Annotated in this window: 42 protein-coding genes (1 of these 42 only partly in view); 24 read left to right on the plus strand and 18 right to left on the minus strand. The window is 69.2% G+C overall.

All coding sequences use genetic code 11. The features are described 5' to 3' along the window. The 7 genes from ABD140_RS09770 to ABD140_RS09800 all read left to right on the plus strand — a co-directional run. Nucleotides 1-607, plus strand: the 3' end of a protein-coding gene (locus ABD140_RS09770; protein WP_344239058.1) for a thioredoxin domain-containing protein. It extends 1337 nt beyond the left edge of the window; the window shows 607 of its 1944 coding nt (coding positions 1338-1944); the start codon falls outside the window, past its left edge; the stop codon is at nt 605-607. Between the two features lie 123 nt (nt 608-730). Then, nucleotides 731-1894: a C40 family peptidase gene (locus tag ABD140_RS09775; protein WP_344239060.1), complete on the plus strand. Its 1164-nt coding sequence runs from the start codon at nt 731-733 to the stop codon at nt 1892-1894. A 101-nt stretch (nt 1895-1995) separates the two neighbouring features. Next, complete coding sequence (locus ABD140_RS09780) at nt 1996-2808, plus strand: isoprenyl transferase (RefSeq protein ID WP_344239062.1); 813 nt, start codon at nt 1996-1998, stop codon at nt 2806-2808. Between the two features lie 125 nt (nt 2809-2933). Then, nucleotides 2934-4253 (plus strand): RNA 5'-3' helicase PhoH2, encoded by a 1320-nt coding sequence (gene phoH2, locus ABD140_RS09785; RefSeq protein WP_344239065.1) that lies wholly within the window; start codon nt 2934-2936, stop codon nt 4251-4253. 292 nt (nt 4254-4545) lie between these two features. Then, entirely contained in the window at nt 4546-5304 is a 759-nt protein-coding gene (locus tag ABD140_RS09790; RefSeq protein ID WP_344239067.1) for an aggregation-promoting factor C-terminal-like domain-containing protein, read from the plus strand. Nucleotides 5305-5710: 406 nt separating this feature from the next. After that, entirely contained in the window at nt 5711-6166 is a 456-nt protein-coding gene (locus tag ABD140_RS09795; protein ID WP_344239069.1) for an aggregation-promoting factor C-terminal-like domain-containing protein, read from the plus strand. 320 nt (nt 6167-6486) lie between these two features. Then, nucleotides 6487-7065, plus strand: a complete 579-nt coding sequence (locus ABD140_RS09800) for an aggregation-promoting factor C-terminal-like domain-containing protein (protein WP_344239071.1) — start codon at nt 6487-6489, stop codon at nt 7063-7065. A gap of 6 nt (nt 7066-7071) precedes the next feature. Here the strand turns inward: ABD140_RS09800 and ABD140_RS09805 are convergent, their stop codons facing one another. The 4 genes from ABD140_RS09805 to ABD140_RS09820 all read right to left on the minus strand — a co-directional run bounded on the left by ABD140_RS09805 (nt 7072) and on the right by ABD140_RS09820 (nt 12584). Continuing rightward, nucleotides 7072-8514: a class II fumarate hydratase gene (locus tag ABD140_RS09805; RefSeq protein WP_344239073.1), complete on the minus strand. Its 1443-nt coding sequence runs from the start codon at nt 8512-8514 to the stop codon at nt 7072-7074. 61 nt (nt 8515-8575) lie between these two features. After that, on the minus strand, nt 8576-9895 hold the full coding sequence (locus ABD140_RS09810; RefSeq protein ID WP_344239075.1) for a serine/threonine-protein kinase: 1320 nt from the start codon (nt 9893-9895) through the stop codon (nt 8576-8578). A gap of 91 nt (nt 9896-9986) precedes the next feature. Then, nucleotides 9987-11639, minus strand: a complete 1653-nt coding sequence (locus tag ABD140_RS09815) for a fumarate hydratase (protein WP_344239077.1) — start codon at nt 11637-11639, stop codon at nt 9987-9989. Between the two features lie 24 nt (nt 11640-11663). Next, on the minus strand, nt 11664-12584 hold the full coding sequence (locus ABD140_RS09820) for a DMT family transporter (RefSeq protein WP_344239079.1): 921 nt from the start codon (nt 12582-12584) through the stop codon (nt 11664-11666). A gap of 72 nt (nt 12585-12656) precedes the next feature. Between ABD140_RS09820 and ABD140_RS09825 the strand changes: the two genes are divergently transcribed. Both ABD140_RS09825 and ABD140_RS09830 read left to right on the plus strand, forming a co-directional pair. Then, entirely contained in the window at nt 12657-12971 is a 315-nt protein-coding gene (locus ABD140_RS09825; protein ID WP_344239081.1) for a GntR family transcriptional regulator, read from the plus strand. 103 nt (nt 12972-13074) lie between these two features. Beyond that, nucleotides 13075-14037 (plus strand): aminotransferase-like domain-containing protein, encoded by a 963-nt coding sequence (locus ABD140_RS09830; RefSeq protein WP_344239083.1) that lies wholly within the window; start codon nt 13075-13077, stop codon nt 14035-14037. Here the strand turns inward: ABD140_RS09830 and ABD140_RS09835 are convergent. Both ABD140_RS09835 and xseA read right to left on the minus strand, forming a co-directional pair. Beyond that, nucleotides 14012-15217, minus strand: coding sequence for an MFS transporter (locus tag ABD140_RS09835; RefSeq protein WP_344239085.1), 1206 nt, complete (start codon nt 15215-15217; stop codon nt 14012-14014). The two genes, ABD140_RS09830 and ABD140_RS09835, sit on opposite strands and share 26 nt — an antisense overlap. 66 nt (nt 15218-15283) lie before the next feature. Then, nucleotides 15284-16480 (minus strand): exodeoxyribonuclease VII large subunit, encoded by a 1197-nt coding sequence (xseA, locus tag ABD140_RS09840; protein WP_344239087.1) that lies wholly within the window; start codon nt 16478-16480, stop codon nt 15284-15286. A 109-nt stretch (nt 16481-16589) separates the two neighbouring features. Here xseA and ABD140_RS09845 point away from each other — a divergent pair, with 109 nt between their 5' ends. After that, the gene (locus ABD140_RS09845) at nt 16590-16808 is read left to right on the plus strand and encodes an exodeoxyribonuclease VII small subunit (RefSeq protein ID WP_344239089.1); all 219 of its coding nucleotides are present in this window, start codon (nt 16590-16592) and stop codon (nt 16806-16808) included. Here the strand turns inward: ABD140_RS09845 and ABD140_RS09850 are convergent. Further along, nucleotides 16805-17464, minus strand: a complete 660-nt coding sequence (locus ABD140_RS09850; protein WP_344239091.1) for a DUF4245 domain-containing protein — start codon at nt 17462-17464, stop codon at nt 16805-16807. The two genes, ABD140_RS09845 and ABD140_RS09850, sit on opposite strands and share 4 nt — an antisense overlap. Before the next feature lie 8 nt (nt 17465-17472). Continuing rightward, nucleotides 17473-18084, minus strand: a complete 612-nt coding sequence (locus tag ABD140_RS09855; RefSeq protein ID WP_344239093.1) for a TetR/AcrR family transcriptional regulator — start codon at nt 18082-18084, stop codon at nt 17473-17475. Between the two features lie 129 nt (nt 18085-18213). Between ABD140_RS09855 and glpX the strand changes: the two genes are divergently transcribed. Further along, nucleotides 18214-19236 (plus strand): class II fructose-bisphosphatase, encoded by a 1023-nt coding sequence (gene glpX / locus ABD140_RS09860; protein ID WP_344239095.1) that lies wholly within the window; start codon nt 18214-18216, stop codon nt 19234-19236. Here the strand turns inward: glpX and ABD140_RS09865 are convergent. Next, nucleotides 19214-19807: a DUF1707 SHOCT-like domain-containing protein gene (locus tag ABD140_RS09865; protein ID WP_344239097.1), complete on the minus strand. Its 594-nt coding sequence runs from the start codon at nt 19805-19807 to the stop codon at nt 19214-19216. The two genes, glpX and ABD140_RS09865, sit on opposite strands and share 23 nt — an antisense overlap. Nucleotides 19808-19923: 116 nt before the next feature. Continuing rightward, complete coding sequence (locus tag ABD140_RS09870) at nt 19924-20688, minus strand: DUF8129 domain-containing protein (protein WP_344239099.1); 765 nt, start codon at nt 20686-20688, stop codon at nt 19924-19926. A 199-nt stretch (nt 20689-20887) separates the two neighbouring features. On the opposite strand from ABD140_RS09870, the gene ABD140_RS09875 reads away from it, so the two are divergent. After that, a complete protein-coding gene (locus tag ABD140_RS09875; protein WP_344239101.1) occupies nt 20888-21856 on the plus strand; it encodes a 4-hydroxy-3-methylbut-2-enyl diphosphate reductase in 969 nt (322 codons plus the stop codon). Nucleotides 21857-21904: 48 nt separating this feature from the next. On the opposite strand, the gene ABD140_RS09880 is transcribed toward ABD140_RS09875, so the two are convergent. Beyond that, entirely contained in the window at nt 21905-22435 is a 531-nt protein-coding gene (locus ABD140_RS09880) for a DUF6542 domain-containing protein (RefSeq protein WP_344239103.1), read from the minus strand. Next, entirely contained in the window at nt 22436-23707 is a 1272-nt protein-coding gene (locus ABD140_RS09885; RefSeq protein ID WP_344239105.1) for a DNA recombination protein RmuC, read from the minus strand. It lies immediately after the preceding gene. Nucleotides 23708-23799: 92 nt separating this feature from the next. Between ABD140_RS09885 and ABD140_RS09890 the strand changes: the two genes are divergently transcribed. From ABD140_RS09890 to ABD140_RS09915, 6 genes are all read left to right on the plus strand, one after another. Continuing rightward, entirely contained in the window at nt 23800-24768 is a 969-nt protein-coding gene (locus tag ABD140_RS09890) for an alpha/beta hydrolase (RefSeq protein ID WP_344239106.1), read from the plus strand. A gap of 11 nt (nt 24769-24779) precedes the next feature. Beyond that, entirely contained in the window at nt 24780-25859 is a 1080-nt protein-coding gene (gene ychF, locus ABD140_RS09895) for a redox-regulated ATPase YchF (RefSeq protein ID WP_344239108.1), read from the plus strand. A gap of 627 nt (nt 25860-26486) precedes the next feature. Beyond that, complete coding sequence (locus ABD140_RS09900) at nt 26487-27002, plus strand: DUF6879 family protein (RefSeq protein WP_344239110.1); 516 nt, start codon at nt 26487-26489, stop codon at nt 27000-27002. After that, nucleotides 27003-27923 carry a helix-turn-helix domain-containing protein gene (locus tag ABD140_RS09905; protein ID WP_344239112.1) on the plus strand — a complete coding sequence of 307 codons (921 nt, stop codon included), beginning with the start codon at nt 27003-27005 and terminating at the stop codon, nt 27921-27923. 35 nt (nt 27924-27958) lie between these two features. Continuing rightward, nucleotides 27959-28162: a hypothetical protein gene (locus ABD140_RS09910; RefSeq protein WP_344239114.1), complete on the plus strand. Its 204-nt coding sequence runs from the start codon at nt 27959-27961 to the stop codon at nt 28160-28162. A gap of 232 nt (nt 28163-28394) precedes the next feature. After that, nucleotides 28395-28703 carry a hypothetical protein gene (locus ABD140_RS09915; RefSeq protein WP_344239116.1) on the plus strand — a complete coding sequence of 103 codons (309 nt, stop codon included), beginning with the start codon at nt 28395-28397 and terminating at the stop codon, nt 28701-28703. Here ABD140_RS09915 and ABD140_RS09920 read toward each other — a convergent pair. The 3 genes from ABD140_RS09920 to ABD140_RS40085 all read right to left on the minus strand — a co-directional run bounded on the left by ABD140_RS09920 (nt 28680) and on the right by ABD140_RS40085 (nt 31415). After that, nucleotides 28680-29312, minus strand: a complete 633-nt coding sequence (locus ABD140_RS09920; RefSeq protein ID WP_344239118.1) for a hypothetical protein — start codon at nt 29310-29312, stop codon at nt 28680-28682. The two genes, ABD140_RS09915 and ABD140_RS09920, sit on opposite strands and share 24 nt — an antisense overlap. A 299-nt stretch (nt 29313-29611) precedes the next feature. Further along, nucleotides 29612-31213 carry a MarR family transcriptional regulator gene (locus ABD140_RS09925; protein WP_344239120.1) on the minus strand — a complete coding sequence of 534 codons (1602 nt, stop codon included), beginning with the start codon at nt 31211-31213 and terminating at the stop codon, nt 29612-29614. 10 nt (nt 31214-31223) lie between these two features. Further along, the gene (locus ABD140_RS40085) at nt 31224-31415 is read right to left on the minus strand and encodes a helix-turn-helix domain-containing protein (protein ID WP_425544092.1); all 192 of its coding nucleotides are present in this window, start codon (nt 31413-31415) and stop codon (nt 31224-31226) included. Nucleotides 31416-31580: 165 nt separating this feature from the next. On the opposite strand from ABD140_RS40085, the gene ABD140_RS09930 reads away from it, so the two are divergent. Both ABD140_RS09930 and ABD140_RS09935 read left to right on the plus strand, forming a co-directional pair. After that, nucleotides 31581-32153, plus strand: coding sequence for a hypothetical protein (locus ABD140_RS09930; RefSeq protein WP_344239122.1), 573 nt, complete (start codon nt 31581-31583; stop codon nt 32151-32153). Beyond that, a complete protein-coding gene (locus tag ABD140_RS09935; protein WP_344239124.1) occupies nt 32154-33320 on the plus strand; it encodes a tyrosine-type recombinase/integrase in 1167 nt (388 codons plus the stop codon). Between the two features lie 187 nt (nt 33321-33507). Here the strand turns inward: ABD140_RS09935 and ABD140_RS09940 are convergent, their stop codons facing one another. From ABD140_RS09940 to ABD140_RS09950, 3 genes are read right to left on the minus strand one after another with little or no spacing between them, the layout of a single operon-like run. Continuing rightward, the gene (locus ABD140_RS09940; protein ID WP_344239126.1) at nt 33508-34173 is read right to left on the minus strand and encodes a response regulator; all 666 of its coding nucleotides are present in this window, start codon (nt 34171-34173) and stop codon (nt 33508-33510) included. After that, nucleotides 34170-35348: a sensor histidine kinase gene (locus tag ABD140_RS09945; protein WP_344239128.1), complete on the minus strand. Its 1179-nt coding sequence runs from the start codon at nt 35346-35348 to the stop codon at nt 34170-34172. The genes ABD140_RS09940 and ABD140_RS09945 overlap by 4 nt, the downstream gene beginning before the upstream one ends. Continuing rightward, nucleotides 35345-36298 carry a hypothetical protein gene (locus tag ABD140_RS09950; protein ID WP_344239130.1) on the minus strand — a complete coding sequence of 318 codons (954 nt, stop codon included), beginning with the start codon at nt 36296-36298 and terminating at the stop codon, nt 35345-35347. Before ABD140_RS09950 ends, ABD140_RS09945 begins: the two co-directional genes overlap by 4 nt. Before the next feature lie 199 nt (nt 36299-36497). Here ABD140_RS09950 and ABD140_RS09955 point away from each other — a divergent pair, with 199 nt between their 5' ends. From ABD140_RS09955 to ABD140_RS09970, 4 genes are all read left to right on the plus strand, one after another. Continuing rightward, nucleotides 36498-37040 (plus strand): hypothetical protein, encoded by a 543-nt coding sequence (locus tag ABD140_RS09955; protein ID WP_344239132.1) that lies wholly within the window; start codon nt 36498-36500, stop codon nt 37038-37040. Nucleotides 37041-37418: 378 nt separating this feature from the next. After that, nucleotides 37419-38360 carry a conjugal transfer protein gene (locus ABD140_RS09960; protein WP_344239134.1) on the plus strand — a complete coding sequence of 314 codons (942 nt, stop codon included), beginning with the start codon at nt 37419-37421 and terminating at the stop codon, nt 38358-38360. Nucleotides 38361-38376: 16 nt separating this feature from the next. Then, a complete protein-coding gene (locus ABD140_RS09965) occupies nt 38377-38658 on the plus strand; it encodes a hypothetical protein (protein WP_425544097.1) in 282 nt (93 codons plus the stop codon). A 27-nt stretch (nt 38659-38685) separates the two neighbouring features. Beyond that, nucleotides 38686-40997, plus strand: a 2312-nt coding sequence (locus tag ABD140_RS09970; RefSeq protein ID WP_344239136.1) for a TcpE family conjugal transfer membrane protein, incomplete at its 3' end; no start/stop codon positions are given.

Below are 40997 nucleotides of genomic sequence, written 5' to 3' on the forward strand. Positions count from 1 at the left end.
CGCGGACGTCGCCGAAGGGCTGCTCGCGCTGCACGGGGTCACCGGCAAGCCGGAGTACGTGCGGCGCGCCGGGGTCCTGCTCGACGTCGTGCTCGCGCATTTCGGTGACGGCGAGGGCGGCTTCTACGACACCGCCGACGACGCCGAGGAGCTCTTCCGGCGCCCCAAGGACCCCACGGACAACGTGACGCCGTCCGGCCAGACCGGCGCGGCGGGGGCTCTGCTCACCTACGCGGCGCTGACGGGCTCCGCCGAGCACCGCCGGGCGGCGCTGGACGCGCTGGGCGTGGTCGTCCCCCTGGCGGCGGGACACGCCCGTTTCGTCGGCTGGGGCCTGGCCGTCGCGTCGGCGGCCCTGCACGGGCCGGTGGAGATCGCCATCGTGGGACCGCTGGACGACACGGCGACGCAGGCGCTGCACCGCACGGCCCTGATGTGCACCTCGCCGGGCGCGGTCGTGACGGTCGGCGAAGGCGACGAGGTGCCGCTGCTGGCCGGACGGGAGCCGGTGGGCGGGGAGCCCGCCGCCTACGTCTGCCGCGACTTCGCCTGCCGGATGCCGGTGACCACTCCGGCCGCGCTCAGCCAGGAGCTGGCCCGGCAGTAGGGGGCCCCGGGCTGTATTGGATGGACTGTCAGCGTTTACAGTGAGGGAACTCACGTTTTAGGCTTTCTTGAGTCTTTGTGGGCGTATGTCTTTCCAAGGGACCGGGGGAGCCAGGGAGTGCGGGTGCGCAAGCCGGGCCGTCGCGTGCTGCCGGCGGCCATCGCGGCGGCCATCACGACCGTCCTCGCGGTGGACGTCGCCGTCCTGGCCGGGCATGCCGGAGAGGACCGGAAGGCCGCGGCCGGGCCCACCACCGAGCAGCTGGTCGCCGTCGCGGGCAAGGACCGGCTCGGCCTGGACGTGGCGCCCGCGGGGCGGCGGGTGGAGCCCCGGCTCATGTTCGTGGCCCGGGGCCGCGAGGCGGTCCCGGACGCCCTGCTGGAGAAGGTCCGCCGGATCAAGGGCGTCACCGGCGTCGAACGCGTCGACGGCGCCCGCGCGAGGCTCGCCGGGAAAGAGGTGGGGATCTTCGGCGTGGACCCCTCCACCTTCCGCAACTTCACGCCGGAGCCCACCGCGAAGCACGACGGCCTGTGGCGCAACGTCGCGGCCGGGGACGTGGCCGTCTCGTTCGTGCTCGGCAGCGACGGCGGCGTGTCGCTGGACAGCCGCGTGGCGGTCAGCGGAGGCGCCCGGGAGAGCGAGGTGCGGGTCGGCGCCCACGCCACGATGGGGATCGGCGACATCGACGCGGTGGTCTCCGAGGCGACGGCGCGGCGCCTGGGCATGGCCGAGGACAACGTCCTGCTCATCGCCTCGGCCGGCAAGGACGCCGACCGGATCCGCAAGGCCGTCGCCCGGCTCGTGCCCGAGAAGGCGGGAACGCTGCGCGCGCTCAACGCGAGCTTCGACTTCCGCTCCTCGGGGGGCGGGACCGGGCTGAGCGCCCTGGAGATCCGTACCGCGATCAACGCGGGCATGACCAAGCTCGGCATGCCGTACGTGTGGGGCGGGGAGTCCGACGCCGAGGGCGGCTACGACTGCTCCGGCCTGATGCAGTGGGCGTTCGCCCAGGCGGGGATCCGGCTGCCGCGGGTGGCCGAGGACCAGGCGCGCACCGGCCCCGTCCTCCCCTTCGAGCAGGCGCGGGCGGGGGACATGCTCATCTGGGCCAACGACCCCACCGCCCCGGGCACGATCTCCCACATCGCCCTGTACCTGGGCGGGGACCGGATGCTGGTGGCGCCGCGCACCGGCGACGTCGTCAAGATCCAGAAGGTGTACCTCCGCGGCTTCCGCGGCGCGGTGCGGATCGACCGGCGGGCCGCCGCGCGGCTCGCGGGCTGAGGACGCGGCCCTGACCGGCCGCGACACAGATCCGTGATCCTGGGAGACAAACGGTCCGGTGCGGCGATAATGAAACGGCCGAACCGAGGAGGACTGTCGTAGTGGAGGTCAAACGCACCGTCAAGGATCGGATCAAGCGAAGCCGTCCCTATGGCGCGATCCGCGATCTGGCCTACCGGCTGTACGAGGGGCGCGTCGAGAAGTACCTGCCGCGGGACCAGGCGCCCCGGCACGTGGGGGTGATCCTGGACGGCAACCGCCGCTGGGCCCGGGAGATGGGCCTGTCGGACGTCAACTCCGGACACCAGGCGGGCGCGGACAAGATCTCGGACCTGCTGCGCTGGTCGACCGAGGCGGGCGTCGAGGTGGTCACCCTCTGGCTGCTGTCCACCGACAACCTGTCGCGGCCCGCCCGGGAGCTGGAGCCCCTGCTGCGGATCATCGAGAACACCGTGCAGCAGCTCGTGGGCGCCGGATGGCGGGTCCAGGCGGTCGGCGCCCTCGATCTCCTGCCCGACAAGACAGCTCGTGTCCTTAAAAATGCCGGGGAATCCACATCTCATGCCGACGGGCTGATTGTGAACGTCGCCGTTGGGTATGGAGGTAGGCGTGAGATCGCTGATGCGGTTCGCTCCCTGCTCCTGGAGCAGGCGGCACAAGGCACCGGCATCGAGGAGCTTGCCGAGACCCTCGATGTGGAGCACATCGCCGAGCATCTCTACACCCGCGGTCAGCCCGACCCGGATCTGGTCATCCGGACCTCGGGAGAGCAGCGCCTCTCCGGCTTCATGCTCTGGCAGAGCGCCCACTCGGAATTCCACTTCTGCGAGGTCCACTGGCCGGACTTCCGCCGGGTGGACTTCCTGCGGGCGCTCCGCTCCTACGCCGCGAGGAACCGACGCTTCGGCACCTGAGAAGCGATACGAACCGCAAGTTCACGGCCCCGTCATGCAGCTGTCATGCCGGGGCTGTTCGCTTTTCCTGGCCGAGGCAGCAATTTCCCAGGTAAGGGCGCTCGTCCGCGCCCGAAGGAGAGCGAGTGGGCACACCCTCCACGCGTCCGGCTCCCGCCGGCCGCACCTACGTCCTCGACACCAGCGTTCTCATCGCGGACCCCGCGGCCATCACCCGGTTCGCCGAACATGAGATCGTCATCCCGATCGTCGTGATCACCGAGCTGGAGGCCAAGCGCGATCACCCCGAACTGGGCTACTTCGCCCGCCAGGCGCTGCGTGCGCTGGACGACCTGCGGCTGGAGTACGGCAGGCTCGACGATCCGCTGCCGATCGGCGACCACGGCGGCACGCTGCGGGTGGAGCTCAACCACTCCGACCCCAGCGTCCTGCCGGACGGGTTCCGGCTCGGGGACAACGACACCCGCATCCTCTCGGTGGCCCGCTGGCTGGCCGTGGAGGGCAAGGACGTCGTCCTGGTCTCCAAGGACCTGCCGCTGCGGGTCAAGGCCTCCGCGGTGGGGCTGCCCGCCGAGGAGTACCGCGCCGAGATGGTCGTGGAGTCCGGCTGGACCGGCATGCGCGAGCTCGAGGTGACCGCCGGGGACGTGGAGGAGCTCTACGAGACCCAGCGGCTGGAGGTCGAGGCGGCGCGCGAGCTGCCCTGCCACACCGGCCTGCGGCTGCTGTCGGAGCGCGGCTCGGCGCTGGGGCGCGTCCTGCCGGACAAGTCGGTGCGGCTGGTCCGCGGCGAGCGGGAGGCGTTCGGGCTGCGCGGCCGCTCGGCCGAGCAGCGCATCGCCCTGGACCTGCTCCTCGACGACGAGATCGGCATCGTCTCCCTGGGCGGCCGGGCGGGCACCGGCAAGTCCGCGCTGGCCCTGTGCGCGGGCCTGGAGGCCGTCCTGGAGCGCCGCCAGCACCGCAAGGTGGTGGTCTTCCGCCCGTTGTACGCGGTCGGCGGGCAGGAGCTGGGCTACCTGCCGGGCTCGGAGAACGAGAAGATGTCGCCGTGGGCGCAGGCCGTCTACGACACCCTCTCGGCGGTGACGACGCCCGAGGTCATCGAGGAGGTCCTGGAACGCGGCATGCTGGAGGTCCTGCCGCTCACCCACATCCGCGGCCGCTCCCTGCACGACTCGTTCGTGATCGTGGACGAGGCGCAGTCGCTGGAACGTGGCGTACTTCTCACCGTCCTGTCCCGCATCGGCCAGAACTCCCGGGTGGTGCTGACCCACGACGTGGCGCAGCGGGACAACCTCCGGGTCGGCCGGCACGACGGCGTCGCGGCGGTCGTGGAACGCCTCAAGGGCCACCCGCTCTTCGCGCACGTGACCCTCAACCGGTCCGAGCGGTCCCCGATCGCGGCTCTGGTGACCGATCTCCTGAACGACATCGGCGCCTGATCCTCCTCCTTACCCATGACTCACCGTCCGCACTCCGGTGCGGGCGGTGAGTTTCGCTATGACTCCGGGTGATGTGATCCGTTCGTTACCGTTAAGTGTGACGAGAGTCACAGAACTTATCCGCAACACCTGAAAGCCCTGCTCCGGCGGGGCTTTTTTAAAATTTCGGGTAAGCCGAGCACGTCTCGGAGTCAAGCAATCACCGGGATCGGGTTGCGGGACACCCCCGGCTCTGCGGCATGGTTTCCCACGGAAGTGACAGACCCGTCGAACCGCTGGAAGGAGCCGGAGCGTGCCCATCGAAGCACCGCCCAGGGCTTGGGAACCAGCGGGGCCGGACAGCCCGCACCCCGACGTGAAGGTCGCCGGGGAGGCCGCGGAGCGGCTGGAGGCGGCGGCGACCCCGCCGAAGCCGGGCCGGATCTTCGTGGCCGGGGCCATCACCGCGCTGGCGGTGGTGGTGGGCGTCTCGATCTTCGCTCTGGCCTCCGGCGGCGAGGACGACGCCGGAGAGCGTCCGCTCACCGCCAGCGTCGTCAAGCCGGACGCGCAGACGCCGGCGGACACCCCGCCGACCGAGACGGCCGACCCCAAGGCCGTCGCCCGCGAGGAGCGCAAGGCGGTCCGCGAGCGCGCCGACGACGCCGCCCGCAAGGACAAGGTCCCCTCGCACACGGTCAAGGAGGGCCCCACCCCGGAGCCCTCCGAGACGGCCGCGCCGCCGGTGCCCCCCGGGCCGCCGGTGCCGCCCGGGTCGGCGCAGGCGATCGCCAAGAAGATGCTCCCCGGGTACGGCTGGAAGGCGGACGAGCAGTACGACTGCCTCTACCAGCTGTGGAACCGCGAGAGCGGCTGGCGCACCACCGCCGGTCGCGTCGACGGCCCCTACGGCATCCCGCAGGCCAACCCCGGCTCGAAGATGTCCAGCGCCGGGCCGAAGTGGCAGACCGACGCCGCGACCCAGATCCGCTGGGGACTCGGCTACGTCAAGGGCCGCTACGGCAGCCCGTGCGGCGCCTGGTCGCACTTCCAGGCCAACCACTGGTACTAGGCACGGTCGCCGGTACCCCCGTGAGACTTCCCGGACCGCGCGTCCGGGTGAGGCGGCGCCCCGCCGCCTCCGCCGCCCCAGGCGGCACGTTTCGCCCGCATCGGAGCGGGCTCACAACCCCATAAGCGGCGAGCAGCCCCGAGGCGTCCGCCTCTCTCGCCGCGCCCACCCCGGATGAGCGGGCCCCGCGCCCGCGCCCGTGCGCCTTCGTGCGCCCTTCCCGGAGCCCGATCGTCGCCCTCTTCGGCGGCTGCTCTGCCCGGTGTGGTTTCCGCCCAGGACGTGATCGGCGTCGGGCCGAGCAAAGGAACCCCCTGTGTCCGGACACACCACCCCCCAGGCCCCCCATAACCGGTACAACCGACTTCACGCCTCTATCGGAGTAAAGGCGGCGGTCGTTACAGCGGTGACGGGCCTGGCCCTCGGTCTCGGCGCGACGGCGACGGGCACGAGCGCCCACGCCGAGACCGGAACGACGAACGCCTCGTCGGGCGCCACCGTGCTGCAGACGGCGCAGACGGTGAGCCGGAAGGCGGCGCGGAGCAAGAAGCTCACGGTCAAGCAGCGCAACAAGGCGCACGGGCGCGAGCTGGTGAAGAAGCGCGGCTGGTCCGACCGGCAGTTCGGCTGCCTGGCGAAGCTGTGGACCAAGGAGAGCAACTGGAACCACCGCGCCTACAACTCCTCGTCGGGCGCGGGGGGCATCCCGCAGGCGCTGCCCGCGTCGAAGATGGGCTCCGCGGGCAGTGACTGGCGGACCAATCCGAGAACGCAGATCAAATGGGGCTTGCGCTACATCAAGGGACGTTACGGGACGCCTTGCGGCGCCTGGGCGCACTTCCAGTCCCGCAACTGGTACTGATCTTGCGCTGATCCCGGGGTCAAGCCGGGCGCGCTCCCCTCAGGACGTGCCCGGGAAGCACACAATTCCCGGTCAAGATCCACGGTTTCCATGATCGATCCGTTTGTTTCGCGGTGACGGTACCTGCCGTGTCACCTCGCACGGTGAGCGGAGCCCGGGACCTCCCGCGCTCCTCAAGCGCCCCGGGGTCCCGCTTCCGGGCGGGGCTCCCGCGGTCAAGGCGTCCGGCCACCCGCGCGGCATCCCGCCGCGCGGACGGCGCCGACGGGGCGGGGACCGTACGCGGCACGGCCGGTGCCGCGATCGACGAAGGAAACATCTTGATCGGAACATGCCCGCTTGGGATCAGCCGCCGCCTGCCGGTCGCGGCCACCGCCGTCCTGGCCGCGACCGGCCTGTGGTCCGCCCCCGCGGCCGCGGAGGCGAACGTGAGCCGGCCGTCCGGCGGCAGCGCCGTCCGGATCAACCCCCAGGTGCACGAGGTGCACCGGGTCCCGGCCGCGCAGGTGATCCAGAAGGTGCAGAAGGCGCAGGCCCTGAAGAAGGCCGTACGGGCCGCGCGCAAGCAGCAGAAGAAGCGGTCCCTCTCGCGCGTCGAGCGCAACAAGGTGGTCGGCCTGGAGCTCGCCGAGCGCTTCGGCTGGGACGACAAGCGCCAGTGGCGCTGCCTGGAGCGGCTGTGGACCCGGGAGAGCGGCTGGAACCACCTGGCGCGCAACCCCTCCTCCGGCGCGCACGGCATCCCGCAGGCACTGCCCGGCTCCAAGATGGGCGGGATCGCCGCGGACTGGCGCACCAACCCCGAGACCCAGATCAAGTGGGGCCTGCGCTACATCAAGGGCCGGTACGGCACGCCCTGCGCCGCCTGGGCCCACTTCGGAGCCTCCGGCTGGTACTGACGGCGGTCAGCGGCCGGTCGCGTCCGGCTCCCCGGCCGCTTCCGCCTTGCGGTGTCCGGTCATCCCCAACACGTCGAGGGCGGCGTCCAGCTCCGCCAGGGAAAGGGTGCCGCCCTCGACGTGTCCCCGCTCCAGCACCACGTCGCGGATCGTCCTGCGCTGCGCCAGCGCCTGCTTGGCGATGACGGCGGCCTCCTCGTAGCCCAGGTGCCGGTTGAGCGGGGTGACGATCGAGGGGGAGCCCTCGGCGTACTCCAGGCAGCGCTCGACGTCGGCCTCCAGGCCGTCGATGCAGCGGTCGGCCAGCAGCCGCGTCACGTTGGCCAGCAGCGAGATGGACTCCAGCAGGTTGCGGGCGAGCACCGGCAGCTGGACGTTCAGCTCGAAGGAGCCCGAGGCCCCGCCGAACGCGATCGCCGCGTCGTTGCCCACCACCTGCGAGGCGACCATCGCGACCGCCTCGGGCAGCACCGGGTTCACCTTGCCCGGCATGATGGACGACCCCGGCTGCAGGTCCGGCAGCCGCAGCTCGGCCAGGCCCGCGCGCGGCCCCGAGCCCATCCAGCGCAGATCGTTGGCGATCTTGTTCAGGCCGACCGCGATGGTGCGCAGCGCCCCGCTCGCCTCCACCAGCGAGTCCTGCGCGCCCTGGGCCTCGAAGTGGTTCCTGGCCTCGCGCACCGGCAGCGCCGTCCGCTGCGCCAGCAGCTCCGCCACCCGCCCGCCGAAGCCCGGCGGGGTGTTGATGCCGGTGCCCACGGCCGTGCCGCCCAGCGCCAGCTCGCCGAGCCGGGGCAGGACCGCCTCCAGCCGCTCGATCCCGTACCGCACCTGCGCGGCGTAACCGCCGAACTCCTGACCGAGCGTCACCGGGGTGGCGTCCATGAGGTGGGTGCGGCCCGCCTTCACCACCGTGGCGAACTCCGCGGCCTTGCGCTCCAGCGCCTCCGCCAGATGGCCCAGCGCGGGGATGAGAGAGGTCACCACGGCCTCGGTGGCGGCCAGGTGGATGGAGGAGGGGAAGACGTCGTTGGAGGACTGTGAGGCGTTCACGTGGTCGTTGGGGTGGACGGGGCGGCCCAGCCTCTCCTCGGCCAGGGTCGCCAGCACTTCGTTGGCGTTCATGTTGGAGGAGGTGCCCGAGCCCGTCTGGAAGACGTCGACGGGGAAGTGCCCGTCCCACCGGCCGTCGGCGACCTGCCCGGCCGCCCAGGAGATGGCCTCGGCCAGGTCCCGGTCGAGCACGCCCAGTTCGGCGTTGACCTCGGCGGCCGCCGCCTTGATGAGCGCCAGCGCGCGGATGTGCGCGCGGGAGAGCCGCAGCCCGGAGATGGGGAAGTTCTCCACGGCCCGCTGGGTCTGGGCGCGCCACCTGGCGTCGGCCGGGACGCGCACCTCGCCCATGGAGTCGTGTTCGATACGGAAGCCGCCTGCCCGAGAGTCATCCATATTCAGGGTGATGTCCCGGGCGGGGCGGTTTATTCCTGGGCGGGGGAGTCCGCCCGGTCTTTCACGGGCGGTCGATGTCGCGGTAGGTCTGCTCGCCCGCCTTGGCCGGCTGCGCCTCGCCGTTGATGACGACCTGGCAGATCTTCCCGTCGCTGACCGTCAGGTCCATCGGGACGGAGTTGTACCGGGCGACCTGGCCGTCGAGGACCCGCACGTTGTTGACGGTGCCGGCCGCGCCGCCCTCCCTGCCGACCACGGTGGTGAGCTTGCACTCGCCGCCCTTGGCCTTGACCACCACCACGTCCGTGGCGGCGCTGAGCGGGGTGGAGCCCTCGGACGGGGCCGCCGTGGACGACGGCTCGTCCTCGCCGCCGCCGAGCAGGACGAGCAGGACGGCGACGACCGCCAGGACGCCGACGACCGGGAGCCCGAACACCAGGTAGGGGCGCAGTCCGTTCGACGGGCCCTGCCGGGCGCGGTGCGCGCCGCTGCGCCGGCTGGGGAGGCCCGAGGAGGACAGCACGCTCGCGCCCTCCGGGGGAGTGGAGGAGGAGGCGCTGCGCTTGGGCGTCGAGGCGCGTTCCAGCCGCTCGGCCAACCGGGCGTGGCTGAGCCGCCGCTTGGGGTTGCGCTGCAGCAGGCCGTTGATGATGGGGCCGAGGTCGCCGGCCCGCTGCGAGGTCGCGGGGTCCTCGGTGAGGACCGCCGACAGCGTCGCCATCACGTTCTCGTAGTCGAACGGGGGACGCCCCTCGACCGCGCAGTAGAGCGTCGCGCCGAGCGACCACAGGTCGGACTCGGGCGTGGCCTTCTCCCCGCGCGCCACCTCGGGCGCGACGTAGGCGGGGGAGCCCACGAACGTGCCGACCTTGGTGATGGTGGACGAGCCGTTGGTGACCGCGAGGCCGAAGTCGGTCAGCACCACCCGTCCGGGGGCCAGCAGCACGTTGCTGGGCTTGATGTCGCGGTGCAGGACCCCGGCCGCGTGCGCCTCCTCGAGGGCGTCGACCAGCTGGCGGCCCAGGGCCGCCGCGTCCTCCGGACGCAGCGGTCCCTGCTCCTTGATGTGCTGCTCGAGGGTCGGCGCCTCGATGAGCTCCATCACGATCCAGGGCCGCGCGTGCTCCTGGACGACGTCGTAGACCTCGATGATGGACTTGTGCCGGACCCGGGCGGGGGCGCGGGCCTCGCGCAGCGTGCGGCGGTAGAACACGACGCGGTCGTTCTCGTCCAGCTCCGCGGGGAACCGGATCTCCTTGATCGCGACGTCGCGTTCCAGCAGCTCGTCGTGGGCGCGCCACACCGTGCCCATCGCCCCGTGTCCGAGTGCATGGAGCAGGCGGTAACGCTTCGCCAGAACGAAGTGCTCCGTCTGAGTCATGCGGGCAAAGATACAGGAGCAAGCGGCTTGTCAGACACCAGATGGAATCTCTGGATATAACGTCCTCTTCACTCCTGCAGGGCCTCTTCGCCTACTTGCGGGACGGGACGCCGGGCATGAAGGTCACGGCCTTCCCCTCGTTGAAGAAGTCGTTGCCCTTGTCGTCGACGACGATGAAGGCGGGGAAGTCCTCGACCTCGATCTTCCAGACCGCCTCCATGCCGAGCTCGGGGTACTCCAGCACCTCGACCTTCTTGATGCAGTCCTGGGCGAGGCGGGCGGCGGGGCCGCCGATGGAGCCGAGGTAGAAGCCGCCGTGCGCCTTGCAGGCGTCGGTGACCTGCTGGGAGCGGTTGCCCTTGGCCAGCATGACCATCGAGCCGCCCGCGGCCTGGAACTCCTCGACGTAGGAGTCCATGCGCCCGGCGGTGGTGGGGCCGAAGGAGCCGGAGGCGTAGCCCTCGGGGGTCTTGGCCGGGCCGGCGTAGTAGACGGCGTGGTCCTTGAGGTACTGCGGCATGCCCTCGCCGGCGTCCAGGCGCTCCTTGATCTTGGCGTGGGCGATGTCGCGGGCGACGACCAGCGGGCCGCTCAGGGACAGGCGAGTCTTGACCGGGTAGCGCGAGAGCTCGCTGCGGATCTCGGCCATCGGCCGGTTGAGGTCGACCCTGACGACCTGGTCGTCGAGCTGGTCGGCGGTGGTGTCGGGCAGGAAGCGGGAGGGGTCGGTCTCCAGCCGCTCCAGGAAGACGCCCTCGGCGGTGATCTTGGCCACGGCCTGGCGGTCGGCCGAGCAGGAGACGGAGATCGCCACCGGGCAGGAAGCGCCGTGCCGGGGCAGGCGGATCACCCGGACGTCGTGGCAGAAGTACTTGCCGCCGAACTGGGCGCCGATGCCGAGCCTCTGGGTGAGCTCGAAGACCTGCTGCTCCAGCTCCAGGTCGCGGAAGCCGTGCCCGCCGATGGAGCCCTCGGTCGGCATGTGGTCGAGGTAGTGCGCGGAGGCGTACTTGGCGGTCTTCAGCGCGTACTCGGCGGAGGTGCCGCCGACGACGATCGCCAGGTGGTAGGGCGGGCAGGCAGCGGTGCCCAGGCTGCGGATCTTCTCCTCCAGGAAGGAGAGCATGCGCTTGGGGTTCAGGACGGCCTTGGTCTCCTGGTAGAGGAAGGACTTGTTGGCGCTGCCGCCGCCCTTGGCCATGAAGAGGAACTTGTACTCGTCGCCGCCCGTGGCGTACAGCTCGATCTGGGCGGGGAGGTTGGTGCCGGTGTTCTTCTCCTCCCACATGGTCAGCGGGGCCATCTGGGAGTAGCGCAGGTTCAGCCTCGTGTAGGCGTCGTAGACGCCGCGGGAGAGGTGCGCCTCGTCGTTCCCGTCGGTGAGGACGTTCTGGCCGCGCTTGCCCATGACGATCGCGGTGCCGGTGTCCTGGCACATCGGCAGGATGCCGCTGGAGGAGATGCCCGCGTTCTTCAGCAGGTCCAGGGCGACGAACCGGTCGTTGGGGGAGGCTTCGGGGTCGTCGAGGATCCGGCGGAGCTGGGCGAGGTGCGCCGGGCGCAGCAGGTGCGAGATGTCGCGGATGGCGGTCTCGGTGAGCAGGCGCAGCGCCTCGGGCTCCACCTGGAGGAAGGTGCGCCCCGCCGCCTCCACCGTGGAGACCCCCTCGGTGGTGAGCAGCCGGTACTCGGTCTCGGTGTCCTTGCCGAGCGGCAGCAGGTCGGTGTAGGCGAACTCAGGCATTCCATCCCTCGCACTGTGAAAATTTCAGCGGTTCCGGCTTGTGGCCGCACCCAGGGTAAACCTTCGCCCTGGCGGCGATACCCCGCAGGTCACGCCGAGGCCCACCAGCAGGCAGCCGAGGATCTGGCCGCCGGAGGGGGCGCCGAACCCGAGCACGGCGCCGGTGGCGGCGGCCGAGACGGGGATCAGCCCGCCGAACAGCGCGGCGCGGTCGGGCCCGATCCTGCCCAGGGCGTCGAACCAGAGCAGGAACGCGCCCGCGGTGATCACGACGCCGGTGTAGCCGAGCGCCGCCCCCTCCCCGGGCGAGGGGAGCCGGGGGGCCTCGCCCGCGGCCAGGGCCGCGGCCAGCAGCAGCGGGACGGCCAGCGCGGTGCTGTAGGCCGAGACGCGCAGCGGCCCGAGCCGGGGGAGCAGCGGCACCGCGAGCAGGGAGAACAGCACCTCGCCGGCGAGCGCGCCCAGCGAGAAGAGCAGGCCGCGGAGGTCGCCGTCGCCGAGCCCGTTGGCGAGCGCGGCGCCGGCGGCGTCGGCCGCCGCGGCCAGCAGCACCCGGCCGGACGGCCGGTAGCCGCCGACGAGCGGGCCGGCGACCGCCAGGATCACCGGGGAGGCGCCGACGACCGCCCCCACGGTGGCGGGGTCGGCCGAGCGCGCCGCCTCGATCAGGCAGTAGTTGAAGCCGGCGAGCCCGGTGGCGGCCAGCGCGGTCAGCAGGGCCCATTCGCGGACGCCGCGCGGCCGCAGCGGATCGCGCAGGGCGAGCGGCAGCAGGATCAGCGCGGCCAGCCCGTAGCGGACCGCCTGCCCGAAGAACAGCGGGTAGCCGCCGAGCACCGCGGAGACCGCCATGAGGGTGCCGATGAGCACCATCGCGCACGCCGCCCCCGCGATGCCCCGCGCGTCCGCGCCCGCCCGCTCGGCGGGCCGTGTCATCACTTCCATGAGATGAGAAGGTAGGAAGCCGCTGGTCCTGGAAACAGGTCCGTTTCCTCGGCGATATCAAGGACCATTCCCGTGCTCGACCTGCACCTCGACCTCGACCGCGCGGCGGGGCGGCTGGGCGTCCAGCTCGCGGCCCGCCTGCGGGACGCGATCCGCTCCGGGCGGCTCGTGCCCGCGGCCCGCCTGCCCTCCACCCGCGCGCTCGCCCAGGACCTGGGCGTCTCCCGGGGCGTGGTGGTCACCGCCTACGAGCAGCTCGCCGCCGAGGGCTTCCTCGTCTCGCGGCCCGGCGACGGCACCCGGGTCGCCCGGCTGCCCGCCGTCCCGGCTCCGGCGGGGCGGGCGCGGCCCGAGGCCCGGGGAACCCTGGACACCCTGCCCGAGTGAGGACCTCTCCCATGCCCGGCTTTCCCCGCTACCCGGCACGCCCGACCTGGCGTCCTTCCCCCGGACGGCCTGGGCCGCCGCCCTCAAGCAGGCGCTGGAGGACATGGCCCACGCCGACTTCGCCTACCCGGACCCCGCCGGGGTGCCCGCCCTGCGCCGCGAGCTGGCCGGATACCTCGGCCGGGTGCGGGCGGGCGCCGCGACGCCCGAGCAGGTGGTGGTGACCGCCGGCGTCGCGCACGGGCTGTCGGCGGTGGTCCGGCTGACCGGGGCGCCGCTGGCCGTCGAGGACCCCACCTCCGAGCGGCAGCTTCCGATGCTGCGCGCCACCGGGGTGCCCCTCATCCCGATCCCGGTGGACGGCGAGGGCATGGACGTCGCGGCGCTCGCCCGCTCGTCGGCCGGGGCCGTCCTGCTCACGCCCGCCCACCAGTTCCCCACCGGCGTCGTGCTCTCCTCCCGCCGCCGCGCCGCCCTGGTCGCCTGGGCCGAGGAGACCGGCGCGCTCGTCATCGAGGACGACTACGACGCCGAGTTCCGCTACGACCGCGACCCCGTCGGCTGCGTCCAGGCGCTGGCCCCCGGCCGCACGGTCCTGCTGGGCTCGGTGAGCAAGACGCTGGCGCCCGGGATGCGGCTGGGCTGGATGGTGGCGCCCGCGCCGCTGGCCGACCGCGTCGCCCACCACCGGATGGACACCGACCTGGGCTCCCCGGTGGTCGGCCAGCACGCGCTGGCCCGCTTCCTGGCCTCCGGCGCCTACGACCGGCACCTGCGCCGGATGCGCCGCCGCTACCGCTCCCGCCGCGACGCGCTGGTGGAGGCGCTCGCCGTCCACCTGCCCGAGGCCGGGATCAGCGGCGTCTCGGCCGGGCTGCACCTCTACCTGCGCCTGCCCCGGCCGGTGCCGAGGCTGGCCGAGGCGGCCGCCTCCCGGGGCGTGCTCGTCCAGACGTCGGGTCCGGCGGCGCTGATCGTCGGCTACGCGGGGCTCGGCGAGGCGCGGCTGGGCGAGGCGGTGGCCCGGCTCTCGGCGGCGGTCAGGCGGGGGCCGGCGCGGGCTTGACGGGGCCGGCGGGGTCGGCGGGCCTGGGGGCGAAGGAGGGGGCCAGGAAGAGGATGACGAGGATGAGGGCGGCGGGGATCATGAAGGCGACGCGGAGGTTGCTCTCGCCCTCGGCGGGGGCGAAGGCGCCGATGATGCCGGCGCCCAGGACGAAGCCGGCGTAGTTGAAGAGGTTGACGCGGGAGACCGCGATGCCCAGGCCGGTGGAGTCGACGCGGTCGGCCGCGGAGAAGGCGATCGGGGCGACGACGCACACGCCCAGGCCCATGACGGTGACGGCGGCGATCGCCAGGAGCGCGTTGGGCGCGGCGATGACGCCGGCCATGCCGAGGAAGCCGACGACCGCGCCCAGCCTGATGACGTTCACCGGGCCGTACCGGCGGACGCCGAGGTCGGCGACGCCGCGGCTGAGGACCATCGCGACCTGGTAGGCGCCGTAGGCCAGGGGCGCGACGGCGCCGCTCGCGGACAGCTCGTCCTCGAGGTACTTGGCGCTGTAGTTGGAGATGGCCGCGTCGGCGATGTAGAAGCAGCCCATCGCGATGCCGACCAGGACGACCGGCCGCCAGGGGACGAGCCTGCCCGCGGACTTCAGCTCGGCGGACGAGGGGCCCGAGCCCTCCTCGGCCTTGCGGTAGAGCCGCGGACCGAGGAGGAGGGAGCCGGCGACGCCGACGAGCGCGGGGATGCCGAACCCGACGAAGAGCGAGAGGTCGAGCTTGTTGGCGAGGGACGTCCACAGGGCGCCGAGGATGCCCGCGGCGCTCCACATCGCGTAGAAGCCGGAGGTGACGCTCCTGCCCTCGTGGCGTTCGACGGCGACGGCCTGCGCGTTCATCGAGGCGTCCACCGCGCCGACGGCGAGGCCGAACAGGGCGACGGACGCGTACAGGGGGAGCAGCTCCCCGCCGGTCAGGCCGATGAGGGTGATGGTCGCGGCGACCGCGGGCTGGCCGATCCGCAGGACGGGGCCGCTGCCGAACCGCTGGAAGGCCAGGCCGGACAGGACGCTGCCCAGGCCCGCGATGACCGGGACGAGCAGCAGCACGATCGCCAGGTCGGCGTCGCTGAGGTGGTGCGCCTTCTGGATCTGGGGCACCCGGGTGACCAGGGAGGCGAAGCACAGCCCCTGGATGCCGAAGGCCGCGTAGGTGGCGATCCTGGCCTGCCGATCCCGCATGCTCACTCCCAAAAGGTGAGAAAGGTTCACGGAAGGCTATGGACCTGGATGAACCAGGTCAAGGGTTCATTCTTCCACGCGTACAGTGCGTTTGCCGTCGGGCAGCCTGACCAGCAGCGCGTCGCCCGCCGCCAGCTCCCCGGCGCCGCGCACGACCGCGCCGTCCGGCCGCTGCACGATCGCGTACCCGCGCTCCAGCGTCGCCGCCGGGGACAGCGCCGTCAGCCGCGCCCGGGTGTGGGCGAGCCGGTCCTCGGCCCGGTCCAGCGCCGCGCCCAGCGCCCGCCGCGCCCGGTCCCGCGCCGCGAGCACCCGCTCGTGCTGGCGCTCGACCTCCCGCACCGGGTCGGCCAGCGCCGGACGGGACCGCACGGAGGCCAGCCACGTCATCTCCCGCTCGACCCGCCCCGTGACCGCGCGGCGCCCCCGGTCCCGCAGCTGGCGCACCAGCGCGACCTGCTCGCGCACGTCCGGGACGACGCGCTTGGCGGCGTCCGTCGGCGTGGAGGCGCGGTGGTCGGCGACCAGGTCGAGCAGCGGGTTGTCCTGTTCGTGGCCGATCGCCGAGACCACCGGGGTCCGCGCGGCGGCCACCGCCCGGACCATCGTCTCGTCGGAGAACGGCAGCAGGTCCTCCAGCGAGCCGCCGCCCCGGGTGATGACGATGACCTCGACCTCCGGGTCGGCGTCGAGCTTGCGCAGCGCCCCCACCACCTCGCCGACCGCGTACGAGCCCTGGACGGCCACCGGCTCCACCTTGAACGACACCGCCGGCCAGCGCCGCCGCGCGTTCTCCAGCACGTCGCGCTCGGCCGCGGAGTCGCGCCCGCAGATCAGCCCCACCGTCCCCGGCAGGAACGGCAGCGGCCGCTTGCGCTCCGGCCGGAACAGCCCTTCCGCCGCCAGCGTCCGCTTCAGCTGCTCCAGGCGCGCCAGCAGCTCCCCGATCCCCACGGCCCGCACCTCGACGGCCGTCAGGGAGAACGACCCGCGGTTGATGTAGAAGTCGGGCTTGGCGTGCACCACCACCCGCGCCCCGTCGACCACGGCCGGGTTGTCGAACACCCCCCGCGGCCCCACGACCCGCACCGACATGTTGGCCGCCGGATCCCGCAGCGTCAGGTAGACCGTCGCCCCCCGCCGGTTCAGCTCGGTGATCTGCCCCTCCACCCAGATCCGCCCGAGCCGCCCGATCCACCCGCCCACCAGCTGGAGCACGGTCCGGACCGGCACGGGCGCTTCCGCCGAGGTCTGCAAAGCCATACCGCGAGGCTATCGGCTGTGCCCACGCGGGGGGCGGCCCCCGCGTCCGCGGGGCGCGGCTCGGCCGCTCCTCGCCGCACCGCGGCCGTCCGGGCCGTACGCTGGCCGTATGGCCGAGGAGACGCTCTCGTACGAGAAGGCCCGCGACGAGCTCGCGGAGGTGGTGAAGCGGCTGGAGACCGGCGGCCTCACCCTGGAGGAGTCGCTCGCCCTGTGGGAGCGGGGCGAGAAGCTCGCGGGCGTCTGCGAGGAGTGGCTGGAAGGCGCGCGCGCCCGGCTGGCCGCCGCGATGGCGCCGCAGCCGGGCGAGGGCGACGCGCCCTTCTAGGAGTCCTTCGGCTGCGGGGTCAGGGCCGCGGCGAGGACGGCGAGCTCGTCGTAGTCGGCGGTGCCGGTGAGCACGATCGTGCTGTCGGCCAGGCGCCGGACGAGGGAGTACTGCTTCTTGTCGCGCTGGTAGTACTGGTCCCAGACGACGCCCTCGACGGTCCGCCGCCCGGCCGCGTGGCCGGGGGTGGACTTGGGCACGTTGGTCATCCGGGCGACGAAGCCCCTGGCGCCGTCGGGCTCCTCGTTGCTCTGCTCGAGGGCGGCGTAGCGGTGGGACGGGGGGACCAGCACGAGGTGCCAGGCGACGGGCTTCCCGGCCTTCGGCGCGGCGTTGGTGCCGGTGAGGCGGCTGCCGGTGGCGGCCCAGGAGGCGGGGAGCCCGGTGGGCGCGTACGTCTCGTACGGGGCCTTGCGGGCGAACTCCTTGGCCTCCCAGGTGTAGTCGATCGTCCTGGGGATCGGCGGGTCGTCCTCGTTCGGGGTGATGAGGAAGACCGCCAGGACCATCGCCAGGCAGGCGCCGATGGCCAGCACGAACTGGCCGGGGCCGGACGTGTAGCGCTTGAGAAGGCCTTCGGTGACCACCCGGGTCTCGCGCCTGGGGCCCTTGCCGGCGGGGGTCCGGGTGTTCGCGGTGTCTGCGGAGTTCGTCATGGATGCGGTCATTCGACGGGCTGGATGGTGGCGAGCACCTTGATGATGTTGTCGGCGAGCCTGCGGGAGCGTTCGATGTCCTCGCCGGCCGAGACGACGTCGACCGCGCTGATCATCGCGCCGGTGAGCACGATGACCAGCGGCTCGTTGAAGCCGCCCGCCTTGGAGGAGTGGAACAGCGCGGCGTTGCGGCGCGCCCACTTGTTCAGCCGCTCGCGCATGATGCGGTCGAAGCCGGGCGGGCCGTCGCCGGAGATGAACAGGCGGGACAGCTCCCGCTCGGCGACCGAGCCCTCCAGATAGGCGGCGGCGCCGGCCAGGAACTGGCTCTTGGGGTCGTCGTCGCCGTTTTCGCGGATCTGGTGGATCGCCTCACGGGTGCGTTCCTGCTGGCGTACCTGGAATTCCTCGAACAGCGTCAGATACAGGTCGGCCTTGCCGTTGAAATGGTGGTAAAGACTGCCGACACTGGCCCCGGCGCGGGCCACGATGTCGGTGACGGCGGCCTGGGCGAAGCCCTGTTCGCAGAACACTTCCCGGGCCGCTCGCAACAGGGCGCCCCGGGTGGCCTGGCCCCGCTCGGAGACCCTGGTGGAGGTCTCCTCCATCTCGCTGCTCATGGACGTCGAGATTACGCCACCACGGGTGGGGTCGGCTCGCGGGCCGCCGCTCTGGTCTGGTCCAATTTGTGAGATGACCTTCCAGGAGCAGAGAATCCGGAAGAACCCGCCTCGACTGAAGGGTGCGTTATGTCCGAGAACTCGCCGTTGACCACTGCGCCGGAGGCGCCTGATCGCAACCTCGCGATGGAACTCGTCCGGGTGACCGAGGCGGCCGCGCTCGCCGCGGCCCGCTGGGTCGGCCGAGGCGACAAGATCGGTGCCGACGGCGCCGCCGTCAACGCGATGCGCCAACTGATCAACACCGTCTCCATGCAGGGCGTGGTGGTGATCGGCGAGGGCGAGAAGGACAACGCCCCGATGCTCTACAACGGCGAGCAGGTCGGCGACGGCACCGGCGCCGAGTGCGACGTGGCGGTCGACCCGATCGACGGCACGACCCTCAACGCCATGGGCATGCCCAACGCCATCGCCGTGCTCGCGGTCGCGCCCCGCCACTCCATGTACGACCCGTCCGCGGTCTTCTACATGGAGAAGCTGGTCACCGGGGCCGAGGCCGCCGACGCCGTGGACATCGAGCGCCCCATCGGCGACAACATCCGCGCCGTGGCCAAGGCCAAGGGCTCGTCCGTGCAGGACGTCACCGTGATGATCCTCGACCGCCCCCGGCACGAGGGCATCGTCAAGGAGATCCGCGAGTCCGGCGCCCGCATCAAGTTCATCCGCGACGGCGACGTGGCGGGCGCGATCATGGCGGCCCGCGAGGGCACCGGCGTCGACCTGCTGCTGGGCATCGGCGGCACGCCCGAGGGCATCATCGCCGCCTGCGCCATGCGCTGCCTGGGCGGGGTCATCCAGGCCAAGCTGTGGCCGCAGGACGACGCCGAGCGGCAGAAGGCCATCGACGCCGGCCACGACCTCGACCGGGTGCTGACCACCGACGACCTCGTCAGCTCCGACGACGTGTTCTTCGCCGCGACCGGCATCACCGACGGCGAGCTGGTCCAGGGCGTGCGCTACGTCAAGGGCCTGGCCACCACCCACTCGCTGGTCATGCGCGGCCGCAGCGGCACCATCCGCCAGGTCGACGGCGAGCACCGGCTGGCCAAGCTGCGCGCCTACTCGGCGATCAACTTCGACGGCCCCGTCTGAGCGAGGCGCGCCAGGGCCGCCTGGGCCTGACCACCTTCACCGAGCCCAGCAGGAGGGTGCCGGTCACCTCCACGAGCGGTCCCTCCTGCGGCAGGTCCTGGCGCCTGCCGTCGCGGGCGGTGCTGAGCACCGCCCGCCCGGTGACCCGGACCTCCACCCCCTCCGGGACGATCAGCCGCAGCCGCCCGCACAGCGCGCTCACGTCCAGGGTGATGTGCCTGCGCTGCAGGATCGCCTGGCGCAGGTCGAGCTCGACGGTGCCGAACAGGGCGGCGACCGGCAGCCTGGCCGGCACCACCCACCGGCCCTCCCGCCGCTGGGAGCCGAAGAGCGCCACGAGGTTCTGCGCGTCGACCTTGAACGGCTGCTGCTCGGCGGGCAGCAGGTCGCGGGTGAAGGCGGTCAGCTCGCCGAGCGTGCGCGCCCGGTACACCGCCTCGATCCGCTCGGCGTGCTCCTCCAGGGTGAGCCGCCCGTCGGTCACGGCCTCGTGAAGGAGTTCGGCGACGCGCTCGCGGTCGGCGTCGGAGGCCCGCATGTCGCGGACGGGCACAGGCCGTTCGGAATCCACGTCTCGACGATAATGCGCCCATGCCGCCATCGCACGTGAAAGGCCCCGCCCCGCCCGGCCGCGGTGAGGCGGGGACGGACGGGCGGGGCCTGGGCGCCGCTCCCGGAGGGAGCGGCTCAGTCCTGCTGGGCGAGCTTGGCCAGCCGGTTGTCGTACATCGTGATGAGCTCGGGGCGGGCGGCGTGCGCCGACTCGTACTCGCGCAGCATCTCCACCTGCTCGGCGGTCAGCTTGCGCAGCCGCGCGCGCAGCGAGGCGTGGGTGAGCTCCCCGTAGCGGGGGACGGGCAGGTCGGCCTCGGTGAGCGCGGTGGCGACCGGGGCGGGCTCGATGATCTCCTCGACCACCGTCTCGATGATCTCCAGGGTCTCGGCCGGGAGCTCCTCGGGCTCGGCCGGCACCGGCTCGGGCGCCAGGACGGGCTCGGCCCGGTCGGCCTCCGGGGCCGGCGCGGGCGGCGGCACGGTGGCGGTCGCGGCGCTCGCGGGCTTGGCGCTGGCGGGCTTGGCGGGCTTGCCCACGGAGATCTCGCCCGAGCCGTTGCTCGAGGCCGGGCGCGGCGGCCGCGCCACCGGGGTCTCCTCCGGGACGGGCGCGGGCTTGGGCGCGACGAGCTCGATCACCCGGCCGACCGGGGTGCCCTCCAGGCGCGCACCCACCTTGTGGGTGAGCCGCTCGGCGTCCCCCAGCAGCCTGTCCAGAACCGGCCGCAGCTCACCGCCGCGGAGGTCCTTGTAGTCCTTGGTGACTCGGTCGGTGAGCAGCAGCGTCCGGCCCACGCCGAACATGGCCAGGCGCGCCGCGTGAAGCGGCAGGTCCCTGACCTGCTCGTTCACCGCCTCCTGTACCTGCTTGCCCACTTCTAGCGGGGTACGCGGCATCGTTCAGCTCCTGTTTCGTGCGACAACGCACCGTGTCTGGTCTCGTAGGGCGAGTGGGAATAAGCGTAAGTAACACTGTGCCGCACGGGTTCGTGGATGGTCACCCCCAGTGAACGGAAATATGGGGAGTCCAATGGTGGATTGAGTCACATCCGAGTGGTGGTACCGCGACCGCTGTGACGGAACGTAAAATGTGACCATGGCCTCTTCAAGCACTCGCCGGGTACTGCTCGCCAAGCCACGTGGTTACTGCGCGGGCGTGGACCGCGCGGTGCAGACGGTGGAGAAGGCGCTGGAGCAGTACGGCGCGCCCGTCTACGTCCGCAAGCAGATCGTCCACAACGTCCACGTGGTCAAGACCCTGGAGGGACTCGGCGCGATCTTCGTGAACGAGAACGACGAGGTCCCCGAGGACGCGATCGTCGTCTTCTCCGCGCACGGCGTGGCGCCGATCGTGCACGAGGAGGCCGAGCGGCTGAAGCTGCGCACCATCGACGCGACCTGCCCGCTGGTGACCAAGGTGCACCGCGAGGCCGTGCGCTTCGCCAAGGACGACTACGACATTCTGCTCATCGGGCACCAGGGCCACCCCGAAGTGATCGGTACCACCGGTGAGGCCCCCGCGCACATTCAGCTGGTCGACGGCCCCAAGGACGTCGCCAACGTTACCGTGCGTGACCCCGAAAAGATCGTATGGCTCTCCCAGACGACCCTGTCCGTGGACGAGACCACCGAGACGGTCGACGCGCTGAAGGAGCGCTTCCCGTCCCTGCAGAGCCCGCCGTCCGACGACATCTGCTACGCCACCCAGAACCGGCAGACCGCGATCAAGGAGATCGCCGCCGAGGCCGACCTGGTGCTGGTCGTCGGCTCGCGCAACTCCTCCAACTCGGTGCGCCTGGTCGAGGTGGCCAAGGACTACGGGGCCAAGGACGCCCGCCTCGTCGACTATGCCGAGGAGATCGACGACGCCTGGCTGGAGGGCGTGCAGACCGTCGGGATCAGCAGCGGCGCCTCCGTCCCGGACATCCTGGTGCGCGGCGTGCTGGACCACCTGGCCGCCCGCGGCTTCGCCGACGTCCAGGAGATCGAGACGGTCAAGGAGCACATGATCTTCGGGCTGCCCCGCGAGCTGCGCCAGGACCTGCGGGCCCCGCGCCCGTCCTGAGCCGCCACGGCACCGGGCCGCCGGCGCCCCGCCACGGAGGCCGGCGGCTCAGTCGTCCCAGCGGACCGGGTCCTCCTCGGTCTGGCGCTCCTGGGTGAGGCGGAAGCCCGAGGCCTTCAGGCTGATCTCCCGCCACACCTCCGGCAGCCCGCGCCGCCAGGCGATGGCGAAGGCGGCGGCGGTGCCCGCCAGCAGCCACGGCGCGCGGGCGCCCAGCTCCAGCGGCACCGCGATGAACAGGCTCCGCCACACCGAGCCGCCGCCCAGCGCCGCGGCCAGCTCGGCGGTCAGCGTCGCCAGGAAGTACACCATCGGCGGCGCCACCACCAGCGTCGGCAGGTCGGCGGGCTTGGTGAACAGCGCCGCCAGCACGCAGGCCGCGACGAAGACCAGGCCGGGCACGAAGGAGAAGTCCAGCAGGGCGCCGACCAGGCTCAGCACGAAGACCGCGGTGATCCCGCCGCGCGCGGTCAGGGAGAGGGCTGGCGCCGACCGCTTCTGCCGCCGTCCCTTCTGCCGCCGCCGCTGCACGTCTTCCTCCGTCCGAGCGGCCTTGCGTTCACCGGTGTGAGTGGTCATCTAGTCGTCCTCCGGGCTCGGCCGGCCGGAGACGGGCCGCGCAGCGAAACCTACCTTGTCGGTGTCCATGGGGTGAGATGTATCGGATCCGAGGAGCTCCGCCGCGGACAGGGCGCGCGGCGCCTCCTCGACGGGTCGCGGCGCCTCCAGCACGGCGTCCGTGACGCCCAGCTCGTTCAGCCTGCGGGCGCTGACCAGGACCCGGCTCTCCAGCGAGCCGACCGTGCGGTTGTAGCCGCGCACCGCCCCCGACAGGGCACGGCCCAGGTCGTCCAGGTGGCCGCCCAGCACGCCCAGCCGCTCGTACAGCTCCCGGCCCGCGTCGAAGACCTGCCGGGCGTTGCGCGACAGCGCCGCCTGCTGCCAGGTGTAGGCGGCGGTGCGCAGCATGCTGATCAGCGTGGTGGGGGTGGCGATGTGCACCTTGCGGCCCATCGCGTACTCCAGCAGGCCCGGGTCGTGGTCCAGGGCCGGCGCCAGGAACGCCTCGCCGGGCACGAACAGCACGACGAACTCCGGGGCGGGGCTGAAGGCCTGCCAGTAGGACTTGGCGGCCAGCCTGTCCACATGCTCACGCAGGTGCCGGGCGTGCGCCTCCATCCGCTTCTCCTTGCCCTCGGCCGCCTCCAGGTAGGCGGCGAGGGAGACCTTGGAGTCCACCACGATCGTGCGCCCCTCGGTGAGGCGGACCACCAGGTCGGGCCGGACGGTGCCGTCGGCCGTGCGGGCACTGGCCTGCTCGGAGAAGTCGCAGTGCGGGGTCATCCCGGCCAGCTCCACCACCCGGCGCAGCTGCAGCTCGCCCCAGCGGCCGCGGGCCTCGGGGCGCTGCAGCGCCCGCACCAGGCCGTGCGTCTGCTCGCGCAGCTGCTCGGAGCTCTGCCGGACGAACTCGACCTGCTTGGCCAGCATCGCGTGCGACTCCCGGCGGGAGGTCTCCAGCTCGCGCAGCTGCTCCTGGACGCGGCCCAGTGTCTCCTTCAGCGGCTCGACGAGATGCTCGACCGCCTGCTTGCGCTGCTCCAGCTCGCCCGCGGCCTCGGCGCCCGCCGCCCGCAGCCGGGCGTCGGCCAGCTCCAGGAAGCGCTGGTTGGAGGCGTCGAGCGCCTGCGCCGACAGCGCCGCGAACTGCTCGCTCATCCGCTGCTCGGCGTACGCGAGCTTGTCCTCGGCGGCCCTGGCGCGGGCGATGAGCGAGGACTGGCGGGCCATGGCCAGGGCGTACCCCAGGACCACCCCGATCACCAGTCCGGTCAGCAGCGCCGCGCTCATGCCCACGATCGTCGCACGGAAAGGCGCCGAAGCCCTTTCACGACGCGGCACGGCGGTTGTGTGATCCGTCCCGTGCGGCGAGACTGCGCACTATGAGCGAAGCCTTCGAGCGCGCCTTCCACGAGGCGTTGGCGCTGCGTCCCGACACCCCGCCGTCCCGCCGCGCCAGGCTGACGGGCCTGGCCGTGCGGCTGGGCGGCAAGCGGACGTGGGCGGGCACCCCCGACACGCCGGACGGGCTGCGGCGGCTGCGCCGGAAGGTGGAGCTGGCGAGCCGCGCGCTGCGGACGCCGCCCGGCGTACAGGTCGAGCAGGAGGACTTCGGGCTCTTCTCCGCCACCTGGGTCAGGGCGGGCAGCCCGGACGACAAGCGGGTGATCCTCTACCTGCACGGGGGCGCCTACGTCTTCGGCGGCCCCGCGCTCTACCGGGGCTTCTCGTGGCGGCTGTCGGCGGCCACCCGCCGTCCCGTCCTCATGGTCGACTACCGGCTCGCGCCCGAGCACACCCCCGCGGACGCCCTCACCGACGCGCTGCTGGTCTACGACGCCCTGCTGGCCCGCGGGCACCGGCCGCAGGACATCACCGTCGCCGGGGACTCGGCGGGCGGCCACCTCGCACTCGGCCTGGTCCACGCCCTCAAGCGGCGCGGCGCCCCGCTCCCGGGCGCCGTCGTGGCGCTCTCGCCCTGGGCGGACCTGCGCTGCACGGCCGGCTCCCACCGCTCCAACGAGCTGAGCGACGACCTCCTGCCCGCGGCGAAGCTCGCCTGGCTGGGCGGGCGCTTCTGCGCCGGGGCCGCCGACGACGACCCGCTCTTCGACCCCGTGCGCGGCGACTACACGGGCTTCCCGCCGCTGCTGCTGATCTCCAGCACCACCGAGATCCTCCGGGACGACGCGCGGCTCGTGGCCGGGCTCGCCGCCTCGGCCGGGGTGGCGGTGGTGCACCACGAGTGGATCGGCCAGGTCCACGTCTTCCCGGTCTTCGCCGACTTCGTACCCGAGGCCAAGGCCGCCCTGCGGCGGATCGGCGAGTTCCTCACCCCGGCTGAGCACTAAACTCCTGGAACGTGAGCCTTTCGATCGGGATCGTCGGCCTGCCGAACGTCGGCAAGTCCACGCTCTTCAACGCCCTGACCAAGAACGACGCGCTGGCCGCGAACTACCCGTTCGCCACCATCGAGCCGAATGTCGGCGTGGTCGGTGTGCCCGACCCCCGCCTGGGCAAGCTGGCCGAGGTGTTCGGCTCGGCCCGCATCCTGCCCGCGACGGTCGAGTTCGTGGACATCGCCGGCATCGTCAAGGGCGCCTCCGAGGGCCAGGGCCTGGGCAACAAGTTCCTGGCCAACATCCGGGACACCGACGCGATCTGCCAGGTGATCCGGGCGTTCAACGATCCCGACGTCACCCACGTCGACGGCGAGACCGACCCGCTGCGCGACATCGAGACGATCAACACCGAGCTGATCCTGGCCGACCTCCAGACCGTCGAGCGGGCCCTGCCCCGGCTGGAGAAGGAGGTCAAGCTCAAGAAGGACAAGGACGCCCCGCTCGTCCTGGAGGCGGTCAAGGCCGTCCAGGCCAAGCTGAACGAGGGCGTGACGGCCTACGCCTCCGGCGCCGACCTGGCCCTGCTGCGCGAGCTGCACCTGCTGACGGCCAAGCCGTTCATCTACGTCTTCAACCTGGACGAGGACGAACTGGTCGACGAGGCGCTGCGCGCCCGGCTCGCGGACCTGGTCGCCCCCGCCCAGGCGGTCTTCCTCTCCGCCAAGATCGAGTCCGAGCTGATCGAGCTCCCCGACGACGAGGCGCTGGAGCTGCTGCAGTCCATGGGCCAGGAGGAGTCCGGCCTCGCCCAGCTGGTGCGCGTCGGCTTCGACACCCTGGGCCTGCAGACCTACCTCACGGCCGGCCCCAAGGAGGCCCGCGCCTGGACGATTCCCAAGGGCGCCACCGCCCCCGAGGCCGCCGGCGTCATCCACACCGACTTCCAGCGCGGCTTCATCAAGGCCGAGATCGTCTCCTTCGCCGACCTGGTGGCCGAGGGCTCCATCCCCGCCGCCCGCGCCGCCGGCAAGGCCCGCATGGAGGGCAAGGACTACATCATGCAGGACGGCGACGTCGTGGAGTTCCGCTTCAACGTCTGAGGTGAGAAGCGCCCGCTTATACCACTACAGCTCAAGAAGAACAAACAAGCAGGTCAGAGCCTAGGCAGCCCGGACACTTTTCGGAGTGGTCCGGGCTGTTTCTGTCTGTCCCTGGGCACTGTGGTGACTCGGTGGTGACCCTGTTCCTGTCCCTGACGTAGGGCTTCTGCCTGTCGAAGATAGAGAGCGGCAACGAGCCAACGCCCCTCCAGGACTCAGAAGCCTTCAGGGCGGTGCAAGCGACACCCCTGGGGTAATCCCCATATCGCTCATTTGGGACCCCGCCGGGAGGGCCTAGCGTCCCTCTGTACGCCCTGGGGGTTCGCAGCATAAGTTACTCCATGGTAGATATTCCTACTGGGGAATATTTGGAATCAGCGTTGACGATCAAGGAATAGAGATCTAGCGTCACTGCCAACGACACCGACGAGCGAGAGGCAGTCATGCGGGAAATCGGAAAGATTATTGCTGGGGGAGACTGCGGAGAGAATGATTGCCCGTCGGTGGCTCTGGTCGAAGGAGAGCCGGGAATGATCGACGTTCAGGGATATCACCAGAGCGACATCTCTACCCCTTCGGGCGAAGTGGTTGCCCGTATTCCGATCTCGGTACTTCTTGAGGCTGCCCGTGCTCTTGGAAACTGACGAGTGGCAAAGGTTCTTCGACACCTTCAAGCGCTATGCGTGGCGCTTGGAGATTCACCCTGTCTACACAATGCCTCAGGAGGAAGAGAACCTTAGGCGTTACAGGTCAGGGGAGAGGCTCCCTGACGATATCGAGACTCCTTGGATGAAACGGGTTAGAGGTTTCATCTCTAGCGGTCGCTCCATCGGAAGAGTGCATGTCGTCACTCAACCTCTTAGCGAGTATCTCCGATTCGAGTTTGATTGGTACTACCGGCACAGTGTGAGAGCCGGTGAAGATATCCGCATACTCGATCTCACAGGCAAGCCTAATCCGGGATTGCCAGACCATGACTTCTACCTCTTCGACGATAAGCAAGTCGTAAGGATGCTCTACCGTCCTGACGGTACTCAGATAGGCAGAGAGCTAGTCGAGAATCCTCCTATTGAGGATTACCTCAGGTATAGGGATATCGCCCTTGAGGGGGCTGTTCCTTTCCGGGAGTTCTGGCAAGGCTAGATGCTAGACCCGGAACAGCTAGGCAGAAAGAAAGAAGACCTAGCGGAGACCCTGAAGGCACTACGCAAGGCGAAGGGCTACACAGGCCAACGCCTAGCCTCCCTATGCGCAATGAGCCAAAGTAAGGTCTCTAAGATTGAGACAGGGAAGATAGTCCCTTCTGTTGTTGACGTAGAGAGAATCCTGAGGGCTCTAGAGGCTCCTCAGGAGATGGTTAGAGAAGTCTCTGCTCTTGCTCGACTTGCCAACACAGAGTTTCAGGATGTCCGCTCTCTCTATCGCAAAGGTGTTGAGAAGAAGCAGGATGAGCTATCGGGACTAGAGAAGACAGCGAAGGTTATTAGGTTCTTCCTGCCTTCAATGATTACCTCTCTCCTGAGCACTCCCGAATACATCAAGGCTAGCCTCTCTCATGTTCCAGGTGATGTCTCTAGGGCGGTAGCCAAGAAGATAGAGAGGCAGGAGGCTCTCTATGATGAGTCGAAGACGTTTGTCTTCCTCCTGACTGAGGCTGCTATCAAGTGGGCTCTCTGCCCTGCTCCGCAGATGGCTATTCAGGTTGACCGACTCATCTCTCTATCTCGGATGCCAAACATCCGACTAGGAGTTATTCCTCTGGGCACTGTCTCACCTAGAGGACCTCTGAACACGTTTACGGTCTATGACGCTGCTCTGGCTACAGCAGAGACCTTTAGCGGTGCAGTCATCATGAGAGACCCGAAGGACATTGACTTTCACCTGTCCCTGTTTAGCCTCTACGAGGGGATTGCCTCCTTCGACGAAGAGGCTAGAAGGCACTTGCATAGCTGGGCTGAGTCCTACCGGCAGAGCAGTTTATTCGAGTACGGGAATAGTCCTAGCCTCCCTGTGAGGAGGCACGTAGCTTCTCAGCTATGGCAACAGAGCATCTTGAGAGGTTGAGGCAGTCTCTAAGGCTCAGAGGGCTGCAAACCAGCTTGGTCGAGCTGGACGAAGAAGCACCATTCCTGCATTTGCCGGATATGCAAGCCGGCGTGCATATTCAAAATGTCTCTGATTCGCTCGAAGAAGGCGAACCGTTCTTTGTTTGGTCCGGCGGTCTCTCTATTGCTCCTGTGAGGCATGTGGAGTCCGCTGCTGAGCGGATTGTCTATGTCATCTTCTGCAAGAGGTACCCGTGATGATGCCTCTCTCTCAGAAGATCGCAGCAAGCAAGGAGATGGCTAGAGCCATCGAAGCCAAGTCGTATGGCTGGACAATTCTCTTCGGTGATTACCACAGGGTCTTTTGGGCCTGTGCTTGTTGGGTACCGACACAGGCAGTGTGTGTCACTGCTGAGACTCCTCAGGCCCTAGAGAGGGCTATGAGGGACATAGAGGCTCTGTATCCGAAGAGGCCAGGTGGAGTAAGGCAGTGATGGAGAAAGAGCTTGAGGAGGCGACTGAGAAAGCTAGAGCATCCTTCTATGACCTCTTCGGAATCATGATTGCTCATGAGCTTGATTTCCCGACTCTTCATAGGCTTCTCGTCTGGCCTAACCCAGTGAAGACGGCTTATGAGTACTGGCTGAGGCAGATGAATGATGTAGCGCGCATCCTGGCTTACCGGGATGGTGTCGAGCCGGGTGCGAAGCTCTCCGAGTCGGACAGAGTGAAGCTCACTGCTAGGGCTTGGGAGTTGGTTTCTGAAAGTGTGGAATCAGCTTCTTCTGCCCGTTCTTGAAACATTTGACCTGTCGCACTCCTCTTGCTGAAGGGTTAGGGATAGGTCCTCGCACATGATGTTGCGAAAAATCTGCACTTCGATATTCATGTCCCAGCTGGAAACTATCTCTCCAGTCATTGCAGAGGTGTGCGCTTTGCTCATTTCCCCAGCGATCGCATATGCATAAGACCATGCCTCTGGACTGGCATAAATAGCCATATCATTATGAGATTGCTGATACCCATCACATTCCTCTGGGTATCCATAATGAAGAGGTGTCCTTTTTTCTTGAGAGGCACTTGCTAGGCCCGAGAGAGTGTCGTGGCATTTTACAGCTTCCCGTATAAAGGTCGAGTAGATTTTCTCTCTCTTTTCTCTTTCTATTCTTTTCTCCTCAATTTCCACTTGGACCTTATGGATTTCTTTAGAGTGGGAGCTGGTGAATCTCAGGCTGAAGATTATTCCCCCAAGGGAAATGGCTGCCGATAGGAGTACTCCAATTAGGGAGATTATGGCGGCTGGAATAGTTCTATCTTTCAGGGTTGCCAACTGGTTCCTGTTGTTGGCTTGAGGGGCGTTGGATGACAACCCGTCTTGGTGGCTTGCTGAAGAATTCGTATCCGTCATGTCCTTTGAGACTTTCTGCGGTGCGCCTGAGTTCCAAATGATCTAGATCGGGTTGGTATAGCGGATAAGAGGTCTGTTGGGGGCATTCTGGGTGCTAGATAGCTAAGTCAAGGAGATAAAGGATATAGGGGAATCTTGGGGACTTTTGGGGAGTAGCCCATGGGAAGAGGCATCGGATGCAGAAGAAGGTCCTTCCCGGAACACAAGAAGGCCCCCGGCTTTACGCCGGGGGTCCCCTGTCTTCTAATGCCTCTGTACGGCTCTGAGAAGCCCATAGAGGGCTTTGGTGGGCTTCCTGGCTATCTACCCTGGGTTAGAGGGCTCCTAGTGCTTCCTAGGGCCTTGTAGGCGTCTCTCTCGCGGTTTACCCGTTCCTCCTTGAGGCGGTGGTCCTCAGCTAGGCCCAGCTCCTCAGCGATGCCGTCTAGGTGCTCTCGACTCACGTCTAGGCATCGGTACCTGTCACCACCCTTAGGGCCTGTGCCCTTCTCCACTTCGGCTAGCTCGAAGTCTGTGAGCGTCTTGAGGGCTCTCCGGAGTTGGTGTGACTTGAGTCCGGTCAGCTTCACTGCCTCAGCCATGGACACATGCTCTCTGGGCATCTTGGCCCAGATCTCAGAGGCTCTACCTCCTAGAGCCTTAGGAGAGGTGAACACAGGATGTGTGACGTTTTTAGTACATACCGTCTCTGTCCCCCCATGAGTTGAATATGTACTAGTTCTGTCACACTTACCTAGGTTGAACCTGTAGGAGGCAGTCTTTTCGACTGCCTTGTCTCTGGTGATCCATCCTTGGTCTACAAGCCGCTTGAGTGCGGCGCTTATAGTCCCTTTGCTTCTACCGGACCTGAGATGCAGCTCTCTGATGGCAGCCATAGGAGAGTATGACTCATGTTCTTCCCCTAGCCCGATGAGGGCTAGAAGTACATCCCTATCTGTAGCCTTCTTGAAGGTAGCTGCCTCTACTGCTGCCCGATAGGCAGCGATGCTCTGAGAGAACTTTTCGGAGTCGAAGCCTAGGGTTACGTTGTTTTCCTTGACGTAGAGAACGGCTTTGTCATAGGTCCTACCGGCATGGTCTATAGCTGCTCTGTGTCCCTTGAGATATTCGATCTCCTGAGTCTTAGCGAAACCTCTGTTAGTCGGATCAAGGCTCTCTCCGACATACCAGTCTCTAGAGAAGCCGGTAACTACGGCAGCGATGGCAATAGCCATCTCTGCCCCGTGCCTTGTGTCGCGCTTGCCTTCTGTATCTCCCTCTCTCATAAGTCGAGCAAACTTAGGCGGTAGCTGCTTGGCTTCTTCCTTTTCGGAAGGAGTGCCATTAGGCGAGAGCCTGCTGAGTGCTTCGGCGACGGTAGGAGGGTCTATAAGGCTTACAGGGAGACCCCACCTGTGGGGAGACAGAGGAGGTCTAGTTGCCTGAGTGTGTCTAACGGCATCCCCCGGTATCCCGGGGTAGTTAGCTCCGAGAGCTTCTCTGAAGTCCTCTTCGCTCATCTCTTCGGGGAGAATGACCCACAGATGCCTATGCTCTTCTCTGCCTGAGGCTGTAAGGACTGTCCCAGCTCCTAGGAGGCTTTCCGCCCAGTCCTTTACCTTGAGTCCCTCAGTGACTAGCTCAGGGCTGTCTAGATCTAGTGCGACTACTCCTGTCCGGGGGTCTACAGCGAAAGCCATACCTGAAGACACAGCGTCTTCTATGGGTACCCAACCCTTCGGTTGGTTATCGCTATCGATGAGCAAGGCTTTGCCGCCCTGCTTCACAACGGCTCTAGCTAGGGCTAGCACATTATCTTCAATTTGGTTCATATTTATCTCGCCTCGGGCGGGAAAATAGCCCAAGCCCTTTAAGGTCTTGGGCTTTCTCTTATAGGTTTCTGCTGGTTGTAATGTTTTCATTCATGGATATTTATGCTGCTTGCTGGCTGTCAAGCCAGCGCTCCAGGTCCGCATAACGGGCTCGGAGCTGACCCCCTATTCGGAGAAAAGGGATGCCCTCCGCTTTCCAGTTGTCATAGATCCAACTAGTTCGCACACCCAGGTAGTTGGACACCTCTTCCACGTTGAGAAGGCGGCTGGTGGGCCGTGTGTTGTCGCTCATGTGATCTCCACTGTTCAGTTGGTAAGTAGCGGACCAGTCGCCAAACCGGCTGGTCAGGCACCCTGTGGGCCGCCGGGCTTCAGTCTCTCAAGTTTCATGTGCTCTATGTCAACCCGTTAATGTTTAGGCTTCCAAGCCGCTCATCTATGACGTACGCTGGTGCTCATGGACAACCAAGCGAAGGTGGTGAGCCACCGTGTCGGTGCGTGGCTGGTGGAGATGCTCTGGCCTCCGGGCGACAGCGGAGGAGGGCCGAAGGAGGTTCGGATCACTCCGCACCCTGAGGCGGACCCGGTAGAGGTGAACCGGGGGATCACTACCGGCACCCTTCGAGCTATCCCGCTGGCCCAGACACTCACGCAGCTGAGAGGAGAAGCCGAGGCTGAGCAGCGGGCAGACAGTGCCTTTCAGCAGGATCGGGAGGTCCACTTCGAGAGGCCAGTGCAACGCATCAGAGCTGCTGTGGAGGCTGACCCGAAGCCGGGACGGAAGGGACGTTCCGATGCCTTCTTCCTAGCGGTGGCATGGGCTTACGTCTGGCTGAACCACCACTGGCACGCACCTAACCCGGTCCAGCAGCTAGCGGAGGCGTGTGGCGTAGAGCGACGCCTTGCAGCCAACTGGGTTCGGTTGGCCAGGGAGAAGGGTTTGCTCACCGAGGCAACGGAAGGGTTCCCCGGTGGAGAACTGACCTTCAAAGCGATGAAGATGATCGACGAACACGAACAGAGGGCATGAGTGGCAAGTGTCATCAAGAAGTGCGGGTGCACGGCATCGAAGTGTGCGCACCCGTGGACAGTGCGGTACCGAGAGCCAGGAGGGCGGCAGGGCGCGAAGCGTGAGAAGTCGTTCCGGCTGAAGAAGGATGCGGAGGCCTTCGCTACCAAGGTCGAGTATGACAAGAACGCTGGTCTCTACCTCGACCCGGAGCGGGGCAAGGTCCTGGTGCGGACGTGGGCTAGTGACTGGCTCTCTCGGCACGTCGTGAAGGAAGCGACGCGACGTAACTACCAAGGCTTCATCGACAACCACCTCGTTCCGTCCATGGGACGCAAGACGCTCCTTGGCGTCACGGCGGCTGACGTGAAGAAGCTTCAGGCGGACATGCTCGCGTCAGGGCTGGCTGCTACGACGGTCAACGATCGGCTGAACTGTCTGCGTTCGATGATGTCCGCAGCGGTGAAGGAGAAGCGCATCCCGGAGAGCCCCTGTGATGCGGTGAAGCCGCTCAAGGCACCTCCTGTCGCCGTAGACCCTGACAAGATTCCGACCCTGGAAGAGGTCAACGCGATCGCTGAGGGGATGTCCGCTCAGTACAAGCTGACCGTGTGGCTCATGGCGGGTGCTGGTCTTCGAGTCAGTGAGGCTCTGGGGTTCTCGGCTGAGTGCCAACGTGAGGGGTTCCTCAGAATCAGACGTCAGGTCAGCTCCAAGGCGAACCAAGAGGGATGCCGTACTCGTCTCGTTCCGCTCAAACACCGGACGGCTGAGGAGTACCGGGACGTTCCGATCCCTCCGTTCCTCGATGAGGAGATCACGGCGTACGTCGAAGAGTGGGGGACCGTGACGGTAGAAGGTGTGGAGGTCCTCTTCTCTCCCAAGGAGCGGGGCAAGGGGTACATGCCGACCGCTTCAACGTTCGGTTACCACTGGAAGAAGGCACTGAGGGCGGCAGGGCTGGAGTCGAAGGGGTACACGCCTCACAGCCTCAGGCACTTCTACGCCTCTACTGCCCTAGCTGGTGGTGTCCCGCTGCTGGAGGTCTCCCGGTGGCTCGGGCACCGCTCCATCAAGGTGACGGCTGACACCTATGGCCATCTGATGACGGATGCTCCGGAACGGTGTCGTCTCATCATGCAGCAAGCCCTTCGCCCTCAGCAGCCGGGCCTACGTGCAGTCGCCTAGTGGTGACCTGCTCTGACCGGTGGTGACTTCGTGGTGACCTACGTAGCTGTTAAGCCTGAAATCTACGGCTTGACCAGGGAAGAGATGCAAGTGCTAGAAGTTCCGCTTCAACGTGTAGCCGGGTCCGGCGTCCGGGGACTCCCGGTCATGGGCGCCGCGCGTGGGTCCCGGTGCCGGCCGGTGGCGCTCAGCCGGGCCGCCGGGCCAGGCCGGCGCGATGAGCCCACACGGCGACCTGCACGCGATCACGGAGTGCGAGCTTGGTGAGAACGCGGCCCACGTGCGTCTTCACGGTCGCCTCGGACAGGTACACGATGCGGGCGATCTCGATGTTGCTGAGGCCGTCGGCTATCAGGCGGACGATCTCGAGCTCCCGGTCGGTGAGGAGGTCAGCCGCGGGAGGCCGTGCGTCGGAGAGAGGATCGGCCGGCGGGTGTGCGAGGAGCCGCGCCACCACGCGGGCGGTGATGGCGGGGGAGAGCACGGCGTCCCCGCGGCCGGCCGCGCGGACCGCGGTGGCGAGCTCGTCGATCGGGGCGTCCTTGACGAGGTAGCCGCACGCTCCGGCGGCCAGCGCCGCATGCACGAGCTCATCCGCGTCGAAGGTCGTGAGCACGAGGATCCGTGCGGAGGGAGCCGCGGCGAGGATCCGCCGGGTCGCCTCAAGGCCGTCCGTTCCGGGCATGCGGATGTCCATCAGGATCACGTCGGGGGCCCACGTGGCGGCGGCGCCGACCGCCTGTGCGCCGTCCGCCGCCTCGGCGACGACCGTCAGCCCGTCCTGGGCGTTCACGGTCGCCACGATCCCGGCACGGACCAGGTCCTGGTCATCGGCGACGAGCACGCGGATCACAGGGCGTCCCGGGCGTCGGCGACCGCTTGGGACGGATAGGGCACGGACGCGCACACGGCGAAACCGGTCGTCCGTTCGACCCGCAGACTCCCGCCGACGCTCTCCAGGCGCTCTCGCATCCCGGACAGGCCCAACCCGGATCCTGGCGTCGACCGGGGCGGCGACGGCACTGCGTTGTGCAGGCGGATCATGATCCGATCCTCGCACCAGCGCTGCTCCCAGTCGAGCACGCCTTCGCCGTGGCGCAGGGCGTTGGTGAGCCCCTCCTGCACGAAGCGATGCATCGCCGACTCGGCGGCCGGGCCCAGCACCCGCGGCGTCCCGGTCGTCCGGCGCCGCACCTGCAGGCCCAGGTCCTGCATCCGCGCGGCCAGGCCCGGGAGGTCCGCGAGCGTCGGAGGGCGGTGCAGGTCCGCCTCCGGACCGCCGCCTCTCAACGTGCGGAGCGTGACCCGGAGGTCGCGCAGCGATTCCCGGGCGGTGTCCTCGATGACGTCCAGAGCGCCCTCCGCGCCGTCCGGGTCGAACCGGGCGACCCTGGCCTGCCCGACGATCACCGTGAGCGAATGGGCGAGGACGTCGTGCAGGTCCCGGGAGATCCTTGCCCGTTCGGCGGCGGCGGCGGCTTCTTCGCGGTGCGCGCGATCGCGCTCCTCCAGCTCCAGCTGCGTCGCGACCAGGCGCGTCACCCGCAGCTCGGAGCGTCGGAGCGTCCCCGTCGCGACGGCGACCGCGCACACGGCCAGGAGGAGGACCGCCAGCAGCCACGGGGCGGGGCCGAACCCGCCGCCGACGATCGCGGGATCGGCGGCGTACCGGAACGCGGCGGCGACCGGTCCGAGCACGGCCGCGGCGATCGCCACCCTGCGATCGCCGCGCGCGGAGGCGCCGTGGAGCGCCACGAGGACGAGCGCGGTGGACGGGAGAAGGACGAACAGTCCGGTGACGAGGGCTTGCACCGCCGTTGTCGCGGTGATCGCCAGCAGGGCGATCGTGGGTGCGCGGCGCAGGGCGAGCAGGGCGGCATGGGACGCCGCGGCGGCGATCGAGACCGTGATCCCGGCGGCGAGGGGGAGCGAGACCAGGGCGACGGCCATCGTCGACGGCAGCAGGAAGAGGGCCGATCCCGCGACGAGCAGGAGGAAGCGCCAGCGGTGCACGCTCGCTTCCGTCATCCCCGCCTTCCCTTTGCGTCGATCATGCGGTCGCCGTCCGGAGCCGCCGGAACGCCCTCCTCGTACCGCACCGTAGCGGCCGCGAGGGTCGCGCCGAGCAGCAGCCAGGTCCCGTACACCCCCATCACGAGCACGGTCCTGTCACCGTCGTCGAACGTGAGCGTCGCGGCCGCGAGGTGCGTGACCTGCGCCAGCACGCCGAACACCATCAGCGCGCCCATGCTCAGCAACGCGAACGCGGCGCTCCACCCGGCGGCCGCGACCAGGCCGCGGGGGAACACGCGTATCGACGGCGCGGTGAGCACGATGATGCCGACCGCGGCGGCGCCGAACAGGACGATCTCCATCACGGGGAAGCCGACGGCGTAGGCGCTTTCGTCGCCCTGAGCCCACCAGGCGAGCTTCAGCAGGGGATAGGGGACGCAGAGCAGGAGCCCGAGTGTCCGCAGCCGCCGGTGCCGGCGGCCGGAGGCGACGCCTCGTGCGCTGCCGGTCTCGGCCCGGATCCGCCGGGCGAGCTGGACGGCGGTGAAGGAGGCGATCAGTGCCGCCGCCCGCGCGATGGCACCGGGGAGATCGATCTCCGAGAAGGTCCCGGCCGGGATTCCCGTGACGGCGAAGAAGCCCCGGAACGCATCCAGCAGCACGCCGCCGGAAGCGCCGAGGAGAACGGCGGACGATGTCCACGCCGCCGCGTGCGCGACCGCTTCCCGACCCGTCGCGCGGGTCAGCAGCGCGACGGCGAGGAGGACCACTCCGACGGTCCCGAGCCATGGGGGAGGAAAGATCTCGGCGTAGTCCGCGCCCGGCCCGCTCCACAGGGCGAGAGCGGAGGCGGCGAGAGCCGGAACGGCGGAGCACGCGGCCGCGATCGGGGCGGAGCGCTGCAGGAAGGAGGTCGGCTTCCCATCGCCCGCGGGCCGGCTGGTCGTCGTGTTCTTCAAGGTCATGCCCTCCACCCTGTCCTCGGGGCGCACGACCGCGGGTCATCCTCAGGTCGCCTTCCCCGCGACCTGGGTCGCGGTGTCGGACCGGGGTGCCGTCGAGGCGGCGGCCGCCGTTCGACGGAGTCGGTGATGTCCTTGGTTCGGGGTGAAAGACTGGAAAGTCTGGTTGGAGCAGTTTTCGGGTGTGAGGGCAGGGGTTTTTGTGCTGAGTGAATTCGTGCGGGACCAGACCTTCACCGTCGCGTGGTTCGGGCTGATGGTCGTGGTGTGGCTGGGGTGGGCGCAGGAGGATCCGCCCGCGGCGTGGCGCAAGTGGCTCGGGCTCGGCTCGGTGGCGGGCATCGCGCTGGCGGCGGGGTTCGGGGTGCTGACCGCGCGGCACTGGGCGGGGGAGACCGCGCTCGCCGACCGCTACCACTGGTTCGGGGTGCTGGTGGCCGTCGAGGTGGCGGCCGCGGGAGCGGGCTGCGCCGTACTGGCGCGGCGGGGCGCCGACCGGTGGATGGCGTGGTGGGTCGCGCTCGTCGTGGGGGCGCACTTCCTTCCGCTGGCCTTCCTGCTCGACGACGCGAGCATCGGCGTCTTCGGCCTGCTGCAGTGCGCGGGGCTCGTCCTGCTCGGCAGGTTCCTGCGCCGTAGCGACGTGACCGCGAGCCGTTATGTGGGACCGTTGATGGGCGCGTCGCTGCTGGCCTACGCGGTGGTCTCCGCGGGTCTCGTGGCGCTGGGCGGCACGGCTTCCTGAACATGGAAGGACGGCACCGCTCCACACCTCGTGGAGCGGTGCCGTTCTGCGTGGTCCAGAAAGGTGCATTCCGGAGCAAACGGGGACATAGCGAAGTCGTTATGGGTTGCTTCCTGGTGAGCGCCGGGAAATGTGTGGAAAACGCTGGATTCGGGATGTGTGTCCGAGGAAACGGCGGGCATGGGGGAGAGCGTTGGTGTTCTGGTGTGTCTGATGAGGACTGGGGGTGTGCGTGTGGGTAGTGCGACATGCACATCCGCGCGCCGAGACTGGGCATCTTGGTGAGTCGCTGGAACAATTGCCTCTCGTGGCTACGCTTGGTGCCACATGACGGAACAGGCGCGCCGGCGGGGGCGAGGCGCATAGGCGGAGGCGTTGATGGCTCGCAGGTCGGCTGTGGACGAGGGTCCTGCTGCGCTCGACGAGCCGTGGGACGAGGAGCCCAAGGCTCCCAAGAAGAAGTGGGGCGGTGGCGGCGGCCGCTGGTGGATCTGGGTCGGCCGGACGCTGCTGTGGGCGTTCGTCCTGGTCGTCGTGGTGAACGGGATCCGCGCGCCGTTCGAGCGCTTCACCGAGCGGCCGCCGGCGACCGGTGGCCAGACCGAGAACGGGGAGCCGCGCTTCCCGCGGACCCAGGCGTCGGCGTACGCGCTGCAGTTCGCGCAGGTCTACCTCAACTACGACGAGAACTCCTCCAACGGACGCCAGGCGGAGCTGGCGCACTTCCTGCCCGAGGGCGCGGACGCGCAGTTCGGTTGGAACGGTCTGGGCCAGCTGTCGGCGCAGCGCATCGAGGTGCTGTCGGTCGACGTGAAGGACGACAACAACGCGCTCGTCAACATCGTGGCCCAGACCGGGGCGCGCTGGATCACGCTGGCGGTGCCGGTGTACACCCGGGACGGCGCGTTCGTCATCTCCGACAAGCCCGCGCTGCTGGAGGCCCCGAAGAAGGCGCAGCTGCCGCAGGACGGCGGCGGGGAGCGCGACGAGGCGCTGGAGTCCCAGCTGAAGACGGACCTGAGCGGCTTCTTCCAGGCGTACGGCAACAGCGACGCGGTGAACCTGCAGCGCTTCACCGCGGGCGGCGGGATCACCGGCCTGGGAACAGCGGTGAACTTCGGCGAGATCCGCGAGGTGAACGCCCCGCCCGGTGATTCAGACGAACGCACGGTCACCGCGACCGTGATGTGGAAGGTCCCCCCGACCCAGCCTCGCGGGACGGAAGGTCAGCTGGAGCAGACCTACGAACTCGTCGTGGTGAAGAAGAGCGACCAGTGGAATGTTCGCTCGATCCGCGGCGCTGTGCGGGCCGGGTCCTAGAAATGAGGTTGTAGTGCTGTTCCACCATCTGGCGGCGGTCCTTCCGGTGGAGACGCTGGCCGCGCCCGGCGACCTGAACACCGAGGACCTGGCGACCTGGCTGCGGAACCTCTTCGGTCCGCTGTTCCTGGTCATCGTCTCGATCGTCGCGCTGTTCTTTCTCTTCACCCGGGAGATCACGAGGTTCGCGCAGTTCATCCTGCTCGCCATCGGCATCGGGATCATCTTCTACGTGCCCAACATCATCGAGGTGACGGCCACGTCCATCGCCAGAGCGCTGGGCATAGACCTGGACTGAGGTCGGCGGCGGCGAGGGGAGCGGCGTATGGATCTGCCCACATACACCAATGTCTGGCGTATCGAGAAACGGCTGTACAAGCTGTATGACCTGCGGTTGCCGATGCCGCTTCCGCTGGTCACGATCGGGGTGTACGCGGGTTCGTTCCTTCCCTGGATCGTCCTCCTCCAGTTCCTCGGCGTGCCGTTCGGCGCGCCGTGGCACGTGCTCTACCTCGTGCCGCCCGGCGTCGTCGCCTGGCTGGCGACCCGTCCCGTCATCGAGGGCAAGCGGCTCAACGAGCTGCTGCAGTCGCAGGCGCGCTACCTCAGCGAGCCCCGCACCTGGTGCCGCCTCACGCCGATCCGCGAACCGCTCGACGTCGTGGTCGTCGCCAGGGTGTGGCGCTCGCCCCGCCAGCTGACCCCGTCGCTGGACGCGCTCACCGAGGTGGCGGTGCCCGCCCGCCCGCAGCAGGCCGCGAGTGCGCCGACACCCGCCACCGCCTCCGCCCCCCAGCCGCTGTCGGAGTACGCCGCCGACTACGCGGCCGCCCACCAGGGCGCCGTCGCCCGCATGCAGGCGCAGATGAGCGCCCAGCACGTGCCCGCCCCCGAACCCGCAGAGCGCATGCCGGTCCCCGACACCACCCTCGACCTGCCGTCCGAGCCGCTGCGCACCGAGTCCGTGGCGCCCGAGGCCGTTCCGCCGGACGAGCCGGCCCCCGCCGCCGAGCCCGAGGACGTCGAGATCGGCGTCATCGAGGTCGAGGAGGAGCCGGCGCCCGCCCCCCGCCCCGAGGCGCCCGTGCGCCGCGCCCTCATCTCCGGCATCCGCCGCCCCGGCGAGGAGGTCGAGTACTGGCGCCCCGCCGGCGTCGAGGAGACCGGCGGCACCCCCACCCACGCCGTCCGCACCACCTTCGACGCCGCCGCGATCCGCCAGGCGGCCGCCGCGGCCCGCGCCGAAGAGGCCGCCCGCACGCAGGAGGAGGCCCGCGCCAGGGAGGCGGCACGCCGCCGCCCCCGCCCGCAGACCCCGCCCCCCGCGGACCGCCTCACCCCGGCCGAGCAGTCCGCCCGCCTCCGCGACTCCGCCCCCGCCCGGGAGGCGACCCGCGCCGAGGACACCGCCCGCATCCAGGACACGCTCCGCGAACACCGGGCCGAACACGCCTGGAACGCCGCCGAGGCCACGACCCGCGGCGACGAGCCCGTCTCCGCCCCCGAAGCCTCCTCCGCCCCCGAAGCCTCCTCCTTCCCCGAGGCTCCCTCCACTTCCGAAGTCCCCTCCACCGCAGAGGCCGCCGAAGTGAAGGCCGCCGTTCCGGCCGTGCCCGCGGCGACCGCCGACCACGTCCGGGAGGAGCCTCCCGCCGCGGAAGGCACCGGAGCGAAGGACGCCGTTCCGGCCGAAGACACGACGGTGACGAGCGCCGACCAGGGCCGGGAGACGACTCCCGCCACGGAGGACACTCGGGCGCAAGACGCTGTTCGGGGCCGGGACGGTGCTCCGGTGAGCGAGGATGCGTCCGTGATGGATGCTGGTCGTGCTCGGGAGACGGCGCCTGCCGTGGACCCCGCCTCCACGGAGGAAACCCGGATCGAGAACCCCGCGCGCACGAGACGCTCGGCGGACGAGGACGTCTGGGAGGCCGTGCCGGTCGCCGGAGCGGAACGGGAACTCCGCGCGGAGGAGTCGGCCCTGCTGCAGGAAGCGGCCCAGGTCGAGGACGCCGTGCGCGCGCAGGAGGCGGAGCGCGCCGAGGAGGACGCCCGCGCCGAACTGCAGGAGGCCGCACGGGCCGAAGAAGCGACCCGCGCCGAAGCCGAGGCCCGCACCGAAGAGGCCGAGCGCCTCAAGTACGCCGCCCGCATCGAAGACGCCGTACGCGCCGAAGAGGCCGCCCGCACCGAGACCGTCACTCCGACCGGAGAACCCGCATCCGAGGAGACCGTCCGCGTCGGGAACACAGCCCCGACCGGAGAATCCGCATCCGCGGAAACCGGAGAGTCCGCGCCTGCGGAAGAGGTGCACGACCACGAGACCGTTCGGCGGGAAGACCCCGTCGGACGGTTCGAGGAGGAGGCGGCGTCCTCCGAGGAAGGCGACGCGACGCTCGTGGACGAGGGAGCACCGGCCGTCTCCTCCGGTCCGTCCGCGTCCGTCCCGGAGGGGGACGAGCCCGCCGTGCACGAGGAGCCCGTCTCCGCCATGGCCGATGAGGAGCCCGCCGACCGTCCGGCGGCGGAACCGTCACCCGCCACCGCGCCCGGCATCCCGCAGATCCCGGGATCGTTCGGCGCGGCCGCCGCGCAGGCCCCCCGTCCCGAGAGCCCGGAAGAGCCCGAGGCTGAACC

It is taken from the genome of Actinocorallia libanotica (assembly GCF_039525175.1).
Classification (GTDB): Bacteria; Actinomycetota; Actinomycetes; order Streptosporangiales; family Streptosporangiaceae; genus Actinocorallia; species Actinocorallia libanotica.

What these genes read in the sequence shown, in the direction of transcription:
- ABD140_RS09805 (WP_344239073.1), bottom strand. Translation starts at nt 8,514, where the DNA reads ATGGATGACTCTCGGGCAGGCGGCTTCCGTATCGAACACGACTCCATG.
- ABD140_RS09810 (WP_344239075.1), bottom strand. Translation starts at nt 9,895, where the DNA reads ATGACTCAGACGGAGCACTTCGTTCTGGCGAAGCGTTACCGCCTGCTC.
- ABD140_RS09815 (WP_344239077.1), bottom strand. Translation starts at nt 11,639, where the DNA reads ATGCCTGAGTTCGCCTACACCGACCTGCTGCCGCTCGGCAAGGACACC.
- ABD140_RS09820 (WP_344239079.1), bottom strand. Translation starts at nt 12,584, where the DNA reads ATGGAAGTGATGACACGGCCCGCCGAGCGGGCGGGCGCGGACGCGCGG.
- ABD140_RS09830 (WP_344239083.1), top strand. Translation starts at nt 13,075, where the DNA reads ATGGCCCACGCCGACTTCGCCTACCCGGACCCCGCCGGGGTGCCCGCC.
- ABD140_RS09835 (WP_344239085.1), bottom strand. Translation starts at nt 15,217, where the DNA reads ATGCGGGATCGGCAGGCCAGGATCGCCACCTACGCGGCCTTCGGCATC.
- xseA (WP_344239087.1), bottom strand. Translation starts at nt 16,480, where the DNA reads ATGGCTTTGCAGACCTCGGCGGAAGCGCCCGTGCCGGTCCGGACCGTG.
- ABD140_RS09845 (WP_344239089.1), top strand. Translation starts at nt 16,590, where the DNA reads ATGGCCGAGGAGACGCTCTCGTACGAGAAGGCCCGCGACGAGCTCGCG.
- ABD140_RS09850 (WP_344239091.1), bottom strand. Translation starts at nt 17,464, where the DNA reads ATGACGAACTCCGCAGACACCGCGAACACCCGGACCCCCGCCGGCAAG.
- ABD140_RS09855 (WP_344239093.1), bottom strand. Translation starts at nt 18,084, where the DNA reads ATGAGCAGCGAGATGGAGGAGACCTCCACCAGGGTCTCCGAGCGGGGC.
- glpX (WP_344239095.1), top strand. Translation starts at nt 18,214, where the DNA reads ATGTCCGAGAACTCGCCGTTGACCACTGCGCCGGAGGCGCCTGATCGC.
- ABD140_RS09870 (WP_344239099.1), bottom strand. Translation starts at nt 20,688, where the DNA reads ATGCCGCGTACCCCGCTAGAAGTGGGCAAGCAGGTACAGGAGGCGGTG.
- ABD140_RS09875 (WP_344239101.1), top strand. Translation starts at nt 20,888, where the DNA reads ATGGCCTCTTCAAGCACTCGCCGGGTACTGCTCGCCAAGCCACGTGGT.
- ABD140_RS09880 (WP_344239103.1), bottom strand. Translation starts at nt 22,435, where the DNA reads ATGACCACTCACACCGGTGAACGCAAGGCCGCTCGGACGGAGGAAGAC.
- ABD140_RS09885 (WP_344239105.1), bottom strand. Translation starts at nt 23,707, where the DNA reads ATGAGCGCGGCGCTGCTGACCGGACTGGTGATCGGGGTGGTCCTGGGG.
- ABD140_RS09890 (WP_344239106.1), top strand. Translation starts at nt 23,800, where the DNA reads ATGAGCGAAGCCTTCGAGCGCGCCTTCCACGAGGCGTTGGCGCTGCGT.
- ABD140_RS09905 (WP_344239112.1), top strand. Translation starts at nt 27,003, where the DNA reads ATGCTAGACCCGGAACAGCTAGGCAGAAAGAAAGAAGACCTAGCGGAG.
- ABD140_RS09920 (WP_344239118.1), bottom strand. Translation starts at nt 29,312, where the DNA reads ATGACGGATACGAATTCTTCAGCAAGCCACCAAGACGGGTTGTCATCC.
- ABD140_RS09925 (WP_344239120.1), bottom strand. Translation starts at nt 31,213, where the DNA reads ATGAAAACATTACAACCAGCAGAAACCTATAAGAGAAAGCCCAAGACC.
- ABD140_RS40085 (WP_425544092.1), bottom strand. Translation starts at nt 31,415, where the DNA reads ATGAGCGACAACACACGGCCCACCAGCCGCCTTCTCAACGTGGAAGAG.
- ABD140_RS09930 (WP_344239122.1), top strand. Translation starts at nt 31,581, where the DNA reads ATGGACAACCAAGCGAAGGTGGTGAGCCACCGTGTCGGTGCGTGGCTG.
- ABD140_RS09945 (WP_344239128.1), bottom strand. Translation starts at nt 35,348, where the DNA reads ATGACGGAAGCGAGCGTGCACCGCTGGCGCTTCCTCCTGCTCGTCGCG.
- ABD140_RS09950 (WP_344239130.1), bottom strand. Translation starts at nt 36,298, where the DNA reads ATGACCTTGAAGAACACGACGACCAGCCGGCCCGCGGGCGATGGGAAG.
- ABD140_RS09960 (WP_344239134.1), top strand. Translation starts at nt 37,419, where the DNA reads ATGGCTCGCAGGTCGGCTGTGGACGAGGGTCCTGCTGCGCTCGACGAG.